The organism is Chromohalobacter sp. (assembly GCF_039830575.1).
Taxonomy (GTDB): domain Bacteria; phylum Pseudomonadota; class Gammaproteobacteria; order Pseudomonadales; family Halomonadaceae; genus Chromohalobacter; species Chromohalobacter israelensis.
On the sequence record NZ_JBDOOX010000013.1, the window covers coordinates 165,607 to 223,277 of the forward strand.

General features: G+C 63.5%; 47 protein-coding genes, 6 tRNA genes and 1 pseudogene (2 of these 54 only partly in view). 34 read left to right on the forward strand and 20 right to left on the reverse strand.

Features of this window, described 5'->3' with window-relative positions; genetic code table 11:
- Both ABGX75_RS13260 and ABGX75_RS13265 read left to right on the forward strand, forming a co-directional pair.
- Positions 1-1,565: the final stretch of a hypothetical protein gene (locus ABGX75_RS13260; protein WP_347410504.1), read on the forward strand. 3,334 nt of this gene lie to the left of the window's left edge; the window shows 1,565 of its 4,899 coding nt (coding positions 3,335-4,899); its start codon lies beyond the left edge, outside the window; the stop codon is at positions 1,563-1,565.
- Complete coding sequence (locus tag ABGX75_RS13265) at positions 1,552-1,971, forward strand: group II truncated hemoglobin (RefSeq protein WP_011506627.1); 420 nt, start codon at positions 1,552-1,554, stop codon at positions 1,969-1,971. Before ABGX75_RS13260 ends, ABGX75_RS13265 begins: the two co-directional genes overlap by 14 nt.
- Positions 1,972-2,022: 51 nt before the next feature.
- Here ABGX75_RS13265 and ABGX75_RS13270 read toward each other — a convergent pair whose 3' ends face one another.
- The gene (locus ABGX75_RS13270; RefSeq protein WP_043558104.1) at positions 2,023-3,357 is read right to left on the reverse strand and encodes a replication-associated recombination protein A; all 1,335 of its coding nucleotides are present in this window, start codon (positions 3,355-3,357) and stop codon (positions 2,023-2,025) included.
- 227 nt (positions 3,358-3,584) lie between these two features.
- Between ABGX75_RS13270 and ABGX75_RS13275 the strand changes: the two genes are divergently transcribed.
- The 7 genes from ABGX75_RS13275 (at position 3,585) to ABGX75_RS13305 (ending at position 14,625) form a co-directional block, all read left to right on the forward strand.
- On the forward strand, positions 3,585-4,130 hold the full coding sequence (locus tag ABGX75_RS13275) for a hemerythrin domain-containing protein (protein WP_043559160.1): 546 nt from the start codon (positions 3,585-3,587) through the stop codon (positions 4,128-4,130).
- A 134-nt stretch (positions 4,131-4,264) separates the two neighbouring features.
- Complete coding sequence (locus ABGX75_RS13280; protein ID WP_011506630.1) at positions 4,265-6,946, forward strand: MFS transporter; 2,682 nt, start codon at positions 4,265-4,267, stop codon at positions 6,944-6,946.
- A 13-nt stretch (positions 6,947-6,959) separates the two neighbouring features.
- The gene (locus ABGX75_RS13285) at positions 6,960-10,742 is read left to right on the forward strand and encodes a nitrate reductase subunit alpha (RefSeq protein ID WP_110061278.1); all 3,783 of its coding nucleotides are present in this window, start codon (positions 6,960-6,962) and stop codon (positions 10,740-10,742) included.
- Positions 10,739-12,298, forward strand: coding sequence for a nitrate reductase subunit beta (gene narH, locus ABGX75_RS13290; RefSeq protein ID WP_347410503.1), 1,560 nt, complete (start codon positions 10,739-10,741; stop codon positions 12,296-12,298). The genes ABGX75_RS13285 and narH overlap by 4 nt, the downstream gene beginning before the upstream one ends.
- Positions 12,291-13,070: a nitrate reductase molybdenum cofactor assembly chaperone gene (gene narJ / locus ABGX75_RS13295; RefSeq protein ID WP_110061277.1), complete on the forward strand. Its 780-nt coding sequence runs from the start codon at positions 12,291-12,293 to the stop codon at positions 13,068-13,070. The genes narH and narJ overlap by 8 nt, the downstream gene beginning before the upstream one ends.
- Positions 13,067-13,744 (forward strand): respiratory nitrate reductase subunit gamma, encoded by a 678-nt coding sequence (gene narI, locus ABGX75_RS13300; protein WP_011506634.1) that lies wholly within the window; start codon positions 13,067-13,069, stop codon positions 13,742-13,744. Before narJ ends, narI begins: the two co-directional genes overlap by 4 nt.
- Before the next feature lie 68 nt (positions 13,745-13,812).
- Positions 13,813-14,625: a peptidylprolyl isomerase gene (locus tag ABGX75_RS13305; protein WP_179152144.1), complete on the forward strand. Its 813-nt coding sequence runs from the start codon at positions 13,813-13,815 to the stop codon at positions 14,623-14,625.
- A gap of 7 nt (positions 14,626-14,632) precedes the next feature.
- Here ABGX75_RS13305 and ABGX75_RS13310 read toward each other — a convergent pair whose 3' ends face one another.
- Together ABGX75_RS13310 and ABGX75_RS13315 are read right to left on the reverse strand one after the other, a co-directional pair.
- Positions 14,633-15,892, reverse strand: coding sequence for a Y-family DNA polymerase (locus ABGX75_RS13310; protein ID WP_164915627.1), 1,260 nt, complete (start codon positions 15,890-15,892; stop codon positions 14,633-14,635).
- A 10-nt stretch (positions 15,893-15,902) separates the two neighbouring features.
- Positions 15,903-16,340, reverse strand: a complete 438-nt coding sequence (locus tag ABGX75_RS13315; protein ID WP_011506637.1) for a phage repressor protein — start codon at positions 16,338-16,340, stop codon at positions 15,903-15,905.
- A gap of 222 nt (positions 16,341-16,562) precedes the next feature.
- On the opposite strand from ABGX75_RS13315, the gene ABGX75_RS13320 reads away from it, so the two are divergent.
- The 6 genes from ABGX75_RS13320 to ABGX75_RS13345 all read left to right on the forward strand — a co-directional run bounded on the left by ABGX75_RS13320 (position 16,563) and on the right by ABGX75_RS13345 (position 26,877).
- Entirely contained in the window at positions 16,563-17,456 is an 894-nt protein-coding gene (locus tag ABGX75_RS13320; protein ID WP_128690427.1) for a LysR family transcriptional regulator, read from the forward strand.
- Entirely contained in the window at positions 17,453-18,256 is an 804-nt protein-coding gene (gene murI, locus ABGX75_RS13325; protein WP_347410502.1) for a glutamate racemase, read from the forward strand. The genes ABGX75_RS13320 and murI overlap by 4 nt, the downstream gene beginning before the upstream one ends.
- A gap of 67 nt (positions 18,257-18,323) precedes the next feature.
- The gene (gene trmA / locus ABGX75_RS13330; RefSeq protein ID WP_043558109.1) at positions 18,324-19,445 is read left to right on the forward strand and encodes a tRNA (uridine(54)-C5)-methyltransferase TrmA; all 1,122 of its coding nucleotides are present in this window, start codon (positions 18,324-18,326) and stop codon (positions 19,443-19,445) included.
- 169 nt (positions 19,446-19,614) lie between these two features.
- Entirely contained in the window at positions 19,615-24,453 is a 4,839-nt protein-coding gene (locus tag ABGX75_RS13335) for an NAD-glutamate dehydrogenase (protein ID WP_011506641.1), read from the forward strand.
- 241 nt (positions 24,454-24,694) lie between these two features.
- The gene (locus tag ABGX75_RS13340) at positions 24,695-25,744 is read left to right on the forward strand and encodes a hypothetical protein (protein ID WP_035410255.1); all 1,050 of its coding nucleotides are present in this window, start codon (positions 24,695-24,697) and stop codon (positions 25,742-25,744) included.
- A 125-nt stretch (positions 25,745-25,869) separates the two neighbouring features.
- Positions 25,870-26,877, forward strand: a complete 1,008-nt coding sequence (locus tag ABGX75_RS13345; RefSeq protein WP_179152139.1) for a quinone-dependent dihydroorotate dehydrogenase — start codon at positions 25,870-25,872, stop codon at positions 26,875-26,877.
- A gap of 144 nt (positions 26,878-27,021) precedes the next feature.
- Here ABGX75_RS13345 and rmf read toward each other — a convergent pair whose 3' ends face one another.
- On the reverse strand, positions 27,022-27,228 hold the full coding sequence (rmf, locus tag ABGX75_RS13350) for a ribosome modulation factor (RefSeq protein ID WP_035410249.1): 207 nt from the start codon (positions 27,226-27,228) through the stop codon (positions 27,022-27,024).
- Between the two features lie 237 nt (positions 27,229-27,465).
- On the opposite strand from rmf, the gene rlmKL reads away from it, so the two are divergent.
- The gene (rlmKL, locus tag ABGX75_RS13355; protein WP_035410246.1) at positions 27,466-29,664 is read left to right on the forward strand and encodes a bifunctional 23S rRNA (guanine(2069)-N(7))-methyltransferase RlmK/23S rRNA (guanine(2445)-N(2))-methyltransferase RlmL; all 2,199 of its coding nucleotides are present in this window, start codon (positions 27,466-27,468) and stop codon (positions 29,662-29,664) included.
- A 40-nt stretch (positions 29,665-29,704) separates the two neighbouring features.
- Here the strand turns inward: rlmKL and ABGX75_RS13360 are convergent, their stop codons facing one another.
- The gene (locus ABGX75_RS13360) at positions 29,705-29,989 is read right to left on the reverse strand and encodes a WGR domain-containing protein (RefSeq protein WP_011506646.1); all 285 of its coding nucleotides are present in this window, start codon (positions 29,987-29,989) and stop codon (positions 29,705-29,707) included.
- A gap of 215 nt (positions 29,990-30,204) precedes the next feature.
- Between ABGX75_RS13360 and pdxB the strand changes: the two genes are divergently transcribed.
- Positions 30,205-31,356, forward strand: coding sequence for a 4-phosphoerythronate dehydrogenase PdxB (gene pdxB / locus ABGX75_RS13365; RefSeq protein ID WP_011506647.1), 1,152 nt, complete (start codon positions 30,205-30,207; stop codon positions 31,354-31,356).
- Between the two features lie 134 nt (positions 31,357-31,490).
- Here the strand turns inward: pdxB and htpX are convergent, their stop codons facing one another.
- From htpX to msrB, 4 genes are all read right to left on the reverse strand, one after another.
- A complete protein-coding gene (gene htpX, locus ABGX75_RS13370; protein ID WP_011506648.1) occupies positions 31,491-32,393 on the reverse strand; it encodes a protease HtpX in 903 nt (300 codons plus the stop codon).
- 156 nt (positions 32,394-32,549) lie between these two features.
- Entirely contained in the window at positions 32,550-33,782 is a 1,233-nt protein-coding gene (locus tag ABGX75_RS13375; RefSeq protein WP_011506649.1) for a pyridoxal phosphate-dependent aminotransferase, read from the reverse strand.
- A gap of 170 nt (positions 33,783-33,952) precedes the next feature.
- Entirely contained in the window at positions 33,953-34,912 is a 960-nt protein-coding gene (ylqF, locus tag ABGX75_RS13380; protein WP_011506650.1) for a ribosome biogenesis GTPase YlqF, read from the reverse strand.
- A gap of 125 nt (positions 34,913-35,037) precedes the next feature.
- Positions 35,038-35,439, reverse strand: coding sequence for a peptide-methionine (R)-S-oxide reductase MsrB (msrB, locus tag ABGX75_RS13385; RefSeq protein ID WP_035410237.1), 402 nt, complete (start codon positions 35,437-35,439; stop codon positions 35,038-35,040).
- A 204-nt stretch (positions 35,440-35,643) separates the two neighbouring features.
- Between msrB and ABGX75_RS13390 the strand changes: the two genes are divergently transcribed.
- The 12 genes from ABGX75_RS13390 to ABGX75_RS13445 all read left to right on the forward strand — a co-directional run bounded on the left by ABGX75_RS13390 (position 35,644) and on the right by ABGX75_RS13445 (position 41,409).
- Positions 35,644-35,719 (forward strand) — tRNA-Glu (locus ABGX75_RS13390).
- Positions 35,720-35,742: 23 nt separating this feature from the next.
- Positions 35,743-35,817, forward strand: a tRNA-Gly gene (locus ABGX75_RS13395).
- Between the two features lie 6 nt (positions 35,818-35,823).
- A tRNA-Glu gene (locus ABGX75_RS13400) sits at positions 35,824-35,899 on the forward strand.
- 41 nt (positions 35,900-35,940) lie between these two features.
- Positions 35,941-36,015: transfer RNA gene (locus tag ABGX75_RS13405), tRNA-Gly, on the forward strand.
- Positions 36,016-36,037: 22 nt separating this feature from the next.
- A tRNA-Glu gene (locus ABGX75_RS13410) sits at positions 36,038-36,113 on the forward strand.
- 232 nt (positions 36,114-36,345) lie between these two features.
- Positions 36,346-37,308, forward strand: coding sequence for an ABC transporter ATP-binding protein (locus ABGX75_RS13415; RefSeq protein ID WP_035410235.1), 963 nt, complete (start codon positions 36,346-36,348; stop codon positions 37,306-37,308).
- Complete coding sequence (locus ABGX75_RS13420) at positions 37,305-38,078, forward strand: ABC transporter permease (RefSeq protein ID WP_110061269.1); 774 nt, start codon at positions 37,305-37,307, stop codon at positions 38,076-38,078. Before ABGX75_RS13415 ends, ABGX75_RS13420 begins: the two co-directional genes overlap by 4 nt.
- A gap of 1 nt (position 38,079) precedes the next feature.
- Entirely contained in the window at positions 38,080-38,913 is an 834-nt protein-coding gene (gene queF, locus ABGX75_RS13425; RefSeq protein ID WP_347410501.1) for an NADPH-dependent 7-cyano-7-deazaguanine reductase QueF, read from the forward strand.
- Between the two features lie 83 nt (positions 38,914-38,996).
- Complete coding sequence (locus ABGX75_RS13430; protein WP_287124055.1) at positions 38,997-39,557, forward strand: nitroreductase family protein; 561 nt, start codon at positions 38,997-38,999, stop codon at positions 39,555-39,557.
- A complete protein-coding gene (locus ABGX75_RS13435) occupies positions 39,554-40,111 on the forward strand; it encodes a YiiD C-terminal domain-containing protein (protein ID WP_347410500.1) in 558 nt (185 codons plus the stop codon). The genes ABGX75_RS13430 and ABGX75_RS13435 overlap by 4 nt, the downstream gene beginning before the upstream one ends.
- A 56-nt stretch (positions 40,112-40,167) precedes the next feature.
- Positions 40,168-40,255 (forward strand) — tRNA-Ser (locus ABGX75_RS13440).
- A 383-nt stretch (positions 40,256-40,638) separates the two neighbouring features.
- Positions 40,639-41,409, forward strand: a complete 771-nt coding sequence (locus ABGX75_RS13445) for a hypothetical protein (RefSeq protein WP_287124054.1) — start codon at positions 40,639-40,641, stop codon at positions 41,407-41,409.
- Here the strand turns inward: ABGX75_RS13445 and ABGX75_RS13450 are convergent.
- Positions 41,406-41,939 (reverse strand): hypothetical protein, encoded by a 534-nt coding sequence (locus tag ABGX75_RS13450; protein WP_287124053.1) that lies wholly within the window; start codon positions 41,937-41,939, stop codon positions 41,406-41,408. The two genes, ABGX75_RS13445 and ABGX75_RS13450, sit on opposite strands and share 4 nt — an antisense overlap.
- 235 nt (positions 41,940-42,174) lie before the next feature.
- On the opposite strand from ABGX75_RS13450, the gene ABGX75_RS13455 reads away from it, so the two are divergent.
- Positions 42,175-42,471, forward strand: coding sequence for a hypothetical protein (locus ABGX75_RS13455; RefSeq protein WP_179152134.1), 297 nt, complete (start codon positions 42,175-42,177; stop codon positions 42,469-42,471).
- Positions 42,472-42,722: 251 nt separating this feature from the next.
- Entirely contained in the window at positions 42,723-43,076 is a 354-nt protein-coding gene (locus tag ABGX75_RS13460; RefSeq protein WP_179152133.1) for a hypothetical protein, read from the forward strand.
- A 212-nt stretch (positions 43,077-43,288) separates the two neighbouring features.
- On the opposite strand, the pseudogene ABGX75_RS13465 reads toward ABGX75_RS13460, so the two are convergent.
- Positions 43,289-43,553: pseudogene (locus ABGX75_RS13465) on the reverse strand (transposase); the annotation flags it as partial.
- Positions 43,554-43,806: 253 nt separating this feature from the next.
- Positions 43,807-44,331 carry a cytochrome b/b6 domain-containing protein gene (locus ABGX75_RS13470; RefSeq protein WP_164915628.1) on the reverse strand — a complete coding sequence of 175 codons (525 nt, stop codon included), beginning with the start codon at positions 44,329-44,331 and terminating at the stop codon, positions 43,807-43,809.
- A 302-nt stretch (positions 44,332-44,633) separates the two neighbouring features.
- Between ABGX75_RS13470 and dmeF the strand changes: the two genes are divergently transcribed.
- Both dmeF and ABGX75_RS13480 read left to right on the forward strand, forming a co-directional pair.
- Positions 44,634-45,584, forward strand: a complete 951-nt coding sequence (dmeF, locus tag ABGX75_RS13475) for a CDF family Co(II)/Ni(II) efflux transporter DmeF (protein ID WP_287124052.1) — start codon at positions 44,634-44,636, stop codon at positions 45,582-45,584.
- Positions 45,585-45,730: 146 nt separating this feature from the next.
- Entirely contained in the window at positions 45,731-46,945 is a 1,215-nt protein-coding gene (locus ABGX75_RS13480; RefSeq protein ID WP_011506718.1) for an ABC transporter substrate-binding protein, read from the forward strand.
- 150 nt (positions 46,946-47,095) lie between these two features.
- On the opposite strand, the gene ABGX75_RS13485 is transcribed toward ABGX75_RS13480, so the two are convergent.
- The 6 genes from ABGX75_RS13485 to ABGX75_RS13510 all read right to left on the reverse strand — a co-directional run bounded on the left by ABGX75_RS13485 (position 47,096) and on the right by ABGX75_RS13510 (position 54,084).
- Positions 47,096-48,040 (reverse strand): branched-chain amino acid ABC transporter permease, encoded by a 945-nt coding sequence (locus ABGX75_RS13485; RefSeq protein ID WP_011506719.1) that lies wholly within the window; start codon positions 48,038-48,040, stop codon positions 47,096-47,098.
- Positions 48,040-48,909: a branched-chain amino acid ABC transporter permease gene (locus tag ABGX75_RS13490; protein WP_011506720.1), complete on the reverse strand. Its 870-nt coding sequence runs from the start codon at positions 48,907-48,909 to the stop codon at positions 48,040-48,042. Before ABGX75_RS13490 ends, ABGX75_RS13485 begins: the two co-directional genes overlap by 1 nt.
- Before the next feature lie 3 nt (positions 48,910-48,912).
- A complete protein-coding gene (locus ABGX75_RS13495; RefSeq protein ID WP_011506721.1) occupies positions 48,913-49,620 on the reverse strand; it encodes an ABC transporter ATP-binding protein in 708 nt (235 codons plus the stop codon).
- On the reverse strand, positions 49,617-50,435 hold the full coding sequence (locus ABGX75_RS13500; protein WP_110062625.1) for an ABC transporter ATP-binding protein: 819 nt from the start codon (positions 50,433-50,435) through the stop codon (positions 49,617-49,619). The genes ABGX75_RS13495 and ABGX75_RS13500 overlap by 4 nt, the downstream gene beginning before the upstream one ends.
- A gap of 272 nt (positions 50,436-50,707) precedes the next feature.
- On the reverse strand, positions 50,708-52,462 hold the full coding sequence (locus ABGX75_RS13505) for a methyl-accepting chemotaxis protein (protein WP_287124051.1): 1,755 nt from the start codon (positions 52,460-52,462) through the stop codon (positions 50,708-50,710).
- 107 nt (positions 52,463-52,569) lie between these two features.
- Positions 52,570-54,084, reverse strand: a complete 1,515-nt coding sequence (locus ABGX75_RS13510; RefSeq protein ID WP_287124050.1) for a Na+/H+ antiporter NhaC family protein — start codon at positions 54,082-54,084, stop codon at positions 52,570-52,572.
- A 695-nt stretch (positions 54,085-54,779) separates the two neighbouring features.
- On the opposite strand from ABGX75_RS13510, the gene ABGX75_RS13515 reads away from it, so the two are divergent.
- Positions 54,780-55,778, forward strand: a complete 999-nt coding sequence (locus ABGX75_RS13515) for a potassium channel family protein (protein ID WP_287124048.1) — start codon at positions 54,780-54,782, stop codon at positions 55,776-55,778.
- 128 nt (positions 55,779-55,906) lie between these two features.
- Here ABGX75_RS13515 and ABGX75_RS13520 read toward each other — a convergent pair whose 3' ends face one another.
- Positions 55,907-57,133 carry a cation:proton antiporter gene (locus ABGX75_RS13520; RefSeq protein ID WP_287124047.1) on the reverse strand — a complete coding sequence of 409 codons (1,227 nt, stop codon included), beginning with the start codon at positions 57,131-57,133 and terminating at the stop codon, positions 55,907-55,909.
- Positions 57,134-57,388: 255 nt separating this feature from the next.
- Positions 57,389-57,671: the 3' portion of a hypothetical protein gene (locus ABGX75_RS13525; protein WP_179152125.1), read on the reverse strand. It continues 77 nt past the right edge of the window; 283 of the gene's 360 nt are visible here — the last part of the coding sequence; its start codon lies beyond the right edge, outside the window; its stop codon occupies positions 57,389-57,391.

The window sequence follows — 57,671 nt, forward strand, 5'->3', positions numbered from 1 at the left end:
CCGAGGCGGTGCAGGAAGAGCTCGAGGCCGCGCTGGAAACGGCGAGCCGGCGTGCGCGCTTCGATTTCTCGCGCCTGCGTGCCTATCTCGACGTGCGCGACGCCAGCGGCGGCAGCCAGAAGCTCGAGCGCGACATCGCCGCGGCCAAACGGGCATATCTCGAGGCCCGCGAGGGGCTCAAGGCGCAGCGCCGCGAACGTGATGAGGTGGAAGCGCGGCTGGCCGAGCAGCGCCGGGCCATGGAGTGGGTCGACCAGCTGGCCATCGCCTGGCTGGGCGTGATGCGCGAACTACCCGAGGGATGGGCGCGGCGGCTGGCGGCCCTGGACGATCTCGCCGCCGCGAGTCACTGGCCGCTCGACGACCCACGGCACGAGACGCGCGAGGCCGCGTTGGCGACATGGCATGCCCAGGCGGGCATGTCGGCGACGTTGTCGCTTCCCGACCTGGAGGCCTGTCAGCAAACCCTGCTCGACGCCCTGGCGGAGCTCAACCTGGGCGAGCGCGCGCGCAACCGCGAACGTCAGGACAAGACGGTGCGCGGTCTCGAGCGGCGCCTCGCCCAGGCGCTGGAAGCCGCCGCCGAAAGTCGCGCCTTCAGCGAGACCGAACGTGCTCGTCTGGCGGCCCTGAAAGGCGTGACGGCCGACGCCCTCGACGACCTGGCCGGGCTGCATGGTCAGCTCGATACGCAGCTCGAGGAGCACCGCCAGCGCGTGGCGCGTCTGCATGCCTCGCGCGAGCAGATCGAAGGCACGCTGGTCGAGCGGCTGAGCTCGATCATCTCGGATGCCGCCGGCAACCTGGACATTCTCAAGCGCGTGGCGCGTAGCCATGGCGAGGGCGGTGCCTACTTCGAGGTCAAGGCCGCGCTGATCGACGGCGAGTCGCTGCGTGAACTGATCACCACGTTGCTGGCCGACATCGACGAGCATCAGGCCGCGCTCAAGCGCCGCGCCGAGCGCGATGGCGGCATGAGCGAAGGCGATAGCCGACGCCGTGACGACGACCTGGTGCGTCAGATTCGTCGGCGCATCTATCGTGGCCTGTTCCACGAGGTGTCGATTCGCCTCAAGCACGACGCCATTCGTCCGCACGGGCGACTGTTCTCGCTCAACGAGGACATGTCGGAAGGGCAGCGCGAGGCAGTGTCGCTGATGTGGCTGGTCAAGCTCTCCGAGTTTGCCATCGAGCGCGAGTTGCGCGAGCTGCCCGGCCATCACAAGCGCCGTGCGCGGGCCAGCCGCGAGAGCGTGATCCTGCTCGATGGCCTGTTCTCGAAGCTCTCCCATCGCCGGCTCATCCAGGACTCCCTGGAGTCGCTGCGCAACACCCGCGGGCGCTTCCAGATGATCGGCCTGATTCACAACCCCAACTACGAAAACGACCCGGCGATCTTCCCCACCTATCTGGTGGGGAGCGTGATCGGTGGTGTCCAGGGACAGGGCGGGCACGTCATGGTGCGCGACGGCCAGGTTACTGCGCCCGAAGCACTCGGCCGTGCGCCCGGCGAGGCCAGCCTGTTCGGCATTCACGTGACGGAGCCGGCCGATGAAACCTCATGACGAATCCCGTCAGTCGCGCGTCTTCGGCGTCGGTGACAGCACGCTGCGCGCCGTGGGCGGGGAGGCGGCGGTACGCGAGCTGGTGGATCGCTTCTATGATGCCATGGAGCGCCTGCCCGAGGCGCGGGGGATTCGCGCCCTGCACCCCGCCGATCTCGACGAGTCCCGCGACAAGCTGACGACGTTTCTGATCGGCTGGATGGGCGGTCCGAGCCGTTATCGCGAGCGTTTCGGGCCGATCGCCATCCCCGCGGCGCATCGTCACCTGGATATCGGCCCCGAGGAGCGCGATGCCTGGCTGGCCTGCATGGCGACGGCGCTGGAGGAAATCGGTGCGGCGGATGATCTCAAGCGCTACTTGCTGACCCAGCTGCGTCATCCTGCCGAGATGTGCCGCCGCCGTTGAGGGCGGCGGGCCTTTTCATGATCACTCTCATGACGACTTTCATGACCCCTCTCATGACGATGCATCGGCCTGGGCGTCGAGCTCGGCGCGCCAGGCCTGCATCTGCTTGAAACGCTTTTCCTGGCCGTATTCCGTGGGCGCGAAGAAGGTGGCCGCGGGAAGCTCCGCGGGCCAGCAGTCGTGTGCCCGGCCGGCGGGGTAACCGTTGGGTTCGTTGTGTGCGTAGCGGTAGCCTTCGCCGTGGCCGAGGGACGCCATCAGCTTGGTCGGGGCGTTGCGCAGATAGGTGGGCACCTCGAAGTCGGGGTGCGCGGCGACGAACTGCTTGGCGGCATTCCAGGCCTGGTCGATGGCGTTGCTCTTGGGGGCGATGGCGAGATGCAGCGCGGCATGCGCGATGGCGCGCTGGCCTTCGTAATCGCCCAGGCGCAGATAGGCGTCCCAGGCCGCCATCACCAGCGGCAGGGCGCGGGGCTCGGCGTTGCCGACGTCCTCGGAGGCGATGGCGGCGAGGCGGCGGACCACGTCGAGCGGATCGCCGCCGCCTTGCGTGAACTGGGCGATGTACAAGAGCGCGGCATCGGGGCGTGACGAGCGTATCGATTTGTGGATCGCCGAGAGCAGGTCGTAATAATGGTCGCCCTGCTTGTCGAAGGCACTGGCCTGGTGCCCCAGCACTTCGTGCAGCGCCTGCAGGGTCAGGCGCTCGCCACCCTCGGTGGGCTCGGCGAAGTCACAGGCGGTCTCCAGCAGGCCCAGGGCGCGTCGTGCGTCGCCCGAGGCCGAGCGCGCCAGCGTTTCCAGTACACCCTCGTCGGCCTCGATATGGCGTTTTCCGAGGCCGCGCTCCGTGTCCGCCAGGGCCTGGTGCAATACGCGCAGCAGGTCCTCGGTTTCCAGCTTGCGCAACACGTAGACGCGCGCCCGGGAAAGCAGCGCCGAGTTGACCTCGAAGGAAGGGTTCTCGGTGGTGGCGCCGATCAGTGTCAGCAGGCCGGACTCCACGTGGGGCAGCAGCGCGTCCTGCTGGCTCTTGTTGAGGCGGTGGATCTCGTCGAGGAACAAGAGCGTCGGCTGGCCGCGCACTTGCCCCTCGCGCGCACGCTCGACGGCGGCGCGGATGTCCTTGACGCCGGCCATCACCGCCGAGAGACGTTCGAGCATGGCGCCCGAGGCATCGGCGAGGATGTCGGCCAGGGTCGTCTTGCCCACGCCCGGCGGTCCCCACAGGATCATCGAGCGTACCGCGCCGCTTTCCGCCATGCGGCGCAACGGCTTGCCGGGGCCGACCAGAGCTTCCTGTCCGACGTAGTCGTCGAGACGGCGCGGCCGCATCCGGTAGGCCAGCGGTGTGTTATCGGGTTGGGATGAAGCGAACAGGTCCATGTGTATGCCATCGTGGGTGAGTCGAGTCGCCAAAATCGTATCTAGACTTTCGGCCAACAGGCGTAATCCTGTCATACCCGCTAGGGTAAAACATTCGAGCCCCGGTAGGGTGTTGTTCCCATCGGGGGGAGCGGGAGTCAATGAGGACTCTCGCCTAAACTGGCAAATAGGCTGCCGGATACCCCGCGCTGCCACGCGCCGACTGCAAAGGAGGCCTGTCCATGCCCATGCTGACCCAATTGCGCCAAGACCATGCCAACATGGCGCGTTTGCTGCACGTATTGCAGCTTAAGCAGAAGACGCTGGCGGAAGGCGAGCGTCCCGACTTCCAGATGATGCGCGAGGTCGTGGATTACATTCTCGATTACATGAGCGGCTTCACCGCCCCGCTCGAACGGATGTGCACCGAACAGTTGAACACACGGGCGCCGGAGGCCAACGGGCTGTGCCAGCGTCTGTCCGAGGATTATCGGGCGCTCAACGCCCGCCTGGCCCGGCTGTCCCAGAATCTCGACATGATCCTGATGGATGCGGTAGTGCCGATGGACCAGTTCAGCGAGGATCTCAAGGCCTACCTGGAGTCGCACCGTGCCTACCTGCGCAGCGAGCGCGAGGAGTTGTTCCCGCTGATTCGCGAACATTTCGACGAGGACGACCTGGACCAACTGGCGAAAGCCCTGCCCGAAGGCGCGGAAGCCGAGCTGGCCCGTCTGCAGGAAGCCTATCCGTTGCTTTATGCCGAGTTCCGCGAGGCTCCCTCGCCATTGAATTGAGGCAGTCTTGGGCATGCGTCATGGCGTTGGCTCGACGTTGTCGATCATTGAGCACTTGATCTAAATCAAAAAGCCCTTTGCCTCCCTGTCAGAGAATGGCGCATGCCATGTGACTGGCGCAGGGAGACAACGAGATGGCCAACGCCAACACGCACAATGAACAACGTCGTGCTCTAGGGCTTTCCACGCTGGCCTTCACAGTGTGTTTTGCAGTATGGACGCTGTTTTCCATACTCGGTTTGCAGATCCGTCAAGAGTTCGCGCTGTCGGACACCCAGCTCGGTCTGCTGATGGCGACGCCGGTGCTCACCGGATCGATCAGCCGCCTGTTTCTGGGCATTCTCACCGACCGCTTCGGTGGGCGCTGGGTGTTCAGCCTGTTGATGCTGGTCACCGCCGGCTGCGTCTACCTGCTGACGTTCGCCAACAGCTATCCCATGCTGCTGCTTGCCGCCTTGGGGATCGGCCTGGCCGGCGGCTCGTTCATCGTCGGCGTGGCGTACACCTCGGCCTGGTTCGAGCGCGAGCGGCAGGGCACGGCGCTAGGCATCTTCGGCGCCGGTAACATCGGCGCGGCGGTGACCAACTTCGGTGCTCCTTTCCTGCTGCTGACATTGGACTGGAGAGGAGCGGCGCTGGTCTATGCAACGGGCCTGGCGGCGATGGGGATAGTCTTCCTGCTGCTGGCCAGGACCGATCCGCAGAGCGAGCGACGGCGTGCCGATGCCGTACCACTCACGCAACAGTTGGCGCCACTGGCCGAGCTGCGCGTGTGGCGGTTCTCGCTGTACTACTTTTTCGTCTTCGGCGGCTTCGTCGCCCTGGCGCTGTGGCTACCGCATTACCTGGTCGAGGTCTACGGCCTGAGCATTACCGCCGCCGGTATCGTCGCGGCGCTGTATACCATCCCGGCATCGCTGTTTCGCATCCTCGGCGGCTGGCTCTCCGACCGCTACGGGGCGCGGCGGGTGATGTACTGGACCCTGATTGTCTCGGTGGCATGCAGCTTCCTGCTCAGCTATCCGCCGACCCACTACAGCGTGCAAGGCGTTCGCGGCACCCTGGAATTCTCGTTTGCCATCAATCTGATCGGCTTCATTGCGCTGATCATGGTGCTGGGCTTCTTCATGTCGCTGGGCAAGGCAGCGGTGTTCAAGCACATCCCCAGCTACTATCCCCAGCATGTCGGCGCGGTCGGTGGCGTGGTGGGCATGGTCGGCGGCCTGGGCGGTTTCTTTCTGCCGCTGACCTTCGGCATGCTCAACGATGTGGTGGGCATCTGGCAGAGCTGCTTCATGCTGCTGTTCGTGGTCTCCGGCGCGGCGCTGGCATGGATGCACTACGCGATCCTGCGTGCCAGTCGCCAGGAGTGGCGCAGCGGTCACGAGGTCACCGACCTGCCGGAGCTGTCCACGCCCAGCCGCTTCGTACTCCAGGATTGGCGCCCCGAGGATCCGGATTTCTGGGCCGAGAAGGGCAGGCGCATCGCCACGCGCAACCTGTGGATCTCGATTCCCAACTTGCTGCTGGCCTTCGCAGTGTGGATGGTCTGGTCGGTGGTGGTGGCCAAGCTGCCCCAGGTGGGCTTCGACTACAGCTCCAACCAGCTGTTCTGGCTGGCTGCGCTGCCGGGCCTGTCCGGCGCCACATTACGCATCTTCTACAGTTTCATGGTGCCGATCGTCGGCGGCCGGCGTTTTACCGCGCTGTCCACTGCCTCGCTGGCGTTGCCGGCGCTATGGATCGGCTTCGCCGTGCAGAACCCCGAGACCCCCTATCTGGTGATGCTGATCCTGGCACTGCTGTGCGGTTTCGGCGGCGGCAACTTCGCCTCGAGCATGGCCAACATCTCGTTCTTCTATCCCAAGCGCGAGAAGGGCAACGCTCTGGCGCTCAATGCCGGGCTGGGCAACCTCGGTGTCAGTGTCATGCAGTTCCTGATCCCGCTGGCGATCACCGCCGGGGTGTTCGGTGCACTGGGTGGCGAGCCTCAGGCCCTGAACGACGGCGATCGCATGTGGCTGCAGAACGCCGGTTTCGTCTGGGTGCCGTTCATCCTGCTCGGTGCCGTGGCGGCATGGTTCGGCATGAACGACATCGCCAGCGCCAGATCCTCGTTCAAGGATCAGGCGGTGATCTTCAAGCGCAAGCACAACTGGCTGATGTGCGTGCTCTACACCGGCACCTTCGGCAGCTTCATCGGCTACTCCGCGGGCTTTCCACTGCTGGCCTCCAACCAGTTCCCGGAGGTCGACGTGCTGCAGTTCGCCTTCCTGGGACCCCTGGTGGGCGCGTTGTCCCGCGCCGGCACCGGCTGGATCTCCGACCGTTTCGGCGGCGCCCGAGTCACCCTGTGGGTGTTTGCGGCGATGATTGCCTGCGTGGCCGGCGTGCTGTTCTTCCTCGGCATCAAGGACCAGCCGGGGGCGTTCTGGGGTTTCTTCGCCATGTTCCTGCTGCTGTTCTTCTTCACCGGGGTGGGCAACGCCAGCACCTTCCAGATGATTCCCGAGATCTTCCGCCAGGAGGTGGCGCGGCTGATGCCATCGCTCGATGCGGACGCCCAGCGCCAGCAGAGCGAGAAGGAGTCGGCGGCGACCATCGGTTTCACCTCGGCGATCGCCGCCTACGGTGCCTTCTTCATTCCCAAGACGTTCGGCAGCTCCATTGCCCTGACCGGTGGTGCCGAGATGGCGTTGTACGGCTTCATCGTCTTCTACGCGATCTGCGTGGGACTGACCTGGTTTTATTACACACGCACCAACGCCGAGATCCGCTTTCAGGCGGACCGCCTCGTCATGAACCCGAGCCGCTGAGGAGAGATGCCCCATGAGCCATTTCCTGGACCGCCTGGCGTATCTGAAACGTCGGCCCGAGCCTTTCGCAGGCGGGCACGGTGAAACGCGCGATGAGAACCGCGAGTGGGAGAACGGATACCGGCAGCGCTGGCAGCACGACAAGGTCGTACGCTCCACTCATGGCGTGAACTGCACCGGATCGTGCAGTTGGAAGATCTATGTCAAGAATGGCCTGGTCACCTGGGAAACCCAGCAGACCGACTATCCGCGTACCCGTCCGGACCTGCCCAATCATGAGCCACGTGGCTGCCCGCGCGGGGCCAGCTACTCCTGGTATATCTACAGCGCCAACCGGCTCAAGCACCCGCTGGTGCGCAAGCCTCTGCTCAAGCTGTGGCGGGAGGCCTTGGAAGCCAAGGGCGATCCGGTGGAAGCCTGGGCCTCCATCGTCGAAGATCCGGCCAAAGCCAGGCAGTACAAGAGCGCCCGCGGCATGGGCGGCTTCGTGCGCGCCGACTGGGACGAGCTCAACGAGCTGGTCGCCGCCTCCAATGTCTACACCGCCAAACAGTATGGACCGGACCGCATCATCGGCTTCTCGCCGATTCCGGCGATGTCCATGGTCAGCTACGCGGCGGGCAGCCGCTATCTGTCGCTGATCGGCGGTGTCTGCATGAGCTTCTACGACTGGTACTGCGACCTGCCGCCGGCCTCGCCGATGACCTGGGGCGAGCAGACCGACGTACCCGAGTCCGCCGATTGGTACAACGCCGGCTACATCATCGCCTGGGGTTCCAACGTCCCGCAGACCCGTACCCCCGACGCCCACTTCTTTACCGAAGTGCGCTACAAGGGCACCAAGACTGTCGCCATCACGCCGGATTATGCCGAGGTGGCCAAGCTCACCGACGAGTGGCTCTCCGCCAAGCAGGGCACCGATGCCGCCCTGGCCATGGCCATGGGGCACGTCATTCTCAAGGAGTTCCACCTCGACAGGCCCAGCGCCTATTTTACCGACTACGTGCGGCGCTACAGCGACATGCCCTTCCTGGTCGAGCTCGAGGCCCGCGAAGACGGCAGCTACGCGCCGGGCCGCCAGATGCGCGCCAGCGACTTCGAGGCGAGCCTGGGCCAGGGCAACAACCCCGAGTGGAAGACCGTCGCCTGGGACGAGACGCGCGACCGGCTCGTCGTGCCACGCGGTTCCATCGGCTTCCGCTGGGGCGAGGCAGAAGGCAATCAGGGCAAGTGGAACCTCGAGCCGCTGGACGCCGACGGCGCCGAGATCAAGCCGCTGCTGACCCTGGCCGAAGCCCATGACGAGGTGGCGAAGGTCGCCTTCCCCTACTTTGGCGGTATCGCCCATGAGCACTTCGAGCACGTGAAAAGCGGGGGCGCCAGTGACGAGCTGCTGTTCCACAGCCTGCCCGCCAAGCGCCTGACCAGGGCCGACGGCAGCGAGGTCCTCGCGGTCACCGTGTTCGACCTGATGTGCGCCAACTACGGCATCGACCGTGGCTTTGGAGAAGACGATGGTGCCACTGCCTTCGACCAGCTCAAGCCCTATACCCCGGCCTGGCAGGAGAAGATCACCGGCGTGCCCGCCGAGCAGTGCCTGCGCATCGCCCGGGAGTTCGCCGCCAATGCCGACAAGACCCGGGGGCGCAGCATGATCATCGTCGGTGCCGGCATGAATCACTGGTACCACATGGACATGAATTACCGCGGCTTGATCAACATGCTGGTCATGTGCGGCTGCATCGGCCAGAGCGGCGGTGGCTGGTCACACTACGTGGGGCAGGAGAAGCTGCGTCCGCAGACCGGCTGGCTGCCGCTGGCCTTCGGCCTCGACTGGCAGCGGCCGCCGCGACACATGAATTCCACGTCTTTTTTCTACAGTCACTCTTCCCAGTGGCGCTACGAGAAACTCCAGATCAAGGAGATCCTCTCGCCGCTGGCCAATCCGGCCGACTACTCCGGCAGCCTGATCGACTTCAACGTGCGCTCAGAGCGCATGGGCTGGCTGCCCTCTGCGCCCCAGTTGGGGACCAATCCGCTGCGCCTGGCCCGGTCCGCTGCCGAAGCGGGCATGCATACCGCCGACTACACCGTGGACCAGCTGAAGCGCGGCAAGCTCGCCTTCGCGGCGGAGGACCCGGATAACCCCCAGAACTTCCCGCGCAACCTGTTCATCTGGCGCTCCAACCTGCTGGGCAGCTCCGGCAAGGGGCACGAGTACATGCTCAAGTATCTGCTGGGGACCCGCCACGGTATCCAGGGCAAGGACCTGGGCGATGCAGACGGCCAGAAGCCCGAAGAGGTCAAGTGGCATGCCGAAGCGCCCGAGGGCAAGCTCGACCTGCTGGTGACCCTGGACTTTCGCATGTCGACCACCTGCCTCTACTCGGACATCGTGCTGCCCACGGCGACCTGGTACGAGAAGGACGATCTCAATACCTCCGACATGCATCCCTTCATCCATCCGCTGACCGCAGCCACCGACCCGGCCTGGGAATCGCGCAGTGACTGGGAAATCTTCAAGGGCATCGCCAAGGCCTTCTCGAAAGTCTGCGTCGGACACCTGGGGGAGGAGACCGACCTGGTCACTCTGCCGCATCAGCACGACTCTCCCGCCGAACTGGCTCAAGTGGAGGTGAAGGACTGGAAGAAAGGCGAGTGTGAGCCAGTGCCCGGCAAGACCATGCCGGCGCTGATCGAGGTCAAGCGTCATTACCCCGAGACCTACGAGCGCTTCACTTCCGTGGGACCGCTGCTCGAGAGCATCGGCAACGGCGGCAAGGGCATCGGCTGGAACACCGAGCAGGAGGTGGAGCTTCTCGGCAAGCTCAATCATCGCAAGCTGGACGGTCCGCACAAGGGACGTCCACGGATCGAGAGTGCCGTGGATGCCGCCGAAATGATCCTGACGCTGGCGCCAGAGACCAACGGCCAGGTGGCGGTGAAGGCCTGGGCGGCGCTCTCCCGGATCACCGGGCGTGACCACACCCACCTGGCGCATCCCAAGAAGGAGGAGAAGGTTCGCTTCCGCGACATCGTCGCGCAGCCACGCAAGATCATCTCCAGCCCGACCTGGTCCGGTCTCGAGGATGAGCACGTTTCCTACAACGCCGGTTATACCAACGTCCACGAAATGATTCCGTGGCGCACCGTCAGCGGCCGCCAGCAGTTCTACCAGGACCACCCCTGGATGCGTGCCTTCGGCGAAAGCCTGCTGGTCTATCGCCCGCCCATCGACACCAAGGCGGCGGTGAGCGTGGCCGGGCCCGATGGCGCCGTGAGCAAGAGCAACGGCAATCCGGAGATTGCCCTGAACTGGATCACGCCGCACCAGAAGTGGGGCATCCACTCGACCTACTCGGACAACCTGCTGATGCAGACCCTCTCAAGGGGCGGCCCCATCGTCTGGCTCTCCGAGGATGATGCCGGCTCCATCGGCGTCGAGGACAACGACTGGATCGAGCTCTACAACGCCAATGGTGCCATCGCGGCCCGCGCAGTGGTCAGTCAGCGGGTCAAGAACGGCATGGCAATGATGTACCACGCCCAGGAACGGATCCTGAACATGCCGGGTTCCGAAATCACCGGCACGCGGGGCGGCATTCACAACTCGGTGACGCGCGTATGCCCCAAACCGACCCACATGATCGGTGGCTATGCCCAGCTCTCCTACAGCTTCAACTACTACGGCACCGTCGGCTCCAACCGCGACGAGTTCGTCATCGTGCGCAAGATGAAGAAGATCGACTGGCTGGATGGCGAAGGCAACGACTACGAGCAGGAGGCCGTGAAATGAAGATTCGCTCCCAGGTCGGCATGGTCCTCAACCTCGACAAGTGCATCGGCTGCCATACCTGCTCGGTCACCTGCAAGAACGTCTGGACCAGTCGCGAGGGCGTCGAGTACGCCTGGTTCAACAACGTCGAGACCAAGCCCGGCATCGGTTATCCCAAGGAGTGGGAGAACCAGCACAGATGGAAGGGCGGCTGGCTGCGCCGCAAGGATGGCCATATCGAGCCGCGTATCGGCGGCAAGTGGCGGGTGCTGGCGAATATCTTCGCCAACCCCGACTTGCCCGAGATCGACGACTACTACGAGCCATTCACCTTCGATTATGAGCATTTGCATACTGCCAGGCAGGGTGAACATCAGCCCACGGCCCGGCCGCGTTCGCTGATCTCCGGCCAGCGCATGAACAAGATCGAGTGGGGACCCAACTGGGAAGAGATTCTCGGTACCGAGTTCGCCAAGCGCCGTCGTGACGCCAACTTCGAGCAGGTGCAGGCCGATATCTACGGCCAGTTCGAGAACACCTTCATGATGTACCTACCGCGGCTCTGCGAGCATTGCCTGAACCCGACCTGCGTGGCGTCCTGTCCGAGCGGGGCGATCTACAAGCGCGAGGAAGACGGCATCGTGCTGATCGACCAGGACAAGTGCCGCGGCTGGCGGATGTGCATCTCCGGCTGCCCGTACAAGAAGATCTACTACAACTGGAAGAGCGGCAAGTCCGAGAAGTGCATCTTCTGCTACCCGCGCATCGAGGCCGGTCAGCCGACCATCTGCTCCGAGACCTGCGTGGGCCGTATCCGCTACCTGGGGGTGTTGCTCTATGACGCCGACCGCATCGAGGAAGTGGCAAGCTCGCCCGACGAGCAGGATCTCTACCATCGCCAGCGCGAGATCTTTCTCGATCCCCACGATCCCGAGGTGATCGCCCAGGCTCGCAAGGACGGCATCGCCGACAGCGTGATCACCGCCGCCCAGCAGAGCCCGGTCTACAAGCTGGCCATGGAATGGGGCCTGGCGCTGCCGCTGCACCCGGAGTATCGCACCCTGCCGATGGTCTGGTACGTGCCGCCGCTGTCGCCGATCCAGTCTGCCGCCGAGGCCGGCCAGGTCGAGTACGACGGCGTGCTGCCGAAGGTCGAGTCGCTGCGCATCCCGGTGAAGTATCTGGCCAACCTGCTGACCGCCGGCGAGGAGGCCCCTGTGGTGCTGGCGCTCAAGCGTCTGATGGCGATGCGGATTTACATGCGCGGCAAGCATGTGGAAGGCCAGGTGGATACCTCCGTGCTGGACGAGGTCGAGCTGAGCGAAGCTCAGGTAGAAGACATGTATCGCTATCTGGCCATCGCCAACTATGAGGATCGCTTCGTGATCCCCACCAGCCACCGCGAGATGGCCGTCGATGCCTTCCCCGAGCGCGGCGGCTGCGGCTTCAGCTTCGGCAACGGCTGCCACGGTGGTGACAACGACGCCAGCCTGTTCGGAGGCCGCAAGCAGACCACCACCCTGGTTCGACCGGTGGAAACCTATGATCCGCAAGCCGAGGAGGCCCGTCATGGCTGATACCGTTCCCGATATGGCGTCGCTCGGTGGCATGCGTAGCCTGCGCGTGCTGGCACGGCTGCTGGATTATCCCTGCGAAGCGCTCCAGGCCGCGGCCGACGAGATGATCGAGGTGCTCGATGCCGAGCGCCGATTATCGGCATCGCACCGTACGGCCCTGGTGGAATGGTGCCGGCGACTGATGAATGCCGATCTCATGGATCTGCAGGCCGAGTATGTGGCGTTGTTCGATCGTGGACGCAACACCTCGCTGCTGCTCTTCGAGCACGTCCACGGCGAATCCCGAGATCGCGGCCAGGCCATGGTCGACCTGCTGGCCGAGTACCGCACCGCCGGTTTCGAACTCGATGCCCGCGAGCTGCCGGATTACCTGCCGCTGTTCCTGGAGTATCTCTCGACCCGGCCGGAGGCCGACATTGGCCGCTGGCTGGGCGAGATCCGCCATATTCTGGCCTTGCTCGCCGCCCGCCTCGAGGAGCGCGATGCCGATCATGCCTTGGTGCCCCTGGCACTGCTGGCGCTGATCGGGGCGGAGGAGGATGTCGCGTCCCACCGCGACACAGCGAAGGGGGAAGCACCGGACCATACCGCCGACGCCCTGGATGCGGTCTGGGAGGAAGAGGCAGTGCGCTTCTCCGCCGAGTCCGACCGGGACTGCGCCCTGCAGTCCGCAGAGGGACGCAGACTCAACGAGCGCAAGAAGATGACGCAAAGCGAAGCGGTGAGGGTCCTGGATCCTGTCGCCCGTCAGGCACGAGGAGATTCGCCATGAATTATCTCAACGAACTGTTGTTTGGCCTCTATCCCTATGTGGCGGGCACCGTCTTCCTGATCGGCAGTCTGCTGCGCTTCGATCACGGCCAATACACCTGGAAGGCCGGTTCCAGCCAACTGCTGGACCGAAAGCGAATGCGTCTGGGCAGCAACCTGTTCCATATCGGCATACTCGTCATCCTTGTCGGTCACCTGGTCGGCCTGCTGACTCCGCATTGGGTTTACGCGCCCTTCATCTCGGCCGGACACAAACAGGTTCTCGCCATTCTGGTCGGCGGCATCGCCGGGGTGATGTGCCTGGCGGGAGGCATGATCCTGCTTCACCGTCGTCTGACCAATCCGCGTGTGCGCGCTTCGTCGAGCCGTGCCGACATCTTCATCCTGGCGCTGTTGATGGTGCAGGTTAGCCTGGGGCTCTTGACCATTCCCTTCGCCATGCACCATCTCGACGGCGGCGTGATGCTGCTGCTGGCGGATTGGGCGCAGTCGATCGTGTTCTTCAAGGGAGGCGCCGCCGAGCATCTCGCCGAGGTCGGGGGGATCTACAAACTGCACATCCTGGTGGGACTGACCATCATTCTGGTCTTCCCCTTCACTCGCCTGGTGCATGTCTGGAGTGCACCACTGGGGTATCTCGGACGGCGTTATCAGGTCGTCCGCAAGCGCGGCTGAAGCGGGCCTTGCCAACGGAAACGCTCCCGATCGTCGGAACGGTTGAGAAGAACTTCAAGGATTAAGCCATGCAGAAGATTGCTATCGAGCAGATTCCGGGGCGCGCCAGTCTCGCCCCCGTGCGGGTCGGCGAGATCTCCATCGATGAGGCCGCCATCGCCCGGGAAACGCAATATCACCCGGCGGAGAGCGCCGGCGATGCTCGGTACAAGGCGGCCCGTGCCCTGGCGGTGCGCGAGCTGCTGCGTCAGCGTGCCGGGCAGTTGGGACTGGCGGTGGAAGGCGAGTCGAATATCGAGGCCTCCATTGCCGCGCTGCTGGAGCGCGAGCTGGAAGTCCCCGAGCCCTCCGAGGCCGACTGCCGCCGCTTCCACGCCGCCCACGCCGAGCGCTTCAGCGAACCCACCCGTCTCAGGGTGCGGCATATCCTGCTGGCGGCGGCGCCGGACGATGCCGAGGCCCGTGATACCGGTTACCGTCTGGGTGAGACGCTTATCACGCAATTGAGCGAATGCCCCGAGCGCTTCACCGAGTTCGCCCAGCGCCATTCCGCCTGCCCCTCGAAGGACCAGGGCGGCGAGCTGGGCTGGCTGGCGCCCGGCCAGACGGTGCCCGAGCTGGATCGTGCCCTGCAGCACCTGGCGACCGGGCTCCATGCACGGCCGCTGGCCTCCCGCTACGGCTGGCACCTGGTGAGCCTCGACGCCCGCGAGGAGGGGCGGGCGCTGCCCTACGACGCGGTCGCCGAGCGGGTCCGGCACAGCCTGCGTGAACAGGCCACCCGCCGCGCCCTGCGCCACTACCTGCTGGCGCTGGAGGATGACATCGGTCTTCAGGGGTTTCGGCTCGACGAACAGGCAGATGGCTCCTTGATGCAATGAGAGCCTGTCACCTGGCGCGTGCCCGAGGCAGCTCGTCCCAGCGCGTGGTATAGCAGGCCGAACGGTAGGCGCTGTTCATCTGCCAGGGGGCGTCGGCGGGCTGCGGACCCAGGGTCAGCGCCTGGCGGCCGTAACGGGCGCGAATGGTATCCCAGGCATGCATCAGCGCCTCCTGCCGTGCCGGCTCGGCGCCGTCGAAGAGCGTCGTCTGGCTCTGCCGACGGGGCGTCAGCTCGGTGAGCATCACCCCCAGTTTTTGATAGGCCGCAGGCTGCCAGAGCCGTGCGAGCAGGCGTTGTGCCGCGCGGTTGAGTTGCTGGGTATCGGCGCTGGGAAAGGGCAGCGCCGCCCATTCGCAGGCCTGGTGGAAACTTCCGGCATGATGCGGGTTGGTACGCATGTATACGCCGATGGCCGAGGCTTGCATGGCATCGCGCCGCAGCTTTTCGCCGGCGCGCTGGCAATGATGGCGCAAGGCGCCGGCCAGGGAGGCGCGGTCGCGCAGTGGCTGACCGAACGAGCGCGAACAGAGGATGCTGCGGCGTGGCGTTTCCAGGTCGCCCATCGACAGGCAGGCCTGGCCGTTGAGTTCGGCGGCGGTGCGCGCCAGTACCACGCTGAAGCGCCGCCGCAATACGCTGTCCGGCGTCTCGCGCAGGGCGGCGGCGGTCACGATGCCCATGCCGGCCAGGCGTGCGTTGAGGCGCTCGCCCACGCCCCAGACCTCGCGGGGCGACAACCGGGCCAGGTGGGCTGCCAGTTCGGGTGCGTCGGCGCTTTGCCACACGCATACCTGAGGGCGTGTCGGCTGTGTCTTGGCCTGGCGATTGGCGAGCTTGGCCAGGGTGCGCGTCGGCGCGATGCCGATGGACACCGGCAGGCCGACCTGGCGTTGCACGCTGCGCACCAGGGTCGCGCCGAGGGCGTGCCAGTCCTCGCGCATGCCGCGCAGATCCAGGAAGCATTCGTCGATGGAGTAGGGCTCCAGCGTGGGAACCTGCTGTGCCAGTACCTGCTGCACGCGTGCCGAGAGGTCGCCATAGAGCGTGTAGTTGGAGGATTTCAGCACGATGCGCCGGCGTAGATGCGGGGCGATCTTGTGGGTCGGGATGCCCATCGGGATATCGAGCGCCTTGAACTCCTCGGAGCGCGCGATGACGCAGCCGTCGTTGTTGGACAGCACACCCAGGGGAACGCCTTCCAGGCGCGGCTCGAACAGGCGCTCGCAGGCGGCATAGAAGTTGTTGCAGTCGATCAGCGCGAACATGAACGAGCGCCTATTCCTCGCCCTCGGCGGGCAGTGCGTGAATGACATAGCAGATGACGCCCCACAGGCGAGCGTCGTCGGGATCGAACGGCAGCGCCGCCAGGCGCGGCTGCGACGGTGCGAGGTACAGCCGCGACTGACGGCGCTCGAGGCGCAGCACGCTGAGTTCGCCGTCGATCACCGCGACCAGCCAATGACCGGGGCGCGGGGAGATCGCGCGGTCGATGACCAGTAGATCGCCGTGATGCAGGCCGGCGTGGCGATGGGCATCGCCTTCCAGGTGCATGAAGAACGTCGACGCGGGACGCCGCACCAGATGACGATGCAAGTCCAGCGGGGCCTCGCGGTAGTCGTCGGCGGGGGAAGGAAAGCCACTGGCCCCGCGCGACAGCGCCTCGCTCGAGGCTGGCGTCGGCGCGGCCGCGGGCGCGATCGGTGTCATGGGCATGGCAGGGCCTCGCGAACGAAATGGTCGATACTGTAAAAATAAACAGTATCTCTCCCGGAGGCAAGCCGAACCGTCTCATCCGGCCGGCGGGTCAGGTAGAATGCGCGCAGACGTTTTCGAGCACGTTCGTCCAGAACAGTCGTTACGAAAAGTCGTCAAGAACAGTCGCCAAGAACAATCGTCAAGAACCGTCGTTACGAGACGTCGATACGAGGGAGCCGTATGGACCGCCTGCAGGCGATGCACATCTTTCGTGCCGTGGTCGACGCGGGGAGCTTCGCCGGTGGCGCGCGCAAGCTGGAACTCTCCAACGCCATGGTCAGCAAGCAGATCGCCAAGCTGGAAGCCAGCCTGGGGGTGCGGCTGTTGACGCGTACCACGCGGCGCTTGCAGCTGACCGCCGAGGGCGAGCGCTATCTCAACGGCGCCAGCCGCCTGCTCGACGAATTGCAGGAGCTGGAAACGGGCCTCGGCGAGCAGCGTGGCGAGGTGCGCGGCAAGCTGCGTCTCTCCGCACCGCTGGATTTCGGGGTGCGCGCGCTGATCCCGGCCCTGCAGGCCTTCGAGTGTCGTCATCCCGCGGTGATGCTCGACGTCGTGCTCGAGGATCGGCGCGTCGATCCGGTGGCCGAGGATTTCGATCTGGTGGTGCGCATCGGCGAGCTGGAGGACTCCAGCCTGATCGCGCGCCCGCTGATGGACATGCCGCGCCACGTGTATGCCGCGCCGTCGTACCTGGCGCGTCACGGGACCCCGACGCATCCCGCCGACCTGCGCGGGCATCGTTGCCTGCACTACAGCCTGGCCCGCGAAGGGCAGTACTGGCACTTCCAGGTCGAGGGCGCGCCGTATCGGGTCCGCATTCGCCCGGTCATGGCCTGCAACAACGGTCGCGCCCTGACCGAAGCCGCGATACGCGGCATGGGCCTGGTCTACAAACCGGCGTTCCTGGGCGAACCGGAAGTCGAGGCCGGACGCCTGGTGCGCGTTCTCGATGGCTTCAGCGTGGCACCGATCAGCGTGCACCTGCTGTATGCCGAGCGTGAATTCATCCCCGCACGTTTGCGGGCGCTGGTGGACACCTTGCTGGCACACTTTGCGGAGGATCGCGCATGACGGCGCCGATCCTGATCTTCGACTCCGGCGTCGGCGGGCTGTCGGTGGTGGGGGCCTTGCGGGCGCGCCTGCCCGGCGCGGCGCTGGCCTATGTCTGCGACAATGCGGCCTTGCCGTACGGGACCAAGCCCGATGCCTGGCTGGTCGCGCGCATCGTGGCGGCGTGCCGCGCGGCGGTGGCGGCCAGCGGCGCGTGCGCGCTGGTGGTGGCCTGCAACACGGCCAGCACCTTGGCGCTGCAGGCGCTGCGCGAGAGCCTGACGGTCCCGGTGATCGGCACCGTGCCGGCGATCAAGCCTGCCGCCCAGCTCTCGCGCAGTGGCGTGTTCGGGCTGCTGGCGACCTCGGCGACGGTATCGCGTCCTTATACGCAGCGCCTGATCGGCGAGTTCGCCACGCATTGCACGGTCATCCGGCTGGCCGCCGATCCGCTGGTGGCGCAGGCCGAGCGGGTGCTGGCCGGGCGTGCGCCCGACGAGGCGGTCATCGCCGCGAGCCTGGCGCCCTTATGGGAAGCGCCGGACCTCGATACCGTGGTGCTGGGGTGCACGCATTTCCCGCTGCTGCGCGAGACGCTGGCGGCCCAGGCACCGCGTGACGTGCGCTGGATAGACTCCGGCGACGCCATCGCGCGGCGTGTGGCGCAGGTGGTGACGCCCGCTCCGTGCAACATGCCCGGCGCGGGCGAGAGCTGGGCCAGTGCGCCTTACCGGCCGGGGCTGGCGCGGGCTCTGGCGGAATACGGTTTCAGCGCGCCGCGTGCCTTGTCGCTGCCCGACGTTTTCTCGGACAGAGCTTGATCCGCTGATATTCATGAGGCGGTATCGCCGTGGGCGAGACCGCGAGTTTTCGTTGAAAGGAGTTTTCGTGGCCGTACCCGTCGTCGAACCCGAACGTTACGAGGCCCAGCTCGACGCCAAGCGCGAGCGTGTCACGGCGCAATTCGCGCGCTTTTCACCGCCGGCGCTGGAGGTCTTTCCCTCGCCGCCGAGCCATTACCGTCAGCGCTGCGAGTTTCGGCTGTGGCATGAAGGCGATGACCTGTTCTATGCCATGTTCGAGGTCGACCCGAGCGACCCCAAGCGCAAGGAGGTGATCCGCCTCGACGACTATCCTGTGGCCAGCGAGCGTATCAACGCCCTCATGCCGGCGTTGCGCGAGGCCCTGCTGGCCAGCGACGTGCTGCGGCGCAAGCTGTTCCAGGTGGAGTTCTTGACCACCTTGAGCGGCGAGGCGCTCGTGACCTTGATCTATCACCGCCAGCTCGACGCGGCGTGGGAACAAGAGGCACGCGCGCTGCAGACGACGCTGGGCGTATCGATCATCGGCCGGGCACGCAAGCAGCGCCTGGTGCTCGATCGTGACCATGTCTGGGAGCGCCTGCAGGTCGAGGGGCGCGAGTTCGTCTATCAGCAGGTGGAAAACAGTTTTACCCAGCCCAATGCCGCGATTTGCCAGTCGATGCTAGGCTGGGCGCGGGACGTGACCCGCGAGAGCCGCGAGGGCGACCTGGTGGAATTCTACTGCGGCAACGGCAATTTCACGGTGGCCCTGGCCGAGAACTTCCGGCGCGTGGTGGCCACCGAAATCTCCCGGACCTCGGTGGCGTCGGCCAACGTCAATCTCGAAGCCAACGCCGTGGCCAATGCCGTGGTGGCGCGCATGTCCGCCGAGGAATTCAGCGCCGCCCTGGCCGGCGAGAAGACCGGGCGGCGGGTGGCGGCGCTGGCGCTCGACGAGCACACCTTCACCACGGCCTTGGTGGACCCGCCGCGGGCCGGACTCGATGCGCACAGCTGCGAGCAGCTCAAGGTCTATGAGCGCATCGTCTATATTTCCTGTAACCCGGATACGCTCGAGGCGAATCTCGAGCAATTGAGTGCCACGCATGTCGTGACCCGTTTCGCATTGTTCGATCAGTTTCCGTACACCGATCATTGCGAATGCGGCGTGTTGCTGGAGCGCCGGGCGCCGGCAGCGCGCGCGTGAGACCCCATGCACAACCGGCATACGCCATGAGGGAGCGTCACATCGGTGGGGTCGAGGGCGCGACAGGAGTAAGCTCGTATCACCGTGGCGATGCGTGCGGGAGAGGCATGCATCGCCGAAGGATCATTCACTGGCCGCGACACGCGGCCGGTCGTAGCCGAGGTGCTTGATGCAACACGTCGCGATCGAGGGCAAGGAAGACTTTCTCGCCCAGCTCAAGGAACAACTGGCCAAGCGTCTGCCGCAGGACAAAGTGCAGCGGATCGCCGCGTTCGCCGAGGATCTGTATGCCTCGGCGCCCTTCGAGGAAGCCGCGGAGCGCGGCCTCGACGATATCTACGGTGCCACGTTGTCGGCATGGCATTTCATGCAGACGCATGATCCCCGCGATGCCAAGGTGCGCGTGTTCAACGCCGACTTCGAGGAACACGGCTGGCAATCGCCGCACACCGTGGTGGCCGTGCTCCACGAGGACATGCCGTTTCTGGTCGACTCGGTGCGCATCGAACTCAACCGGCGCGGCCTGACGGTGCACGCGATTCACAACGCCGTGCTGGCGGTGGAGCGTGATGCCAAGCATCACCTCAAGCGTGTCACCTCGACCGAGGCCAAGGATGCACCGTCGGCACGCGAATCGATCATCCTGGTCGAAGTCGACCGCCACTCGGATGCGGCGACCCTGGATGACCTGCACGAGGGTCTCGAGGAAGTGCTGCGCGACGTGCGCGCGGCGGTCGAGGACTTCGACCCCATGCGCGACCAGGTGCGTCAGGCAATCAAGGAACTCAAGGCCAAGCGTCCCAAGCAGATCAAGGCCGACGATCACAAGGAAGCCATCGCCTTCCTGGAATGGTTGCTCGACGATCATTTCACCTTCCTGGGCTACGACGAATACGAGGTGGTGCAGGAAGACGGCCAGGATCGCCTGCGTCAGATCCCCAAGAGCGAGCTGGGCGTCTTCAAGCTCGATCAGCCGCGTTATCGCGAGCGGATCACGACCGACGAGGGCATCGAGGACGATCAGTACGTGCTGGTGCCGGAGCTGTTGTCCTTCGCCAAGAGCGCCTACCACGCGCGCGTGCATCGCCCCGCCTACCCGGATTACATCTCCATCGATCGTTATGACGAAGAGGGCCGCGTGGTCGGCGAGCGGCGCTTTCTGGGGCTTTACACCTCGACGGTCTACAACGAGTCGCCGCGCAATGTGCCGGTGCTGCGCAAGAAGATCGAAGCCGTCATCAAGGCGGCGGGCGTCAATCCCAAGGGTCACAACGGCAAGCAGCTGACGCAGATCCTCGAGGTCTATCCGCGCGACGACCTGTTCCAGATCGACACCGACGAGCTGGCGCGTACCGTCTTCGGGATCCTCAACATCCGTGAACGGCGCAAGGTTCGACTGTTCATTCGCGAGGACCGCTTCGGTCAGTTCTATTCGTGCCTGGCATTCGTGCCACGCGACGTGTTTTCCACCGAACTGCGCGTGCGCATCCAGAACATGCTCTGTGAGGAGCTCGACGCCACGTTCGGCGATTTCAACACCTACCTTTCCGAGTCGGTGCTGGCGCGCATTCAGTTCATTCTGCGCTTCAACGGCGAGCGCCCGGCCGAATATGACGTGCGGCGGCTCGAGAAGAAGATTGCGGCCCTGTCGCGGAGCTGGCGCGACGATCTGCAGTCGGCCATGGTCGAAGGCTATGGCGAGGAGCAGGCGAACCGCTTGATGCAGCAGTATCGCGAGGCGTTTCCCAGCAGCTACCGCGAGGACTTCTCCGCGCGTACCGCCGTCTACGATATCCATCATCTCAGCGAGCTGGATGCACCGGCGCCGATCAGCCTCAGCCTGTACCGGCTGGTCGAGGAGAACATCGACGGGGTCAACCTCAAGCTGTTCCACGCCGACCACCCCATCCCGCTCTCCGATGTGCTGCCGGTGCTCGAGAACCTGGGGCTGAGGGTGATCAGCGAGCGTCCCTACGATATCCAGTGCCCCGAGCGGACCTACTGGATTCACGATTTCACGCTCGAGCATCGTGGCGACGGCGTCGTCAATCTGCAGGAAATGCGTGACGTGTTCATCGAAGCGTTCACGCGGATCTGGACCGGCGATGCCGAGAGCGATGCCTTCAATCGTCTGGTCATCGGCGCCAACCTGGCCTGGCGCGAGGTCGCCGTGCTGCGTGCCTATGCCCGCTATCTCAAGCAGTTGCGGTTCGGGCTGTCGCAGGACTACATCGCCAACACCCTGGCGAGCCATCCGGAGATCACCCGCGAGCTGGTGACGCTCTTCGAACTGCGCTTCGACCCCGACGACACCGCCAGCGAGGACGAGGTCGACGAGTGCGTGGCCCGCATCGAGGGTTTGCTCGATCAGGTGGCCAGCCTCAATGACGACCTGCTGCTGCGCCGTTACGTAGCGCTGATCCAGGCCACGCTGCGGACCAATTACTATCAGCAGCGCGAAGACGGCGAGCCCAAGGACTACATCGCCTTCAAGCTCGAGCCGACGCGGGTGCCGGACATGCCCAAGCCGCGACCGATGTTCGAGATTTTCGTCTACTCGCCGCGTGTCGAAGGGGTACATCTGCGTGGCGGCAAGGTCGCGCGCGGCGGGCTGCGCTGGTCCGACCGCCACGAGGACTTCCGGACCGAAGTGCTGGGGCTGGTCAAGGCGCAGCAGGTCAAGAACGCGGTGATCGTGCCGGTGGGCGCCAAGGGCGGCTTCATCTGCAAGCGCATGCCCGAAGGCGCCGATCGCGACGTCGTGCAGAAGGAAGGCATCGCCTGCTACCAGATCTTCATTCGCGCCCTGCTGGACGTGACCGACAATCTGGAAGGCGGCGACGTGGTACCGCCCGAACGCGTCGTGCGTCACGACGATGACGACCCCTATCTGGTGGTGGCCGCCGACAAGGGCACCGCCACCTTCTCGGACATCGCCAACGCCATCTCGCTGGAGTACGGCCACTGGCTGGGCGATGCCTTCGCCTCCGGCGGCGAGCATGGCTACGATCACAAGAAGATGGGGATCACCGCCAAGGGGGCGTGGGAATCGGTCAAGCGCCATTTCCGCGAAATGGGCCTCAATACCCAGGAAACGCCCTTCAGCGTGGTGGGGATCGGCGACATGGCGGGGGACGTGTTCGGCAACGGCATGCTGCTGTCCGACAAGATTCGCCTCGTGGCCGCCTTCAACCACCGGCACATCTTCGTCGATCCCGACCCGGATCCGGCGGCGTCGTTCAAGGAGCGTCAGCGGATGTTCGAACTGGCGCGCTCGAGCTGGGAAGACTACGACACCTCCTTGATCTCCAAGGGCGGGGGCGTGTTCTCGCGTGATGCCAAGTCGATCACCATCACGGCCGAGATGAAGAAGGCCTTCGACATCGAGGCCGGCAAGCTGTCACCCAACGAGCTGATTCGCGCGATTCTCGTGTCGCGTTATGACCTGCTCTGGAACGGGGGCATCGGGACCTACGTCAAGGCCGCCGACGAGACCCATGCCGATGTCGGCGACAAGGCCAACGACGCCCTGCGCGTCGATGGCGGCGAGCTGCGCTGCCGCGTGGTCGGCGAAGGCGGCAACCTGGGGCTGACCCAGCGCGGTCGCATGGAGGCGGCGGAGAAGGGCGTGCGCGTCAACACCGACTTCATCGACAACGCCGGCGGGGTCAATTGCTCCGACCATGAGGTCAACATCAAGATCCTGCTCGACGACATCGTCAAGCGCGGGGACATGACCGACAAGCAGCGCAACCAGATGCTGGCGGAGATGACCGAGGAAGTCGGGGAGCTGGTGCTGCGCGACAACTATCGTCAGACCCAGGCGCTCTCGCTGTCGGAAATTCTCAGTCAGCAGGGCATGGGACCGTATCGCCGCTTCATCAACGAACTGGAAGCCGCGGGCGGCCTGGATCGCGAGCTGGAGTTCCTGCCTTCCGACGAGGTGCTGATCGAGCGCGCCAATGCGGACAAGGGGCTGACGCTTCCCGAACTCTCGGTGTTGATCTCCTATGCCAAGAGTGCCCTGAAGACCGATCTGATCGCCTCCGATCTGCCGGACAACCCGCACGTGCAGCGGCACATGGCACGCGCCTTTCCCCATACGCTGGTCGAGCGCTTCTCGGACGAGATGTATCAGCATCGCCTGAAGCGCGAGATCACCGCCACGCAGATCGCCAACGACCTGGTCGATCACATGGGCATCTCGTTCGTGCGGCGTCTGCGCGATTCCACGGGCGCCTCGCGTGCCGAGGTGGCGCGTGCCTACATCATCGCGCGTGACTGCTTCAATCTCGAAGGGCTCTGGGAGCAGATCGAGGCGCTCGACTATCAGGTCGACAGCCAGGTCCAGTACGGCATGATGCTGGACCTGATGCGCTTGCTGCGTCGGGCCACGCGCTGGTTCCTGCGTCACCGCACCAGCCAGGGCATTCAGGAGGCCATCGAGTACTTCGCGCCGCGCGTCACGCAATTGCAGGAGAACATCGGCAAGCGCCTGCGCGGCGAAGATCGCGAGACGTGGGATACGCGCCGCGATGAGCTGGAAAAGGCCGGAGTGCCCCAGCGTCTGGCGAGCGTTATCGCGGCGGCCGGCAGCCTCTACGCCGGTCTCGGCATCATCGAGGCGGCGCGGGCCACCGACGAGAAGGTGCAGCGCGTGGCCGAGGTCTACTACGAGATCGGTCATCGCCTGGAGCTGCCGTGGATGAACGGCCAGATCAATGCCCTGAAGGTGCGCGACAGCTGGCAGGCGCAGGCGCGCGAAACCTTCCGCGACGACCTCGATCGCCAGCAACTGGCGCTCAGCATCAGTGTGCTCAAGATGGAAGGCGCGCCGCGTGACGTGGAGCCTCGCGTCGACCAGTGGCTGGAGCGGCATGCCGGGCTGGTCGAGCGCTGGTGCGGTCTGCTCGACGAAGTGCGTTCGGGCTCTCAGGGCGGCTTCCCGTTGTTCGCCGTGGCCATTCGTGAGCTGGTCGATCTCGCCGAGAGCAACGGCGAGGGGTGACTCCGGTCACGCCACCCCGAGCGCCATGTTCGGGGTGGCGTCGTTGGCGAGGCTGATAGCGTCAGGTAAGGTGGCATGACGTCGTGGCGTGGCGTTTGCCGGTCGCTTGCGCATCGCCTCTCATCGTGACGACAAGGCAGCACAATTTTCCTCCCAGCCGAGCCTGCAAAAGAGGCATGGGCGTTTAGGTCTCTGATATGCTGTGCCCCGACTCAGGTTCGAAGCCAAGTAGAGAAGCCCCATGAATCATCGCGTGATTACCACAATGCTTGTGGCCTTGGGACTGGCCGGAACGGCGCAGACGGCCATGGCGCAAAGCGCCGCGCAACAGAAGGCTCAGGAAGCGGCGGCCAAGATCGACCTTACCGATTTCTTGCAGTCGAGTTCCGACGCGCGCAGCCAGAGCTTTTTCTTCGGTGGGACGCAGACGCACCCTTTTACCGTCGAAAAGGCCGGGCGCTATCAATTCCGCAGCTCGACCCTGCCGGGCGACTCCGATGACTATCGTATCGAAGCGACGCTGCTCGACGCCCAGGGCAATGAAATTGCCTCGGAATCGGGGCTGGGTCAGAACGATGGCTTGACCATGGAGCAGCGCCTGGAACCTGGCGATTACATGCTGCGTGTATCCGGTCAGAAGTTCGGCACCAAAAAGACGGGAGGCAACAGCTTTGTTGTCACCGTCAGTGGTCTGGATGCCCAGGGCAACCGGCTGTCGAACGATGAGAGCGGCGTCGACGACGGTGGCGGCATCATGTTCGGCGGACCCGGCAAGGATGGTCGCACTACGGCCTTCGTCGATGACGAAGATGCCGTGGCAACCATCGCTGCGCCGCGCCCTGAAGCGACCGAGGCAGCCTCCGATGTGGCCGCCGGCGCCACGGCGTCATCGGGGGCCGCAGCAAGCAGCGATAATGATGGAGCTGCCGCGCAATCGGGTGACGAAGAGGACCTGCCGCAGGCGTTCGATGAAATCGTGGCCGATATCGCGATTCGTCAGCGCGGTGAAGTGCTCAGCTTCGATGTCGCCGAGGCAGGCACCGTGTCGGTGACCAGCTCGACCTTCCCCGGCAACGAAGGCACCTACCGTCTCGAGGCACGTATTCTCGACGAGAGCGGTGATGTCGTCGCAAGCGATGCGGGCGAGGGTTTCGAGGGCGACTTCGATATCGAGACCACTCTGCAGCCCGGGCGTTATCACATCTGGGTGAAGGGCCAGAAGTTCGGCTCCGCGATGAGTGGCGTCAACAACTATACGTTGCGTGTGCAGCAGCTCGACACGCAGCCGTAAGCGACGCCCGAGTGTCGATGCAGGGCCCGTCTCGCCGCATGGCGAGGCGGGCCCTGCGCTTTTGCATGCGCATGAGCTATACTAGCCGCCCGCCGTTTCCCGCTTTTCGTTTCGCCCGAGGACTCATGTACCCGCTGGCTCGCTCGCTACTGTTCCGTCTCGACCCCGAAACCGCTCACGGTCTCGCACTCGCTTCGCTGTCGGGGGCACATCGCCTCGGCCTGACCAAATGGCTCGGCGGCGAACGCGTCGAGGCACCGGTGACGCTCATGGGCCTGACGTTCCCCAATCGTGTGGGGCTGGCGGCAGGGCTCGACAAGAACGCCGAGCATCTCGATGCGCTGGGTGCGCTGGGGTTCGGCTTCGTCGAAGTGGGCACGGTGACGCCGCGTCCGCAAGCGGGCAATCCCAGGCCGCGTCTGTTTCGCGTGCCGGAACGCGGCGCGATCATCAACCGCATGGGATTCAACAACGCCGGCGTCGACCGACTCGTCGACAACGTGCGCAAGAGCCGGTACGCGGGCGTCATCGGCATCAACATCGGCAAGAACCTGGATACCCCGGTGGAACGCGCGGTGGACGATTACCTGACGTGCCTGCGCAAGGTGCATGCCCACGCGCATTACGTCACCGTCAATCTGTCGTCGCCGAACACGCCGGGGTTGCGCAACCTGCAATTCGGCGAGCATCTGGATGCGTTGCTGGGGACGCTGCGCGAGGAAAAGCGCCGCCTCGACGAGAGCCACGGCCGGACGGTGCCGCTGGCCGTGAAAATCGCGCCGGACATGCAGGCCGAGGAAGTGGCGCTGGTGGCGCGTTCGCTGGCTGACCATGAAGTGGACGCGGTCATCGCCACCAATACCACGATTGCGCGCGACGCGGTCGAGGGGCTGGCACATGCCGAGGAGTCGGGCGGCCTTTCCGGGCGGCCGGTATTCGAGCCTTCCAATGCGGTGATTCGCGAGTTGCGCCGACACCTGCCGACGCTGCCGATCATCGGCGTGGGCGGTATCGACAGCGGTGATGCGGCGAAGGCCAAGCGCGAGGCGGGCGCGGATCTCGTCCAGATTTATACCGGCTTTATCTACCGTGGGCCGTCGCTGGTGGGGGAGTGCGCGCGGGCATTGACATGACGGCGGGATGGCAAGGCGTCGTGGAAGCCGGTGGTGGAGCGCGCATGGCGGTCAACGCATGGCAACTAAAAAGGCCCGCGTCGCGGGCCTTGTCGTGGACCTGTCAATGGGGCGTTGAGCCAGGTGCCACCGAGGGTTCTTTCATCACAGTACCATGGGGTTCTTGTGGATGCCGGAAATCCCCGTCATGCCGGCCCACTGGTCCCCGCGACCTTCACGCCAACCGCTCATCCAGTATTCGCGGAGGTTGATGTCCTGGCTTGGGCAGTCATCGCGAGAGCGCCCTGTCATGCCAGCCTTGTATCCGTGAACATAAGCACGCTGGAAGCGATCACGTTTCTGTCGTTTCATCGGATGGCCTCTTTCAAGAACCTATTGTTGAGATCTGACAGTACATGCCGACAATGGGGGACCCATCACCGCCATGAACCGGGACGTCCGGACACGAAACGCATGCGTTTTCAGTAGCTACACTTCTAATCTTTAGCGCGTTGGCGCGGATTTGTCGACCAGCGATTTGGCATAAGCCAAACGTTCCATGTAAACCACAGGAATATGACCGGTGCGTGGCGCCGGGATGACGACTTTATGAACGACGTGCAATCCCAACCCTTGACGCTCTACATCGCCTGTCCGCGTGGGCTCGAGGGCTTGCTGGCCGATGAACTCGCGGACTTCGGCGCGGAGGTGACCGGCACCACCGTGGCGGGCGTCCATGCTCAGGCCGATACGGCGATGGCGTATCGCATCTGCCTGTGGTCGCGCCTGGCGAATCGCGTGGTGCTATGTCTTCTGCGCGAGCAGGGCATCGAACGTCCCGAGGCCCTGGTCGAGGCGGCGCGACGGGTGGACTGGGGCGCACACCTGCGCGCCGGGAGCAGTCTGGCCGTGGATTTTCACGGTCAATCCGAGCATATCCGTCATACCCGCTTCGGGGCGCAAAGCGTCAAGGATGGCATCGTCGATGCGATGCGCGCGGCCGGGCGCGAGCGGCCGGCCGTCGATCTCAAGACGCCCGATGCCCGTATCTATGCACACCTGCATCGTGGGCGTCTGCTGCTGGGGCTCGACCTGGTCGGAGGCAGCCTGCACCAGCGTGGCTACCGCCGTGACGCTGGCCACGCACCGCTCAAGGAAAATCTGGCCGCGGCCCTGTTGATGCGCGCCGACTGGCCCGCTCGGGCGCGGCGGGGCGAGCCCCTGGTCGATCCGCTGTGCGGCGCGGGGACATTGCTCATCGAGGCGGCGCTGATGGCGGCGGACATTGCCCCCCAACTGTCGCGCGACTATTTCGCTTTCGAAGCCTGGGAGGGGCACGACCCCGACGCGTGGCGGGAGCTCCAGCGCGAAGCGCAGGCGCGCGCCAACGTCGGACGTCGTCGTGTGAAGTCGAAGCTGTACGGGCGCGATCAGAGCCCGCCGGCGATCGCCGCCGCCAAGGCCAACGCCATGCGCGCGGGGATTCCCGCCCTGATCGATCTGCAGGGCGCCGAAGTGGCGCAACTCACGCGGCCGGAAGGCGTCGACGGGCCGGGGCTGGTCATCACCAACCCGCCGTACGGCGAACGCCTGGGCGAGCTCCCCGAGGTGGTGCCCATCTACGCCGCCCTGGGCGAGCGCCTGCGTGCCGAGTTCGAGGGCTGGCAGCTGGCGCTGTTCACCGGCAACCCCGACCTGGGGCATCGCACGGGGCTGCGTGCCGAAAAGCAGTATGCGTTCAAGAACGGGCCACTGGACTGCAAGCTGCTGCTGATCCCGGTCGTGGCGCAGCGTACCGAGCGCGAGACGTCCTCGGAAGGCGACGAGCCGCAGGGAGCAAGTGGGGCGACGTCCCGCCCCGGCCCACGCAACGACGGGGCCCAGATGTTCGCCAACCGTCTGGAAAAGAACCGCAAGCGGTTGAAGAAATGGCTCAAGCAGTCCGGCGAGCGCTGCTATCGGCTCTATGACGCGGACATGCCGGAATACGCCCTGGCAGTGGATGTCTACGGCGACCGTGTCCACGTGCAGGAGTATGCGCCACCGCGCTCCGTGGACCCGCGCCAGGCACAGCGTCGCCTGCTCGACGCTCTGGAAGTCATTCCGCAGGTCCTGGGTGTGCGTCCGGAAAGCGTGCATTACAAGCAGCGCACCCGGCAGGCGGGCAAGGCTCAGTATGCCAAGCAGGATGCCAGCGGCGAGCGGTTCGAGGTCAGCGAAGGCCCGGCGCGGCTATGGGTCAATCTGCGCGATTACCTGGATACCGGGCTGTTCCTGGATCATCGTCCGGTGCGCCGGCGGTTGCGCGAAATGGCCGACGGCAAGCGCTTCCTCAACCTGTTCTGCTACACGGGCACGGCCACGGTGCAGGCGGCCCTGGGTGGCGCGAGCGACAGCGTCAGCGTCGACCTGTCCAATACCTACCTGGCCTGGGCACGCGACAACTTCGCCCTCAACCGCCTCGATCCGAGCCGGCATCGCGTCGTGCGCGACGACTGCCTGCGGTGGCTGGAAACGGCGGGCAGCGAGTTCGACTTGATCTTCATGGATCCGCCGACGTTCTCCAATTCCAAGAAGATGGACGCCGTGCTCGACGTGCAGCGCGACCACGCACGGCTCATCGAGCTGGCCATGGCGCGCCTGGCGCCGGGCGGCACGCTGGTGTTTTCCAACAACCAGCGGCGCTTCGTGCTCGATGCCGCCGTCGGGGAACGCTTCGCGGTGGAGGACATCTCGGCACGCACGTTCGACCCGGACTTCTCGCGGCGTCCGGACCTGCATCACTGCTTTCTGATTCGCCACCGCTGAGCGGTGCCGGTAGCAGGGAGGTCGTGTGGTTCGGCGGCGCTCAGGCGCCGTCGAGCAGCGACAGCTGGCGCATGGCTTCCTGGGCTTCGGGGCTCGAGTCGTCGCTCGCCTCGAAGACCTTGGCGAAGCCGCGCGAGGTCTGGATATGCGCGACGTCCTCGAGCCATGTCATGGCCTGGGCGTAGCTGTCGGCCAGCTGGTGCTTGAGACCGCCGAACTGGGTGCCGATCTGCCCCCAGGCGCGGCTGAATATCCAGTCACCGAACATGTCCTGATGGACATGCACGAGGACGTAGTCGTGTTCACTTTCCCAGCGGACGATCACGCGAACTCCTGGTGGCGCCGTGATGACGGCGATGAAACATGACGATGCGTCACCACCTCATGACGGGCTTGTGACGTATCTTTCGCGGGCCTACTATCGAATACCGGCAAGCTGGCCCCGGATGCCTGTATCGGGGCGGCCGTGACCGGCCAAGAGGCGCCTTGCGCGTATTGTAACCGGCCGCCGGACTTGGACAAGGGAGAAAAGAGAAGGTCATGCGCATCCTGGTCGATGAAAACATTCCCCTGGCGGACGAATTCTTCGGAGAGCTGGGCGACATCACCCGCTTGCCCGGCCGCGATATCGACGCGGCGGCGGTACGCGAGCAAGACCTGCTGGTCGTGCGCTCGATCACCCGCGTGGATGCGGCGCTTCTGGAAGGTTCCCGCGTGCGCTTCGTCGGCACCTGCACCATCGGTACCGATCACGTCGATCTCGATTACCTGCGCGAGGCGGGCATCGGGTTCGCCAATGCTCCGGGATGCAATGCCGACTCGGTGGTCGACTACGTGCTCTCGAGCCTGCTGCTGCTGGCCGAGGAGGATGGCTTCCATCTGGCCGGCAAGACCATCGGCATCGTCGGAGTCGGCAACGTGGGCAGCCGCCTGGCGGAGCGTCTCGACGATCTCGACGTCGAATGCCTGCTGTGCGATCCGCCACGCGCCGAGGCGGAAGGGCGCGAGGATTTCCTGTCGCTCGATGCGCTGCTCGAGCGGGCCGAGATCGTCTGCCTGCATACGCCGCTGGTGACGGAGGGCGAGCATGCGACCCGGCACCTGCTCGACGCGTCGCGCATCGACGCCCTGGCGCCGGGCACGGTGCTGATCAACGCCGGGCGTGGCGCCTGTGTCGATAACCAGGCCCTGCGCGAGCGGCTGCAGCGCGCCAACGACCTGCGGGTGGTGCTCGACGTGTGGGAAAACGAGCCCGGCATCGACCCCGCGCTCTACGACCTCGTGGACATCGCCACGCCGCATATCGCCGGGCACAGCATCGACGGCAAGATGCGCGGCACCGAGCTGGTCTATCAGGCGGCGATGCGTCAGTTCGGGCTGCCGGCACGCAAGAAGCTGGGGCAGCTCAAGCCTGACCCCTGGCTGCGCAAGATCGTGCTGACGCCCTGGGCGCCGCCGCTTGAAGCGCTCTCGCTATGCACGCGGGCCTGTTACGACGTGCGCCGCGACATGCTGGCATTCGACCGCTACCGGCGGCGCATGGGCATGGCAACGGGCTTCGACGCCTACCGTGCCGAGTATCCGCTGCGTCGCGAGTTTTCCACCTTGCGGGTCGAGCTCAAGCAGAACAAGGGCGGCCTGCGCGATGCCCTCGAAGGCTTTGGCTTCAAGGTCAAGCTGTCCAGCAAGTAGCACGTGGCAAGTAGCAAGCGGCACGTGGCATGTCGCCTGACGTCATGCAGCGTGCCGAGATGAAAACACCCACCGACCTTTTGATGACATTCCAGGCCGGTGGGTGTTTTGCGTTGCGCAGCAGCCTGCCGCGATCATTCGCGATAGGCGCTTTCCTTGAGGGCACGGATGCGGTCGTCCAGCGGCGGGTGGCTGGCGAACAGCCGTTCCATCAGCTTGCGGGTCTGTCCGGTGGTGATGGCGAAGGCCGTCAGCGTATCCGGCATCTGATCGGGCATTTGCGTCTCGGCCTTGAGGCGCGCCAGGGCATTGATCATCGCGCCGCTGCCGGCGAGCTTGGCACCGGCGGCGTCGGCGCGGTATTCGCGGAAGCGCGAGAACCAGGCCACTACCATCGAAGCCACCAGGCCGAAGACGATTTCCGCCACGATCACGACCGCCATGTAGCCGAAAAAGCCCAGGCCGCCGCCCTCGTCGTCGCGACGCAGGAAGCTATCCACCAGTTGCGCCACGATCCGCGCAAAGAACATCACGAAGGTGTTGAGAACCCCCTGGATGAGCGCCAGGGTGACCATGTCGCCGTTGGCGACGTGGCCGATCTCGTGCGCCAGTACCGCGCGGATTTCCTCGGGACGCATGCGTTCGAGCAGGCCGGCGGAAACCGCGACCAGGGCATCGTTCTTGTTCCAGCCCGTGGCGAAGGCGTTGGACTGTTGCGCGGGGAAGATCGCCACCTCGGGCATCTTGATGCCTGCGTCGCGCGCCAGTTCGCCGACGGTGTCGAGCAACCAGCGCTCGGTGGCGTTGCCGGGCTGTTCGATCACCTTGGCCTTGGTGCTCATCTTCGCCATCCACTTGGAAATGAACAGCGACACCAATGAGCCCGCCATGCCGATCACGAAGCAGAAGATCAGCAGGCTGTTCATGTTGAGCCCGTTGGCGTTGAGGTAGGGTTCCACGCCTAGCAGTCGCAACGTAATACTGGCCACGAGCACCACGGCCAGGTTGGTCGCCAGGAAAAGCAGAATTCGCATCATCGGTGGGTTCCCTCAGTCAGTGAGTCAACAATGGGTATGTCGATTCTCGTTGGCCATTAGATACGGCGTCTTGCCCCGGGTTTCAAGGCAAACATCGTTTTTCGTTGAAAGAACGATGATTTGCCCAGGCCAGACATGGCCCGGGCAAATGCCGCCTCATTGACGGTAACGCGACAGGAAGTTGGCGAAGCGGTCCAGGGCGTCGCCGAGCTGATCGGCCCACGGCAGGGTGACGATGCGCACGTGGTCCGGCGAGGGCCAGTTGAAGGCCGTGCCCTGTACCAGCAGGATCTTTTCCTGCAGGAGCAGGTCGAGCACCAGCTTCTGGTCGTCCTGAATGTTGAAGACCTCGGGATCGAGACGCGGGAAGGCGTAAAGCGCGCCCTTGGGCTTGACGCAGCTGACGCCGGGAATGGCATTGAGCTTGTCGTAGGTAATGTCGCGCTGAGCGAGCAGCCGCCCGCCGGGCAGCACCAGGTCGTTGATCGACTGATAGCCGCCGAGCGCCGTCTGGATGGCGTGCTGGGCGGGTACATTGGCGCACAGACGCATCGAGGCCAGCATGTTGAGGCCCTGGATGAAATCGTCGGCCCGCTGTTTGCCGCGGTTGCCGGACAGGATCATCCAGCCGCTGCGGAAGCCGGCGCAGCGGTAGCTCTTGGAGAGGCCATTGAGCGTCACCACGAGCTGGTCGTCGTCGGCCAGTGCGCCGGTGGATACGTGCTCGACGTCGTCGTAGAGGATCTTGTCGTAGATCTCGTCGGAAAACACCACCAGCCCATGACGCCGCGCGATCGCCAGCAGTTCCTTGACCACTTCCGGCGGATAGACGGCGCCAGTGGGGTTGTTGGGGTTGATGAGGACGATGGCCTTGGTGTGCGCGGTGATCTTGTCGCGCACGTCGTTCAAGTCCGGCGCCCAGTCGGACTGCTCGTCGCACAGATAATGCACCGGGCGTCCACTGGCGAGATTGGTCGCCGCCGTCCACAACGGATAGTCGGGGGCGGGAATCAATACCTCGTCGCCATCGTCGAGCAGTGCCTGCATGGCCATGACGATCAACTCGGAGACGCCGTTGCCGATGAAGACATCCTCGATGCCTACATCGGGAATCCGCTTGCGCTGGCATTCCTGCATGATCGCCTTGCGTGCCGAGTACAGCCCCTTGGAATCGCAGTAGCCCTGTGCCGTCGGCAAGTTGCGCATCACGTCCTGAAGGATTTCCTCCGGGGCTTCGAACCCGAAGGGCGCGGGGTTGCCGATATTGAGCTTGAGGATGCGTTGCCCTTCGTCCTCGAGGCGCTTGGCGTGGTCGAGCACCGGGCCGCGAATGTCATAACAGACGTTGTCGAGCTTGTGCGATTTCCGAATGGGGGTCTCGGTATCCATGGGGCTTCCGTTTGCTGCGCAGCCGATGGGGTGGAGGCGGTGTTTCCGTACCGTCGGGGCGGGCTGCCGCGCCGTTTCCTAGCATACCGTGGCGCGCGGGCCACGCAAATGGCGCGCGCCTGATATCACCTCGTGCAAGGCGATATCAGGCGCGACGGATGGCTGCGGCCTCAAGCGGAAGGCGGTGCATCCGTGGCAGTCTCGGGGTCGCTTTCCTCGGGGAGGGGGATGTCGTCCGGGGTTTCCAGCGTGAGGCGTCCGAGCTTGCCGTCGCGCAGCTCATGCAGCAACACCTCGGCGCCGCGATGCATGTCGACGATGCCGCCGGCGCGCAGGCCGCCACGCTTGCTGGCGATGGCCTCGACGATGGCCTGGCCATCGAAGCCGGCGAGTGCCAGCAGGTCGCGATGTGGAGGGCCATCGGCCTCGACGCTGCCGGCATCGGGGTTGGGAGCATAGCTGGGCAGCGTCTTGAGCTTGTAGCGTGCCTTGAGGGCCTCGGGATAACGCTTGGCCAGTTCGGCGGCGGCGACGATGGCGACATCGCTGTATTCCATGGCGGTATCGCGAATCGCGCCGCTGGCCGCCAGGCGGTAGGCGCTGGCCTGGTCCTCGATCTTCGGCCACAACACCCCCGGGGTGTCGATCAGGGCGACGCGGCCATCCAGACGAATCTTCTGCTGACGCTTGGTGACCGCCGGTTCGTTGCCGGTCTTGGCGATTTTCTTGCCGGCCAGGCCGTTGATCAGGGTCGACTTGCCGACATTGGGAATGCCCATCACCATCACGCGCACGTCACGGTCGGCACGCACATGACCGGCCAGTTCGTGACACAGGGCGGGAATCCGCTTCAACTCGCGCGCCTGGGTGGTGGTGACCGCCAGGGCACGGGTGTCCGGACGCTCATTGAAATAGGCCACCCAGCGCTCGGTCTGTTCGGGGTCGGCCAGATCGGCCCGCGAGAGTACCTTGAGCACCGGCTTGTGCTCGGTCAGTTCGGCCAGCATGGGGTTGGCGCTGGAGTAGGGCAGGCGGGCGTCGAGGACCTCGAGTACCACGTCGATCTCCGGCAGCGCCTCCTTTATCTGGCGGCGGGCCTTGTGCATGTGTCCGGGATACCAACCCAGCATCGTCTCTCTCCAGCTCGCAACAAACGGCCGCCCATGGTAGCAGAGCGAGGCCCGCTAGCGGAGTGGCGGCCGCGATGAATCGCACCTCGGGCGAGCGATTCATCGGCGAGGGGAAGCGCCAGAGATCACTCCCCGGGATGGAAGTCGAGCGATACCGAATTGATGCAGTAACGCAGCCCCGTGGTGTCCTGAGGTCCGTCGGGAAACACATGGCCCAGGTGCGAGTCGCAGCGACGGCATGTCACCTCGATGCGACGCATGCCGTGTGACGTGTCCAGATGCTCCTCGACACTCGCATCGGCCAGCGGACGATCGAAGCTGGGCCAGCCACAGCCGGCATCGAACTTGTGCTCGTTTTCGAACAACGGCGCTCCGCAACAGACGCAGTGGTAGATGCCTTGTTCGTCGGAGACCTGGTAGTCGCCGGTGAACGGGCGCTCGGTGCCTTTTTCGCGCGTCACCCGGTACTGCTCGGGGGTCAGTTGCTGTTGCCACTCGTGTTCGCTTTTCTGGACTTTCTCGCTCATGGTCGACTCCTGTTGCTTGTGGCGCGGTCATCGTGACGATCACCGCGATATGCCATGCCTTGGGGGCCCCACGGGGATGGGCGTTGTCTGGTCAATGACATGGGGGCATGGCAGCGACAAGAAAAGGGTGTCGAGACAGAGGGTTGACACCCAAGGGGGTGCCCAGTAATATGCGCCGCACCTCGACGAGGCGAGTGACGACACGTCCCATTCGTCTAGTGGCCTAGGACACCGCCCTTTCACGGCGGTAACAGGGGTTCGAACCCCCTATGGGACGCCAACTCACCTCGTGTGGCTGGAAATGCGGGAATAGCTCAGTGGTAGAGCATCGCCTTGCCAAGGCGAGGGTCGCGAGTTCGAATCTCGTTTCCCGCTCCAAAATGCGTCCCATTCGTCTAGTGGTCCAGGACACCGCCCTTTCACGGCGGTAACAGGGGTTCGAACCCCCTATGGGACGCCACTTCCAGTCAGTACGAGGCAGCAGTACGGTGTCATTGTGATGCGGGAATAGCTCAGTGGTAGAGCATCGCCTTGCCAAGGCGAGGGTCGCGAGTTCGAATCTCGTTTCCCGCTCCAAATACACCTCCCCCCGATTTACGTCCCATTCGTCTAGTGGTCCAGGACACCGCCCTTTCACGGCGGTAACAGGGGTTCGAACCCCCTATGGGACGCCACTCTTGTCGTTTCGCTTTTGATCTCGATGCTTGCCTTGCGGTCCACGCATGAGGGCGAATGCCCGTGATGTGGGGCGTCCGAATGATGGAACGTCACGCGTCGAGCGCGGCAGGCGGGACGGCCGGTATCGCGGGACGTTGATTTTTCACGATATGCCCGCACTATTTGCTTTCTTTGCAAAGTATTTTCTTCGTAACGCTTTCTTCGAATATCAAGAATTGGGTGCGCCAGATGGCAGAACCAGCACTGTCCATCCGCGGGCTGACCAAGGTCTACGGTAATGGCTTCAATGCCCTCAAGGGCATCGATCTCGACGTCGCCGAAGGCGACTTTTTTGCGCTTCTCGGTCCCAACGGGGCGGGCAAGTCGACGACACTAGGCATCGTCTCGTCCCTGGTGCAGAAGACGGCCGGCAAGGTGAGCGTGTTCGGTATTGATATCGACCGCGACTTCGCCAAGGCCAAGTATCACCTCGGCGTGGTGCCGCAGGAATTCAACTTCAACCAGTTCGAGAAGGTCGAGGACATCGTCCTGACCCAGGCGGGCTATTACGGCATGCCGATGCGCGAGGCCAAGCCGCGCGCCGAGCAGCTGCTGCGCGATCTCGGTCTGTGGGACAAGCGCAAGGGGAGTGCGCGCATGCTCTCCGGCGGCATGAAGCGCCGCCTGATGATCGCGCGTGCCTTGATCCACCGCCCGCGCCTGTTGATTCTCGACGAGCCGACCGCCGGGGTGGATATCGAGTTGCGCCGCAGCATGTGGGAGTTCATGCAGCGGATCAATCGTGAAGGCACCACCATCATCCTCACCACGCATTATCTGGAAGAGGCCGAGAGCCTGTGCCGCAACATCGCCATCATCAACCACGGCGATATCGTCCAGAACACCAGCGTGCGTGACCTGCTGGCCCAGCTCAACACCGAGACCTTCCTGCTCGATCTGGCCCGGCCGGTCGAGACCGCGCCGGAACTGGAAGGCTTCAGCGTGGAACGTGTCGACGCCACGCAACTGGCGCTGTCGGTCGAGCGTGGCCAGCGCCTCAACGACGCCTTCGCGCAATTCTCCGCACAGGGCTTCGAAATCGTCTCGATGCGCAATCGCGCCAACCGCTTGGAGGAAATGTTCGTGTCGATGGTCGAGCACGCCAATGCCGAAAGCGGCCGGTCCACCGACAAGGTGGAGGTGCGCTCATGAATGCCTGGCAGACCTGGATCGCGCTTTGGACCCTGGTGACCAAGGAAGTGCGCCGCTACATGCGCATCTGGCCGCAGACGCTGCTGCCGCCTTCGATCACCATGACCATGTACTTCATCATCTTCGGCAACCTGATCGGCTCGCGCATCGGGCCCATGGACGATATTCCCTACATCGATTACATCGTGCCCGGTCTGATCATGATGGCGGTGATCACCAATAGCTACTCCAACGTGGCCTCGAGCTTCTTCTCCAACAAGTTCCAGCGCAGCGTCGAGGAGATGATGGTCTCGCCGATGCCCAACTGGGTGATTCTCGCCGGTTTCGTGATCGGCGGTGCTTCACGCGGCCTGGCCGTGGGCTTGATCGTCACCGTGGTCTCGATGTTCTTCACCGACCTCTCGATTCACCATCCCTGGGTGACCATCGGGGTGGTGATCATGACGGCGCTGCTGTTTTCCATCGGCGGGTTCATCAACGCCCTGGTGGCGCACAAGTTCGACGACATCTCGATCGTGCCGATCTTCGTGCTGACGCCGCTCACCTACCTGGGCGGGGTGTTCTACTCGATCAACATGCTGCCGGACTTCTGGCAGGGCGTGTCGATGGTCAATCCCATTCTGTACATGGTCAACGCCTTCCGCTACGGCATTCTCGGGGTCTCGGACATCCCGGTCGGCGGAGCGCTGGTGGCCATCGCGGTCTTCATCGTGGTGTTCTTCGCGGTGGGGCTGTGGATGCTCGACCGTGGCAAGGGGATCCGGAGCTGACATGAGCGAACGTGACAAAACCCTCGAGCATGCGCCGCTGGGTCGCGAGTCCGCGTATCCCGAGCACTACGACGCCGGCCTGCTGTTTCCCATTCCCCGGCAGGCCAACCGCGCGCCGCTGGGGCTCGATGATGCCGCGCTGCCGTTCGAGGGCGAGGACGAGTGGTACGCCTTCGAGCTTTCCTGGCTCGACGCGAAGGGCAAGCCGATCGTCGCCGTGGCCCGGTTCCGGCTGCCCGCCGACTCCCCCTCGCTGATCGAATCGAAGTCTTGGAAGCTGTACCTCAACAGCTTCAACCAGACGCGCTTCGACAGCCGCGAGGCGGTGATCGACACGCTCGAGCGTGACCTGGCCCAGGCGGCGGGCGCGCCGGTGGCGGTGGCCCTGTTCGGCGTCGAGGACGATGCCCTGATGCCCCGAGCGCTGCCCGGCGAGTGCCTGGACGATCTCGACGTGAGCATCGAGCACTACACGCCGACTCCCGAGCTGATCGAAGTCGGCGAAGAGGCCGTCGAAGAAACGCTGCACTCGCATCTGCTCAAGTCCAATTGCCCGGTGACCGGCCAGCCCGACTGGGGCAGCGTGCTGATTCGGTATCGCGGCCCCCGGCTGGAGCGTGAGGCCCTGCTGAAGTATCTGATCTCCTACCGGCAGCATCAGGACTTTCACGAGCACTGCGTCGAGCATCTGTTCGTCGATCTCATGGCGCGGGCCAGGCCGGAGCGGCTGCTGGTCATGGCGCGCTACGTGAGGCGGGGCGGGCTGGATATCAGCCCCTGGCGGGGTACGCCCGGCGAGCGGCCGCCCACGCCACTCCGGCTGGCGCGTCAGTGAGCGTGCAAACTGACGCCATGCATTGAACACCGGCGGCTTCGGCCGCACATCATTACCCTATTCAGACGGCCAAGGAGATGTTCATGGATGCCATGACCTTACTGCACGAGCGCAGCTCGATGGGGAAACTGGCCGCGCCCGCCCCCGACCGCGACCAACTGGACGCGCTGTATCGTGCCGCCTTGCGTGCGCCCGATCACGACGCCCTGACGCCATGGCGGTTCATCGAGTTTTCCGGGGAAGGGCTCGACCGGCTGGGCGAGCTGTACGCCAAGGCCGAGCAGCGTCTCAATCCGCATATCGACGACGGCCACCTGGATGCCGCGCGCAAGAAGCCCAAGCGTGCGCCGATGATCATCGCGGTGATCGCCAAGGTCACGCCCGATCATCCCAAGGTGCCGCGTATCGAACAGCTGCTTTCCGCCGGTTGCGCGGCGCATGGCATCCTGCTCGCAGCGCAGGCGCAAGGCCTGGGCGCCATGTGGCGTACCGGCCACTACGCCTTCGACCCCACCGTGCGTGAAGGCCTCGGCCTCGCCGAGGACGACGAACTGGTCGGCTTTCTGTATCTCGGCCAGATGGGCGGGCGCCACAAGCCGCTGCCCGAGCGCGATCCGAGCGACTTCATCGAGCGCTGGTCGTGAACGCTACGCCACGCCGTCCGGGGGTGATGCATCCCCGCTTGCCGTTGCCCGAGGCCAGTGACGGAGACGACCTCGAGGACTTTCTCGCCTGGTTGCGAGAGGCGATCCCGCAGGTCGCGCATTACGGCATTCACTCGCCCGCCTGGGACGCGACGACGCTCCACTGGCAAGTCGCGCTGGATGCCAACCTCAATGACAAGGGCACCGGCTTCGGCGGCGCGCTCGCCGCCGAGACCACGCTGCTCGGCTGGTGCTGGACGACGCTGTGGCTGCGCGCCCGGGGCAGGGCGCAAGACGTGGTGATCGCCGAAGGCCAGCAGCGTTTTCTCGCCCCCGTCACCACGGACTATCACATGCAGTGTTTCCCTCTCGAAGCCGACGGCATCGCCCGGCTGGAGGCCTCGCTGGCGGAGAAGGGGAGAGGGCGCATCACCCGTCCAGCGCGTCTACTGCGGCGACACGCTCTGCATGGAAGCCCAGGGCAGCTACGCGGTACTCAAGTGATTCCCTGCCGAAAAGGAAAATCGCTTGCAAAACAGCACTTAGCTCGATAGTATGTGCGCCGTTCTGACGGACATGGTCAACGCCACCCGACGGGACGACAATTTGCGGAGGGGTGTCCGAGTGGTCGAAGGAGCGCGCCTGGAAAGTGCGTAAGTCGAAAGGCTTCGAGGGTTCGAATCCCTCCCCCTCCGCCAGAATCTAGAAAAGCCGCTGAGCCATCAGCGGCTTTTTTTGTGCCTGCCTTTTGGAAGTGATGCCCCGCACTTCTTGGGTTTCTAACCTCGTCTTCACCATCCCCGTTTGGTCGCATATCCGCTCATTTAGGAATGACAGAGACCTTGGCTTTCGGTAGTGTGTCCTAAGTGTTTTGAGTGGTAGGCGGATGTTATAGCCCTTAGCCACTCGGGACTAGCTCAGATGCAAGGTTGGAGTGCGTGTCGCCAAGTGGGAAGTATTGCATCCCGGCAGGTCTTGGGTGGATAAATGCCAGCCTTGCGTCGAGTCGCAGGAGCAAGTGATCCAAGAGGCAAGGAATCATCTACGGAACAACCCCTTTTTGAAGATAACTCCATGATCAGTGCATGATGCCGTCACGCGCTTCCACATCTTGACAACGGTTTTTCAGTTTCACATGTCCTTAGATCAGTGCAAGCACCTCCTGGCCGAGCTCGAGCGGATGGAGGTCTATCGCCCATCCCGGCACCGGCAACCTTTCGAGCAAGGAGTTTCGACTTTTTCCAGGTTCACCCTCGGGCTTGGCTTAGTCCTTTTTACGATCCTCTTGGTGTTTGCCGCTTATCAGAAATGGTGCGGGGAGCTCGAGGTGGCCATGGCCAATTTTGCCGTGGGAATTGGAATAGCCAGTATACTGTTCGCTCTACTTTCCTTGTTATCGCCATTGGTCCTCTTCGTTTGGTATTGCCTGAGATGGAAGAGCATTACATACCGGGACTTGGAAAAGGCGTTTGAGCACGATTTCGATATCGTGGAATCCCTTAAGCAATTCCCCGTGGGGACTCTCTCCTACACAAAGCGTTGGCTCGAGACGAAGGTATCTAGATTCGAGCGACGCACGAGCTTCTTCTTCGGATCCAAAACTGCCGCGTTCTCGCTTCTTTTCCTCTCTCTGAGCCTTGTGGATCGAGTGGGCGGCTTTGAGGTCTTATCGAGGACCATTGGTCACAAAATCAACGCGGCTAATTTCGGTGATTGGCTAGCTGTTTGGGCACTGGCGTTCGTGCTGGGTCTTTCCCTGGCCGCCTTGGTGATGAGAAGGCTCACGGCGAAGTATAGCCATCAGGCCGAGATCGTGGGCCTTGCACTCGAGGCGAAGGGGGAACAGGCCTAGAACTCTTCCCCTTTGACCTCACACTGCACTCGCGTACCAAAGCTGTTGTCATCGAGTGAATCCACCACTTCCTTGACCAGCCAGGGCGTGGCGTCGATATCTGGTTTGAAGCCACGGGCCGTAAGTGGCGATTCGGGGAGGATGTCGACGCGACCTTCGTCAAGGGTGAAATCGTAGGTCGCTTCGCCGCGTTGCGCGCGCGCCGCCATTCGGCTTTGGCGGCAGGCGTCGGTCCGGCTGGCGTAGGTGGGGCGCAATTCCTCGGCATCATCGTCGCTGCCGGCGATGACAAGCTGCCGCTCGGCGTTTGCCTTGTCATAACAGTAGGCGATGATGCCGGTATAGGCATCACGATCGGTGGCGCTGTAGCGGTGCCGGTCGCTAGCGCTTCGGGTGAGGGTGACGGCCGGCATGGCTAGGCCGCTGATTGTCAGCGCTTCGGCGACCTTGGTGAACAGCATGCGGTCGCGTAGGCCGGACAGGTGGGTGCGGGCGGCGCGCGCCACGATGCCCATGAAACTGACCCGCATCGTCCAGCCCGCTATCGTTGGTCGGAGCGCCCGCGTGCGCCTGCTGTTCTATTCGGGCGGTCAAGCCCGGCCGCTAATTTGGCAGCGATAGTGGGATAATGGCTTAATAGAGTAAAGGGTCAACTTTTTGCGGCTGGTGCGAAAACGTGCCTACTTTGGACAGCAAATGGGGCTACGGAGTCAGCGGGATGGGCTTGGCATGTTTGTGCAACATCCACTAACTTGGAGATCCTGAATGAACCGATTTTTGCAATCCCTGAGAAATCTCCAGGTGGTGCTGAGACGCCCTCTGGCGGAGTGGGACTCATGGGCACTGGCTATTCTCGGTGCTACGACTTTCTGTATCGCAGGGTACTGGGGCCTGACCATCAAAGCCGTGATCGGCGAGCTGATTCATGCGACGAACGATGCGGGGATCACACTCATGGCGCTTGTACTATGGGGACTCGTGGGGATGCTGGGCGTTGTGATTTGGGTGTTTGGCTGTATTGCGGCGCGATGTCACCTCGTTCTGTTCGCACGACACTTCTGAGTGCTGCCTGCCGTCCATCTCCTGGACAGCTTTTCCAAGGTCGCCCATCAGAGCGCTTCATTAAGGCCTCCTCCAGCCCGCGGCACCTTACGGTCACAATAGGTGGGTTGAGTATTATAGGTCAGGAAAGGAGGGGGCTCACTTTAGATGCGCCTGAGGTTTGAGTTAGGTGCGGAGAAATGATGCATTGTTTAGGAGATGTGCTAGTTTGACGCTGAAAACCATCAAGGAATGGCGAGGATGGGATGCTCATGGAAAAAGTACTTGATAAGGAAAAATATGTTGGTTGCCCGGTCTGTAACCGAGAGATGAAGAAGAAAAATCTTCCAAAGCATTTGAGGCGAGAGCATTCTGCAGAGGGTGTCATAAATGTAAAAAAGCCCACGTTCAACACCTCTGACGCCAAGGCAAGAAGAGCATTCCGTAAGGCAAATGATAAGAAAGTCGTGTCGAATCATTCGCTGCGAGATATGAGCCCGGCGCAGCGGCGTAGACATCTGGACGCGCTTGATAGGCCCGATCGTGAAGAGAGCAGGGACATCATGGATAGTGGCCGTGTCTTCCATGGAGGAGGGTATGGTCTGGGGAAAAGCCGTAAACACTAATGTTAAATAGCTGTCAAAGTTTGAAATGGTCTAATTTCTTTCTGCACCGCCAGCGCTTTAGAGTGCCTTTTAAAACCTGCCTTGAAGCTTGTTCAAACAGACCAGGGAGCAGCCCAGCAGCGTAAAGGCATAATGGATATCGACTCGCCGTTCATAGCGCATGGTGAGTCGCCTCATCCGGCCCAGCCAGGCAAAGGTTCGTTCGGCAAGTGTTCCAGCAGCGTCTGATGCAAGCGTTCCCAGACGCCCGCTTCCTGCCAGTCGCGTAGGCGCCGCCAACAGGTCACGCCGGAACCGCGGCCCATCTCTTGAGGCAACATCTCCCAAGGGATACCCGAGCGCAGGACGAACAGGATGCCTGTCAGGGCTGCACGATTGGAAACGGGAGGTCGGCCGCCACGCGGCTTGGGCTGAGGCGGAGGCAGTAGCGGCTCGACAATTAGGCCAGAGTTCATCGGATCCGATCTTCTTAGCCATGCCCAAAATCTAGGAATGGCTGGAGCCGCTTTCAAGGTTTTGAAAGGCGCTCTTAGAGCCGCCTCCGGCAGCCGGCTCCCTTGTATTTGGATGAGTGCCCTGTCGTGAGACTCCTCGTGCGACGTCACTCCCCCCGCCTGCGCGCTAAACCTGTCACTTTTCACGCACTCGTGCAGGACGGTCAATACAGTCTGACCGCTGATATAGCAGCGGTCGGGAAGTGGGTCATCAGACGGTACGACACCGTGAACGCCTAGCGCCCTAGCATCCGGTGTAGCGTGTCGTCACGCCGAATCAACCGGTGGTAGCCGGCCATGAGGATATGTCCGGTCACCAAGGCAGAGAGGAACCAGGAAAGTGGCGCATGGAGTTGGCCGAACGCGGCGGCCCAGGGCACATCGGCGTCGGTCCAATACGCTGTGCCGAAGACATATACGCCGTAGCCTGCCCCCCAGGTGAATGCCATGCCCGACAGCGGCATCAGCAGCAGCACCAGATACATCAGCACGTGCCCCCATATCGCCGCCTTTTGAAGTGCGCCACGGTGCTCCGGCCGGTGCCTGAGCTGCGAGATGGCCCACAGCGTGCGCATGGCCATCAAGGCGAGAATGCCGACGCCGATGGTCGTGTGCCACTGCACGACAGCCTGACTGTAGACGTTTCCCTCCCACAGGATATTGAAGAACGAGCTGGTCAGCTGAAGGATGACCAGAATCGCGATGAGCCAGTGCAGGCATCGCGTGATGCTGCCGTAGTGGCTGGGTGAGTCGCTCAACATGGCGCAAGCCCGTATTAACAATAATGTTTCATATTCGCATCTTTGGATGCAGATTTCCTCATCGATGTTCTCGCTAGTCGGTGTGTCCCGGCAGGGGTTGCCGCGGTGCCTCTCGCTCCGCGATCACGAGCATCTGTGCCCATGGCGCTTTCAGCCCCAGCTTCTGCGGTCACTGGGCATGGCATGCCTGCACATGCGTGCCTTGCGCAGTCCTTCGACCATGCCTTGCGGCATTCCGGATATCCGGTTCTTGGCTATCCTGTTGGCAACATGTCATTGCCTGATGGCTGCGGGGAGAATCCATGCATACGCAAGATATCAACGCCTGGAGGCACGACCATGTCTTCGACCAGGACAGCGTCCGCTCGGGAGAGCGCCGTACGTTGATCGTCGTTCTGCTGACGCTGGTCACGATGTTCATCGAGATATTCGCTGGCATGGTGTATGGCTCGATGGCCTTGTTAGCCGATGGTCTCCACATGGGCTCTCATGCCACGGCTCTGGGCATCGCAGCATTCGCCTATGCGTATGCTCGCCGCCACGCTGGCGATCATCGCTTTAGCTTCGGTACCGGCAAGATCAATGCGCTGGGCGGGTTCACCGGAGCGGTATTATTGGTGGGCTTTGCGGTTTTCATGGGCATTGAAAGCATCAACCGTTTCTTCAACCCGGTCGCCATCGTGTTCGATAAAGCCATTCTGGTGGCGGGCGTCGGGCTGGTGGTGAATGGCATTTCCGCCTGGATTCTGGGGGCGCACGGGCATGACCATGAATCCGATCACGGCGGGCAGGATCACCATCATGAGCATGACCATAACCGGCGCTCCGCCTATTTTCACGTGCTAGCGGACGCCTTGACATCCCTGCTGGCAATCTTCGCCTTGCTGGCAGCGAAGTACCTTGGGTTGCAGTGGATGGACCCGATCATGGGCATCGTGGGGGCCATCCTGATAACCCGCTGGTCCTGGGGGCTGCTTCGCGATACCAGCCAGGTATTGCTGGACCGCCAAGTGCACGAGCTCGATGAGAAAATCCGAGATGTCATTGAAACCGGCACGAGTGACCGGATCAGCGATCTTCATGTCTGGTCGATCGGGCCGGGCATCTATGCCGGCATTATTGCGATAGTCTCCGATGCGCCTGCAACACCGCATGACTACCGGGATAGGGTGCGACAGCGACTGCCCCAACTGGTGCATGTCACGTTCGAAGTGGAGCAGTGCGCCGGGCATTGCCATCCGCAAGCCGCATGATCCAGCAGAAGAGGCCTCATATCGAGGCCGCTATCTTTGTCTAATGTCAGCGATCCGCTTATGCTGGACGTCGGGTTGATAGCAAAATGAAGGGTCATACCCGCCGATCAATCAACAATTAAGGTCTGCACAAGGAGTCTTCTGCAATGACCGTCAAGAAACCGCTTATCGGTGCTATTTCCGCGGTGGCCCTGGCCACCAGTATTTCCGCCCTGGCCGAACCGCTCAAGATCGGTGTGCTGGTGCCGCTGACCGGCGACCTGCAAAGCTATGGCGAACCCGCGCTCAAGGCGGCGCAACTCGCGGCCAAGGAGATCAATGCCGCCGGTGGCGTGCTCGGCGAAGACGTCGAGATCAGCAGTGGTGACACCCAGACCTCGCCGCAGCCCGGCGTCGCCGCGGCCCAGAAGCTGGTCAACATCGAGGGCGTCAACGCGATCATGGGCGCGCTCTCCAGTGGGGTGACCATTCCCGTGGCGCAGAGCGTTGCCAAGGCCGAGCAGATACCGCAGGTCAGCAGCGCCTCGACTTCGCCGGTCATCACTTCGCTGGATGACGACGACTTTCTGTTTCGTACCGTGCCGTCTGACGCCTTCCAAGGCGTAGCGCTCTCCGAAGTGACCCAGGAGAAGGGCTACGAAAACGTCAGCATCATCTATATCAACAACGATTACGGCAAAGGGTTGGCCGAGGCTTTCACCCAGGCCTTCGAAAAGGCGGGGGGCACGGTGTCCGCCACGGTGGCCTACGAACAGGGCCAGGCGGCCTATCGCGGCGAACTGCAGCAGGCGGCCAGCGACGATGCGGAGGCGCTGGTCCTGGTCGGCTATCCGGAGAACGGGCAGACCATCCTGCGTCAGGCGCTGGAAGGCGGTTTCTTCAGGAACTTCGTGTTCACCGACGGCATGAAGGCCCCCGAGCTGGTCGACAACCTGGGGGCGCAATATCTCGAAGGCTCGGTGGGCACCGTGCCGCAGGCCCGCGACGACTCCCCGGGCGCCCAGCATTTCAGCAGCGCCTATGAGAGCGAATACGACTCGCTGCCGCCCAAGCCCTATCTGGATACCGCCTACGACGCCTTCTATCTGCTGTCGTTGGCGGCTCAGGCGGCGGGTTCCACCGACAGCGTGGCGATTCGCGACCAACTGCGCGCGGTGGCCAATCCGCCGGGCGAGCAGGTCGGTCCGGGCGAGTTCGAGAAAGCCGTCAAGCTGCTCGAGGAAGGCAAGGAAATCGATTATGAAGGCGCGTCCGGTTCGGTGAACTTCGATGACAACGGCGACGTGCCGGGGACCTTCGGCGAGTGGACGTTCAAGGATGGCGAAGTGGTGACCAATCGAATCTTCGAACCCAAGATGTAATCGCTCGCCGGGCGGTCGGATGTCGTCTGGCCGCCGCGGCGAACGTTTCAGCGCTATTGCCATTCACGCAACGCCCGGCTCAGGCCGGGCGTTGTCGTGACTGTCATGGCAGGGAAACGTGCAGGTGAGCCGCTGGAGCGTCGCCGGTACTCAGCGCTTTCTGGCGATCAGCCTGGGCGGTTTCTCGGGGAGCACCCCCTCTGGCCGAGTGACCAGGATGACTTGCAACAGCACACCGATCAGCAGCACGCGCAGGGCCGCGCCCTGGGTGGCATGCTCGGCGGGCAGCAAGCCGGTGAGCAGCTCGGTCCCCGACCACACGCCCCATACCAGGACGGCGCCGAGAATCGCGCCACGATTGTTGCCGCTGCCGCCGGCGATCAGCATCACCCAGACAAGGAAGGTGCCATAGAGCGGCATGAACGCCTCGGGGCTGAGAAAGCCGAAGAAGTGGGCATAGAGCCCGCCCCCCAGGCCCATGATCGCCGAGCCCAGCACGAAGGCCTGCAGCCGGAAGCCGGCGATCGACTTGCCGGCCGCCGCGGTGGCCGGTTCATTCTCGCGAATGGCGCGCAACACGCGGCCCCAGGGCGAGGCGTAGGCGCGCTCGACCAGGAAATACACCCCGGCGACGAACAGTGCCACGATCACCAGATAGGTGAGCGGGCTATCCAGCACGGTGTCGGCGAACGGCCGCTCGATGCCGGCGATGCCGCGTACGCCGTTGGTCAGCCAGTCCTCGTTCTTGACGAACAGGCGGACCATCTCGGCGATGCCGATCGAGGCGATGGCCAGGTAGTCGGTGCGCAGCCGCGCGGTGATCAGGCCGACGACCAGGCCGAGCAGCGTCGAGGCGATGACCGCACCGGCCAGGCCGACCAGAAACGGCATGCCGAAGCCGCCCAGGTAGGCGGGGCTCGACGGCGTGGTGAGGATCGCGCTGGTATAGGCGCCGACCGCGAAGAAGCCGGCGATGCCGATGTTGAACTGACCGGTGAAGCCCCACTGCATGTTGAGGCCCAGCGCGAGAACGGCGTAGACGCCGGCGAAGGTCAGAAACGAGATCAGGTACGAGGCGATGCCGGAGAGTTCCATCACACAGTCCCCTTGAAGATGCCCTGCGGACGCAGGATGAGCATGCCGACCATGATCGCGAAGGCCACGGCGGGCTTGTAGGCGGCAGGAATCAGCAGCGTCGACATCTCCATCGACACGCCGATGATCATGCCGCCGGCAATGGCGCCGTAGGGTCGGCCGATGCCGCCGAGAATCGCCGCCGCGAACACCGGCAGCAGCGCGGTCCAGCCCATCACCGGATGCAGGCGCGTGTCGATGCCCAGGAACACGCCGGCCGCGCCTGCCAGCGCACCGCCGATCACCCAGGTGACCATGATCACGCGCTCGGCGGGAATCCCCGAGACCAGCGCCAGGTCCATGTTGTCGGACATGGCACGCATCGCCTTGCCCAGCCGGGTGCGCGTCAGGAACAGATGCACGCCGGCGACCAGACCCAACGAGATCAGCATGATCCATAGATGATCGGGCTTGAGCCGCATTCCGCCCAGCCAGTCGAGCCGCCAGGGAAACTGGATGCCCGAGGTGTACGTCTGGTTGTCGGACCCCCAGATCAGCTGCACCAGGCTGCGCAGGATCAGCGCCATGCCGAACGAGGCGATCAGCAGGATCACCGGCTGGGTGCGGCGAATGCGCCGGTAGAGTACCTGGTCGATGAACACCGCAATCACCGCCATGCCGACCATCGCCGCGGGCAGCGCCCACCACGAGCTCAGGCCGAAGGCCGAGATGAAGGACAGGCCGAGGTAGGCGCCCAGGGTCATGAAGTCGCCATGCGCGAAGTGCGCGAAGCGCAGGATGCCGAAGATCATCGACACGCCGATCGCGCCCATGGTCAGGACGCTGCCCAGCACCAGGCCGTAGATGAGAAGTTGCAGGATATCGGTCATGGTTCAGCCTCCCAGGAACATTTCGGCGACTTCCGGGTTGGCCAACAGATTGGGACCGGTGTCTTCGTAGCGGTTGCTGCCGGTGGCCAGCACGTAGCCCCGATTGGCGATGGCCAGTGCCTGCTTGGCATTCTGCTCGACCATCAGCACGCCGATGCCCTGGGCATTTATTTCCTGAATGCGCTCGAAGGTTTCGTCGATCAGCAGCGGCGAGAGGCCGGCGGTGGGCTCGTCGAGCATCAACAGCTGCGGGTCGATCATCAGCGCACGGCCCATGGCGACCATCTGGCGCTCGCCGCCGGACATCAGTCCGGCCTGCTGGCGCCGCCGCTCGGCAAGCTTGGGAAACAGCGTGTAGACCTTGTCGAGACGCTGGGACAGGTCGCCCTTCATCAGGTAGGCCCCCATCTCGAGATTCTCGCGTACCGTCAACGACGGAAAGACGTTCTTCTCCTGAGGTACATAGGCGATGCCGCGGCGGACCATCTGCTCGGGCTTGGCATTGGTGATCGTCTCGCCACGGTAGCGGACTTCGCCCTCGCGGATGCGCAGCAGGCCGAACACCGCCTTCATGGCGGTGGACTTGCCGGCGCCGTTGGGGCCGACGATGACCACGATCTCGTCGGCCTCCACGCGCAGATTGGTGCCCTGAAGGATGTCGGCGCCGCCATAGCCGCCATAGAGGCCCTTGGCTTCGAGCAGGCTGCTCATGATGACGCTCCTTCATCCGTCGAGTGCTGGCGAGGTGTTTCTTCGCCCATCCGGCCGCTGGCGCCACCGCCCAGATAGGCCTCGCGGACCTCCTCGTTCTGGCGCAGCGTCTCCATCGAGCCGGAGGCGATGAGCTCGCCGTTGGCCATCACGTGGACCGGCTCGCAGAGTGCCGAGATCAGGTCCATGTCGTGCTCGATGACGCAGAAGGTGTAGCCGCGTTCGCGGTTGAGTCGCAGGATCGCTTCGCGGATCTTGCCGAGCAGGGTGCGGTTGACGCCGGCGCCGGGTTCATCGAGCAGTACCATCTTCGCATCGGTCATCATCGTGCGGCCCAGGTCGAGCAGCTTCTTTTGCCCGCCCGAGAGGTTGCCGGCCAGTTCGTCGGCGACGTGGGTGATCTCCAGAAACTTGAGCACGTCGTCGACGCGGTCCAGCACTTCGCTGTCCTGCTGCCTGACCTTGCCCCAGCGCAGCCAGGTCTTGAACAGGTTCTCGCCGCTTTGCCCCGGCGGCACCACCATCAGGTTCTCGCGCACCGTCATGCGCGAGAATTCATGCGGAATCTGGAAGGTGCGTACCAGGCCACGATGGAAGAGTTTGTGGGGCGGAAGGCCGGTGATGTCCTGGCCGTCGAGCAGCACGCGGCCGCTGGAAGGGGGAAAGAGTCCAGCGACGATGTTGAACAGCGAGCTCTTGCCGGCCCCGTTGGGCCCGATCAAGCCGGTGATACTGCCCTGCGCTACCTCGAAGGAAACGCCCCGTACTGCCTGCAAGCCGCCGAACGACTTGGAGACGTTGTCGATTCGAATCAAGGAAGAATGCCTCGTAAGCGTCTTGTTGTGGTTGTGTGCGCGCGGATCTGGCGGTGAGCCGATCTCCTATCGCCTAGTCGAACTTGTTCACGAAATAACACAATTCAGCCTATCAGGCGATGGATATCGATGTCATGCGTGCATCGACCAGCCCTCGTTCGCTGCAGGGCTGGCCACGCTGGGGGCGTGGAATGTCCCCGCCAGCATGAACTGACTGAAGGCCCTCCCGGACCTTCAGTCGCCAGTTCATCGGATAGGCGTCTCGATCACCGCTAGAACGCTTCCCAGTCATCCCCCTCGCTGGGTACCGGCGACTTGCTTCGCTCGCGTCGCGCCGGCGTCGAGTGTGCTGCCGTCGGCAAAGCCGATGGGCGGGATGTCACCGCTTCCTCGTCTTCGCCGAGTACGAAGCCGTTGATCAACCGGCTCAGACGCTGGGCGTGTTCGCGCATGGCGTCGGCGCTGGCGGAGGTATGCTGGACCATGCTGGCGTTCTGCTGGGTCATGGTATCCATTTCCGTCACCGCGACATTGACTTGACTGATGCCACTGCTTTGCTCGCGCGCGCCTGCGCTGATCTCGCCGATCACATCGGTGACGCGGGCCACGCTGGTGACGATCTCCTGCATGGTCTCGCCCGCATTGCGCACCAGTTCGGCCCCCGAGCGAGTGTACGTGACGGACGTGTCGATCAGCTCGCGTATTTCCCGCGAGGCCTCGCTGGAACGGCGGGCGAGCGTGCGTACTTCCTCGGCGACCACGGCGAAGCCGCGACCGTGCTCACCGGCGCGGGCCGCTTCCACCGAGGCATTGAGGGCCAGGATATTGGTCTGAAAGGCGATCGAATCGATCATGGTGATGATCTCGCCGATCTTGGCCGCCGAGGCGTTGATGTCGTTCATGGTGCGCTCGACCTGGCTCATCGAGGCCTCGCCGCGGCGCGCCACGTCGGCCGTGGACTGGGCCAACTGATTGGCCTGTTGTGCCGAGTCGGCGCTCTGCGTGACGGTGGAGGTGATCTCTTCCATCGAGGCCGAGGTTTCCTGCAGATTGGCGGCAGCCTGGTCGGTACGTGTTGCCAATTCTTCGCTGCTGCGGGCGATTTCTTCCGAGGCGTGAGAGACCTGAGCGGTGCTGGCTCGCACATCGCGCAGGGTCTCTTGCATGCGTGCCACGAAAGCATTGAATTGGGCCGCCAGTTCGCCGACCTCGTCGCGACTTTCAATGGCGAGTCGCCGAGTCAGGTCTCCCTTGCCTTGAGCGATGTCCTGCATGGCATGGGCGGTGCGACGGATGGGCTGGATGGTGCGCCGGGTCAGCCAGTAGGCGATGAGCGCAACGGTGACGAAAATGGCTGCACCGATCAGAACGGTAGCGATTAGAACTTTGCGCAGTTCGGCAGCTTGAGTGGCCTCGATAGCGACCATGGCCTCGTCGATTCCGGTGACATAAGTACCGGCGCCCAGCATCCAGTTCCACTTGTCGATCCCGGTGGCGTAGGAATACTTGGTTTCGACCTCGCCGCTGTCCGGATGCGGCCAGGCGTACTGGTAATGGCCGCCACCCTGCTTGGCGAGGTCGATCATGTCGCTGATCAGCAGGTTGCCATGCTTGTCCTGGGTCTTGAGGGCGTTCTTGCCTATGCTCTCCGGCTTCAAGGGTTGCACCAGAGTCGTGCCTTGATAGTCGTAGACGAAGACATAGTTGCTGCCGTCGAAGCGCATGCTGCTGAGGATCTCTTTGGCGCGGGCCTTGGCTTCGGCGTCGTTGGGACCGGCCTCGGCGACGATCGGTGCAATGGCAGACTTGGCAGTCTCGATGACGTTCTGTACGGCGGCCTGGCGCGATTCGACCAGCATGTCGCGCTGCTCGGCCAGGGCGGTGCGTGATGCCTGGACGAGGTCGTAGGCGACCACCCCGATCAGCGTCATCGTCGTCAGCAACAATGGAACGAGTACCAGCAGCAGAACCTTGCCCTGCAGGCTTAGCGAAATACCTCGGTGCGTCCCGCGTCTTGTCGTAGCCATCCAGACGAGCTCCCGTTACAGAGTGAATGCTTCATGTGATTGTCATATCGGCATTTCCGAGAGCGTCTGGATGCGACTTTGGTTAACCCTGCGTCCGATTTTTCGCGTCAGGTGCGTCTCGAGGCCAAGAGCTTGATGATCACGGCCTGCAGGGCCAGCCCGATGGCCAGCAAGATATAGGGGGATGAGATGACGATCGTCCCGAGGTAAAGCAGGGCACTCACTGAAGCCGGAACGAGCGCATAGGGGATTTGGGTTTTGACGTGTGCGACGTGATCGGAACCGGAGAAGATCGAGGCCATGACTGTCGTGTCCGAGATGGGCGAGCAGTGATCGCCGAAAATCGAGCCGGAGAAGATGGCGCCGATCGCCATGCTCACGAGTGTCATGTCGCCGATGTTGTATGCCAGGGGGACCCCGATCGGCGTCAAAATCGCCATGGCACCCCAGGAACTGCCGGTCGAGAAAGATATCACCATGGCAATGGCGAAAATGAGGATCGGCAGTAGCGTCGGCGATAGCCAGCTCTCCGTCGCTGCGATGACGTGATCGCCGGTTTCGAGCGCGCCGGTAACGGTGCCGATTGACCAGGCCAGCACCATGATGACCAGCGCCGGCAGCATGGTCTTGAAGCCTGCCAGCAAGGTGTTCTCGCAGGCTTCCAGCGATTGACGCTGAAGCAGCGCCATGACGATCCCGGCGACGACCATCGCGAACGCGGCCCAACTGAGCGAGACACTGACATCGGTATCCGCGATGGCCTCCATCAGCGGCTTGCCTTCGTTGCCGCCGCCCGTGTACCAGAGTGCCCAGCAAGCGACGCCGATGAGTACCGCAAGCGGAATCAAGAAATTCCAGACGCGCCCCCGGTTTTCAGGGACCTCACCCAGGTCTTCTTCGACGCTGGATAACGGGTTGTCGCCGGGGGCGACGAGTTCGCCGGTTTCCTGTGAGCGACGCTCGGCGCGTTTCATGGGGCCGAAGTCGCCCATGAGGAGGATCATGGGCACCGAGGCGAGACACAGCAGGGCATAGAAATTCCAGGGTACCGACTGCAGGAAGGCCCAGTAGGGTTGTTCTCCGGTCAAGCTGAGCACGGCGAATGCACCGGCGATGAGCGAGACCTGATAACCGATCCAGTCGGAGACGGGACCCAGGGTCGCCATCGGCGCGGATGTTGCATCGATGGTCCAGGCCAGCTTTTCCCTCGAGACGTTGTGCCTGGCCGTCAGGTCTCGTGAAGCGTTCCCCACGATGACGGAATTGACGTAGTCGTTGAAAAAGATCACGACGCCGAGCAGCCAGGTGAGCAGCAGGGAGCCTTTCGAGGAGGAAACCTTGCCGGAAAGCCACCTGGCCAAGGCCTGGGAGCCACCGGTGGTATGCATGAAGGCTGCGCCGGCGCCGAGCAACGAGACAAGTACGAGAAAGCGCGCATTCCATTCATCGGTCATCACCTCCGCGAACCAGTCGAACGTCTGGCCAACGGCGGAAATCGGATTGCCTGCAACGATCCAGGCGCCCAGTAAAATACTCAGGAAGAGCGAGATATTGACTCGGCGGGTAAGCAGCGCCAGCACGACGGCGGCGATGGGGGGAGCGAGCGATATGAGAGCATCCATTCGATTTATCACTTTTATCGTTGGCTGGTACGTATCATGACAGGCGTTGGCCGGTAGGCCGACATCCAGTCCCTGTTCCTTTTTTAGCCATTCACGTTTTATCAGCACCTGAGGCTCAACGTCGACTATCCTGCGCCCCCGGGGTCTACGCCTATCGTATTAGACGCTGGTGTCTCTCACTGGTGAGTGCATGGAACGGTTGTCTGATACGAGAGGGAACTCGATGTGCTTCGCTCTTGCCCGTTGCACCGTGCTTGTCGATGGATGATTCGAATACTGACTCGGCAACGGTGAAGACGCCGTGGCGATCGAGCCGGGCCAAGTCGCGTGTAAGTATTTTCCTACAATCGCGAAGCGAATTTCGTACGGTGCGGTTTATCCTGGATCAAACCGATATCTGCCTGCAGCGAGTATCGTGTACGTAACGGACTAGGGAGAGTCCTGCAGGGAAGGCCGAGCGATGGAACGCTCTGAACCAAGGATGCTTGGGCAGGAAGCCCAAGGCTGGTGGGATAAGGAAGCATCGGTTGCAAGCCCGGCCCGAGTGGCCGGGTTTTTTTCGTCAGGCAGGCTTGATGGCACCTCCTTTGTCGATGTCTTCGAAAAACGAAATTGAGCGTGATGCGCCCGGTGCTTGAGTCAATTCGTCAGCGTCACGCCAGCTTAGGCGCTGCTGGCCGGTCAGGAAGGAGTTTATGCAGACGGTGCTTTTGCTTTTGGGCGGGCTGGTGGTCCTGTTCATCTGTTACGACATCATCCAGACGACCCTGGCAGCATCGAATTCTGGCCCGTTGACGACTCGCCTGGCGGAAGGGATCTGGTATCTCCTGCTAAGCCTGCATCGCCGCTATCACCTGCCGCGTTTACTGCAGGCGGCGGGCCCCTGGATCACGATAGGGTTGTTCCTGACGTGGGTGTTGGGGCTCTGGCTGGGGTGGTGGCTGGTTTTCTGCGGCGAAGCGAATGCCGTTGTCAGCAGCAGTACCGGGGAGCCGGCTGGTCGGGTAGAGCGTGCGTATTACGTAGGCTATACGCTTACCACGCTGGGCTATGGCGATCTCGTCCCCGGGAAAGCGCCATGGCAAATACTGTCGGTCGTGGCGGCCGCCAATGGACTGCTGCTGTTCACCCTTGCGGTGACTTATGTGCTATCGATCGTCTCGGCCGTGACGCAGAAGAAGACACTGGCACTCTCGCTGCATGCCATGGGCGGCACGCCGCAAGCCATGCTGAACAATACCCGTGGGGAGGGGAGTCATGCCGCGCTGGCGGAAAAGGCGGAACAGCTTTCGGGCATGATCATTAGCGTGGGGCAGCAGCATCTGTCATTCCCGATCCTGCATTATTATCACGACACCGTGCAGGACCGGTCACTGCCGCTCGCCTTGGCCCGCTTTCACCAGGCGCTCTCGGTAGCCTACCTCTGTTGCCCCGATATCCCTGCGTCGGTGCGCCTGAAATTGGGCATGGCGATGTATGCCATGGAAAGTTACCTGAATGTCCTGAGCGGCTTCGTCACCCCTGCGAAGGCGTGCCCTGAGATCCCCCCTGAAGCCTTGGCCTCCATGCCGGAGTGTGACCGCGACGAGGCTGGCGTACGCACCTGTCTGAGCGAGCTCGATGCGCAGCGCTATCTTGGAGCGTATGTCGAAAAAGACGGATGGCGTTGGGCACAGGTCTGGCACCTTCAATGAAACGCTGATGCAGAAGGCTTCATTGAAGGTTTGCCGATAGCGATAGTCATCCGCGGCGATCGAGAGCCATTTGCCACCGGCGGCGCAGTTGATCAGTGCTTTTTGCATTGCCTGCCATTGGGGCAGTGCTACCGCTGCGACTCGAGACGACCGTAGACCTTGGCAAACGGAGCGGCCGTCATGCCGTGCGCAATGACCGAGGCAAACACCACCAGGCTGCCCGCGTGCCAGATGACATCGTCTCCTGTGCGTTCCGCCGCCATGACGGAATAGAAGAGTGCCGATACCCCGATGGGACCGAACCATCCCATGACCCACGAAATCCTCTTGCCTCGAACGGGGGCCAAGAGGGGGCGTAGCGCGAGAATCACCGGCAAGCGGCGCAACAGCAGTACCAGCACGATCAGTCCCAATCCCGGCCACCCGAAGGCCAGCCATTCGTGCCATGGCGCCATCAAGCCGAATAGCACGAAGACAGGCATGGTGATGAAGATATTCACGGCCTCCTGCACGTTGTCAGCTTCGCCACGTTCCTTGCCGCCCACGACCTGGTCAAAGGCCAGTCCTGCGGCGAACACCGCCAGGATACTGTCGGTTCCGATCAGCTTGCCCACGCCCAGCACGAGCACGGTCAGTGCCAAAGTCAGTGACAGGAACGAAGGCTGGTCGAGAAACCCCTTGGCTTCGGACCAGTTCAAGCTGCGCCCCGCCAGCCAGCCCAACAGCGCCCCTATCCCGATGGCGCCCCCCACCTCCCATGCCCAGACCTTGACCAGCCACTCCGTCCAAGCCGCTGACGTCGGTACGGTCATCAGCAGAATCGGCAGCAGAACCAATGGATAGGCGAGTCCATCGTTGGCACCCGACTCAGTGGAAAGCAGGTGCCGGAAATTGCCGGGCAGGTTGTTCTTGGCCAGCCCTCCCGTGACGATGGAGGAGGACAGGACCGGGTCCGTGGCACAGATGCAGGCACCGATCAGCAACGCGGTCAGCAGCGGGATTCCCAGTACCCAATGGGTCAGCCAGCCGCTGATCAGGAACATGGCGGGCATCCCTATGGCCAGCAAAACCACGACCGAGCGCCAATGTGACAAGGGGTAGCGAGGTGGCAGGCGCAGGGCGATACCCATCAGACTGATGCCCAGCGTCAAACGAGCGGTTTCTTCCATCAGTACGTGGGCGTTTCCCCACTGGAATGGATTCAGCAATGCCAGGCCTTGGGGACCTAACAGCGCTCCCACGGCGAAGGCCAGCATGGGCGGCGATGTCCAGGAGCGGTCGAGTGGCCGAGAAAGCATGCCGACCGTCAGCACGATCCCGCCCACGAGGGCCCACGCAATATTGAGTTCCGTCATCATGACTCCTCGGCGTTTTGATGTTTCCAAGGTAGAAGCCGAGCAGCAGGCGTGCATCAACCTCGCAGCAAGTTCTGGAACGAAACGCGGGAGATGTGACGGCTTTCAACGTCAGAGGAGAGGTGGCCGGTTGCCGCCCAGCGGGGCCTGCCGTTTACCTGGCTGGCTCCGTTGGGGGACGTGCGACATATACAAGGTCGGCTTTGAACGCTCGGTCAGTCAGAAGATCCACCAGGCATTGCGAGTGCCGAGTACTCAGATCTCGCTCCAGATGCGCTCAATGAAATCGTCGCTGAGCTCCGAGACCATGCGTGTGCGTTTCAAGGTGGCTTCAGCCATGTCGCTACCGATATCGTGATAGCAGGACGCCATCGAGGCCAGTGTCAGTTGCCCGCCGAGACCCAGCATGCAATTTGTGAGCTTGTTGCAGGAAGTCGCCATGGTCGAGAGGAACTCGAGTTCATGACGGGCGATATCGTTGCATGTTTCCAGCCATATACCCTGCAGCTTGACCGTCGAGTCGATGGCCTCTCCCCAA

Bases quoted from the DNA above. Each gene is read 5' to 3' on its own strand.
- ABGX75_RS13265 (WP_011506627.1), top strand. From the start codon at position 1,552: ATGAAACCTCATGACGAATCCCGTCAGTCGCGCGTCTTCGGCGTCGGT.
- ABGX75_RS13270 (WP_043558104.1), bottom strand. From the start codon at position 3,357: ATGGACCTGTTCGCTTCATCCCAACCCGATAACACACCGCTGGCCTAC.
- ABGX75_RS13275 (WP_043559160.1), top strand. From the start codon at position 3,585: ATGCTGACCCAATTGCGCCAAGACCATGCCAACATGGCGCGTTTGCTG.
- ABGX75_RS13280 (WP_011506630.1), top strand. From the start codon at position 4,265: ATGGCCAACGCCAACACGCACAATGAACAACGTCGTGCTCTAGGGCTT.
- ABGX75_RS13285 (WP_110061278.1), top strand. From the start codon at position 6,960: ATGAGCCATTTCCTGGACCGCCTGGCGTATCTGAAACGTCGGCCCGAG.
- narH (WP_347410503.1), top strand. From the start codon at position 10,739: ATGAAGATTCGCTCCCAGGTCGGCATGGTCCTCAACCTCGACAAGTGC.
- narJ (WP_110061277.1), top strand. From the start codon at position 12,291: ATGGCTGATACCGTTCCCGATATGGCGTCGCTCGGTGGCATGCGTAGC.
- narI (WP_011506634.1), top strand. From the start codon at position 13,067: ATGAATTATCTCAACGAACTGTTGTTTGGCCTCTATCCCTATGTGGCG.
- ABGX75_RS13305 (WP_179152144.1), top strand. From the start codon at position 13,813: ATGCAGAAGATTGCTATCGAGCAGATTCCGGGGCGCGCCAGTCTCGCC.
- ABGX75_RS13310 (WP_164915627.1), bottom strand. From the start codon at position 15,892: ATGTTCGCGCTGATCGACTGCAACAACTTCTATGCCGCCTGCGAGCGC.
- ABGX75_RS13315 (WP_011506637.1), bottom strand. From the start codon at position 16,340: ATGCCCATGACACCGATCGCGCCCGCGGCCGCGCCGACGCCAGCCTCG.
- ABGX75_RS13320 (WP_128690427.1), top strand. From the start codon at position 16,563: ATGGACCGCCTGCAGGCGATGCACATCTTTCGTGCCGTGGTCGACGCG.
- murI (WP_347410502.1), top strand. From the start codon at position 17,453: ATGACGGCGCCGATCCTGATCTTCGACTCCGGCGTCGGCGGGCTGTCG.
- ABGX75_RS13335 (WP_011506641.1), top strand. From the start codon at position 19,615: ATGCAACACGTCGCGATCGAGGGCAAGGAAGACTTTCTCGCCCAGCTC.
- ABGX75_RS13340 (WP_035410255.1), top strand. From the start codon at position 24,695: ATGAATCATCGCGTGATTACCACAATGCTTGTGGCCTTGGGACTGGCC.
- ABGX75_RS13345 (WP_179152139.1), top strand. From the start codon at position 25,870: ATGTACCCGCTGGCTCGCTCGCTACTGTTCCGTCTCGACCCCGAAACC.
- rmf (WP_035410249.1), bottom strand. From the start codon at position 27,228: ATGAAACGACAGAAACGTGATCGCTTCCAGCGTGCTTATGTTCACGGA.
- rlmKL (WP_035410246.1), top strand. From the start codon at position 27,466: ATGAACGACGTGCAATCCCAACCCTTGACGCTCTACATCGCCTGTCCG.
- pdxB (WP_011506647.1), top strand. From the start codon at position 30,205: ATGCGCATCCTGGTCGATGAAAACATTCCCCTGGCGGACGAATTCTTC.
- htpX (WP_011506648.1), bottom strand. From the start codon at position 32,393: ATGATGCGAATTCTGCTTTTCCTGGCGACCAACCTGGCCGTGGTGCTC.
- ABGX75_RS13375 (WP_011506649.1), bottom strand. From the start codon at position 33,782: ATGGATACCGAGACCCCCATTCGGAAATCGCACAAGCTCGACAACGTC.
- ylqF (WP_011506650.1), bottom strand. From the start codon at position 34,912: ATGCTGGGTTGGTATCCCGGACACATGCACAAGGCCCGCCGCCAGATA.
- msrB (WP_035410237.1), bottom strand. From the start codon at position 35,439: ATGAGCGAGAAAGTCCAGAAAAGCGAACACGAGTGGCAACAGCAACTG.
- ABGX75_RS13415 (WP_035410235.1), top strand. From the start codon at position 36,346: ATGGCAGAACCAGCACTGTCCATCCGCGGGCTGACCAAGGTCTACGGT.
- ABGX75_RS13420 (WP_110061269.1), top strand. From the start codon at position 37,305: ATGAATGCCTGGCAGACCTGGATCGCGCTTTGGACCCTGGTGACCAAG.
- queF (WP_347410501.1), top strand. From the start codon at position 38,080: ATGAGCGAACGTGACAAAACCCTCGAGCATGCGCCGCTGGGTCGCGAG.
- ABGX75_RS13430 (WP_287124055.1), top strand. From the start codon at position 38,997: ATGGATGCCATGACCTTACTGCACGAGCGCAGCTCGATGGGGAAACTG.
- ABGX75_RS13450 (WP_287124053.1), bottom strand. From the start codon at position 41,939: ATGCGGGTCAGTTTCATGGGCATCGTGGCGCGCGCCGCCCGCACCCAC.
- ABGX75_RS13455 (WP_179152134.1), top strand. From the start codon at position 42,175: ATGAACCGATTTTTGCAATCCCTGAGAAATCTCCAGGTGGTGCTGAGA.
- ABGX75_RS13460 (WP_179152133.1), top strand. From the start codon at position 42,723: ATGGAAAAAGTACTTGATAAGGAAAAATATGTTGGTTGCCCGGTCTGT.
- ABGX75_RS13470 (WP_164915628.1), bottom strand. From the start codon at position 44,331: ATGTTGAGCGACTCACCCAGCCACTACGGCAGCATCACGCGATGCCTG.
- dmeF (WP_287124052.1), top strand. From the start codon at position 44,634: ATGCATACGCAAGATATCAACGCCTGGAGGCACGACCATGTCTTCGAC.
- ABGX75_RS13480 (WP_011506718.1), top strand. From the start codon at position 45,731: ATGACCGTCAAGAAACCGCTTATCGGTGCTATTTCCGCGGTGGCCCTG.
- ABGX75_RS13485 (WP_011506719.1), bottom strand. From the start codon at position 48,040: ATGGAACTCTCCGGCATCGCCTCGTACCTGATCTCGTTTCTGACCTTC.
- ABGX75_RS13490 (WP_011506720.1), bottom strand. From the start codon at position 48,909: ATGACCGATATCCTGCAACTTCTCATCTACGGCCTGGTGCTGGGCAGC.
- ABGX75_RS13495 (WP_011506721.1), bottom strand. From the start codon at position 49,620: ATGAGCAGCCTGCTCGAAGCCAAGGGCCTCTATGGCGGCTATGGCGGC.
- ABGX75_RS13505 (WP_287124051.1), bottom strand. From the start codon at position 52,462: ATGGCTACGACAAGACGCGGGACGCACCGAGGTATTTCGCTAAGCCTG.
- ABGX75_RS13510 (WP_287124050.1), bottom strand. From the start codon at position 54,084: ATGGATGCTCTCATATCGCTCGCTCCCCCCATCGCCGCCGTCGTGCTG.
- ABGX75_RS13515 (WP_287124048.1), top strand. From the start codon at position 54,780: ATGCAGACGGTGCTTTTGCTTTTGGGCGGGCTGGTGGTCCTGTTCATC.
- ABGX75_RS13520 (WP_287124047.1), bottom strand. From the start codon at position 57,133: ATGACGGAACTCAATATTGCGTGGGCCCTCGTGGGCGGGATCGTGCTG.